Annotated in this window: 50 protein-coding genes (1 of these 50 only partly in view); 24 read left to right on the plus strand and 26 right to left on the minus strand. The window is 54.6% G+C overall.

Features of this window, described 5'->3' with window-relative positions; translation table 11 throughout:
* Window positions 1-343: 343 nt before the first annotated feature.
* Window positions 344-1,339 carry an LLM class flavin-dependent oxidoreductase gene (locus LG204_RS01115; protein ID WP_230335553.1) on the minus strand — a complete coding sequence of 332 codons (996 nt, stop codon included), beginning with the start codon at window positions 1,337-1,339 and terminating at the stop codon, window positions 344-346.
* A gap of 270 nt (window positions 1,340-1,609) precedes the next feature.
* Between LG204_RS01115 and LG204_RS01120 the strand changes: the two genes are divergently transcribed.
* Complete coding sequence (locus tag LG204_RS01120; protein WP_230335554.1) at window positions 1,610-1,963, plus strand: tRNA-binding protein; 354 nt, start codon at window positions 1,610-1,612, stop codon at window positions 1,961-1,963.
* 260 nt (window positions 1,964-2,223) lie between these two features.
* On the opposite strand, the gene LG204_RS01125 is transcribed toward LG204_RS01120, so the two are convergent.
* The 5 genes from LG204_RS01125 to LG204_RS01145 all read right to left on the minus strand — a co-directional run bounded on the left by LG204_RS01125 (window position 2,224) and on the right by LG204_RS01145 (window position 6,532).
* On the minus strand, window positions 2,224-2,589 hold the full coding sequence (locus LG204_RS01125; protein WP_230335555.1) for a VOC family protein: 366 nt from the start codon (window positions 2,587-2,589) through the stop codon (window positions 2,224-2,226).
* A gap of 29 nt (window positions 2,590-2,618) precedes the next feature.
* Window positions 2,619-3,011: a YybH family protein gene (locus tag LG204_RS01130; RefSeq protein ID WP_230335556.1), complete on the minus strand. Its 393-nt coding sequence runs from the start codon at window positions 3,009-3,011 to the stop codon at window positions 2,619-2,621.
* Window positions 3,012-3,523: 512 nt separating this feature from the next.
* Window positions 3,524-3,958, minus strand: coding sequence for a GlcG/HbpS family heme-binding protein (locus LG204_RS01135; protein ID WP_230335557.1), 435 nt, complete (start codon window positions 3,956-3,958; stop codon window positions 3,524-3,526).
* A gap of 401 nt (window positions 3,959-4,359) precedes the next feature.
* Complete coding sequence (locus LG204_RS01140; RefSeq protein ID WP_230335558.1) at window positions 4,360-5,307, minus strand: pilin; 948 nt, start codon at window positions 5,305-5,307, stop codon at window positions 4,360-4,362.
* Between the two features lie 298 nt (window positions 5,308-5,605).
* Entirely contained in the window at window positions 5,606-6,532 is a 927-nt protein-coding gene (locus LG204_RS01145; RefSeq protein WP_230335559.1) for a LysR family transcriptional regulator, read from the minus strand.
* Window positions 6,533-6,636: 104 nt separating this feature from the next.
* Here LG204_RS01145 and LG204_RS01150 point away from each other — a divergent pair, with 104 nt between their 5' ends.
* Both LG204_RS01150 and LG204_RS01155 read left to right on the plus strand, forming a co-directional pair.
* Window positions 6,637-7,386, plus strand: coding sequence for an SDR family oxidoreductase (locus tag LG204_RS01150; protein WP_230335560.1), 750 nt, complete (start codon window positions 6,637-6,639; stop codon window positions 7,384-7,386).
* A 120-nt stretch (window positions 7,387-7,506) separates the two neighbouring features.
* The gene (locus LG204_RS01155) at window positions 7,507-8,295 is read left to right on the plus strand and encodes an SDR family NAD(P)-dependent oxidoreductase (protein ID WP_230335561.1); all 789 of its coding nucleotides are present in this window, start codon (window positions 7,507-7,509) and stop codon (window positions 8,293-8,295) included.
* Window positions 8,296-8,560: 265 nt separating this feature from the next.
* On the opposite strand, the gene LG204_RS01160 is transcribed toward LG204_RS01155, so the two are convergent.
* The 4 genes from LG204_RS01160 to LG204_RS01175 are packed head-to-tail and all read right to left on the minus strand — an operon-like array spanning window position 8,561 to window position 13,571.
* Window positions 8,561-10,930 carry a DUF3604 domain-containing protein gene (locus LG204_RS01160; RefSeq protein WP_230335562.1) on the minus strand — a complete coding sequence of 790 codons (2,370 nt, stop codon included), beginning with the start codon at window positions 10,928-10,930 and terminating at the stop codon, window positions 8,561-8,563.
* A 9-nt stretch (window positions 10,931-10,939) separates the two neighbouring features.
* Window positions 10,940-11,695 carry an ABC transporter permease gene (locus tag LG204_RS01165; protein ID WP_230335563.1) on the minus strand — a complete coding sequence of 252 codons (756 nt, stop codon included), beginning with the start codon at window positions 11,693-11,695 and terminating at the stop codon, window positions 10,940-10,942.
* Window positions 11,696-11,698: 3 nt separating this feature from the next.
* Window positions 11,699-12,709, minus strand: a complete 1,011-nt coding sequence (locus LG204_RS01170) for an ABC transporter substrate-binding protein (RefSeq protein WP_230335564.1) — start codon at window positions 12,707-12,709, stop codon at window positions 11,699-11,701.
* A 31-nt stretch (window positions 12,710-12,740) separates the two neighbouring features.
* Window positions 12,741-13,571 carry an ABC transporter ATP-binding protein gene (locus tag LG204_RS01175; RefSeq protein WP_230335565.1) on the minus strand — a complete coding sequence of 277 codons (831 nt, stop codon included), beginning with the start codon at window positions 13,569-13,571 and terminating at the stop codon, window positions 12,741-12,743.
* 172 nt (window positions 13,572-13,743) lie between these two features.
* Here LG204_RS01175 and LG204_RS01180 point away from each other — a divergent pair, with 172 nt between their 5' ends.
* Window positions 13,744-14,514, plus strand: a complete 771-nt coding sequence (locus LG204_RS01180; protein ID WP_230335566.1) for a GntR family transcriptional regulator — start codon at window positions 13,744-13,746, stop codon at window positions 14,512-14,514.
* Between the two features lie 63 nt (window positions 14,515-14,577).
* Here the strand turns inward: LG204_RS01180 and LG204_RS01185 are convergent, their stop codons facing one another.
* Together LG204_RS01185 and LG204_RS01190 are read right to left on the minus strand one after the other, a co-directional pair.
* Complete coding sequence (locus LG204_RS01185) at window positions 14,578-16,248, minus strand: DUF4153 domain-containing protein (RefSeq protein WP_230335567.1); 1,671 nt, start codon at window positions 16,246-16,248, stop codon at window positions 14,578-14,580.
* A 205-nt stretch (window positions 16,249-16,453) separates the two neighbouring features.
* A complete protein-coding gene (locus LG204_RS01190; protein WP_230335568.1) occupies window positions 16,454-17,314 on the minus strand; it encodes an AraC family transcriptional regulator in 861 nt (286 codons plus the stop codon).
* Between the two features lie 63 nt (window positions 17,315-17,377).
* On the opposite strand from LG204_RS01190, the gene LG204_RS01195 reads away from it, so the two are divergent.
* Both LG204_RS01195 and LG204_RS01200 read left to right on the plus strand, forming a co-directional pair.
* Entirely contained in the window at window positions 17,378-17,911 is a 534-nt protein-coding gene (locus LG204_RS01195; RefSeq protein ID WP_230335569.1) for a carboxymuconolactone decarboxylase family protein, read from the plus strand.
* A gap of 71 nt (window positions 17,912-17,982) precedes the next feature.
* Window positions 17,983-18,753, plus strand: a complete 771-nt coding sequence (locus tag LG204_RS01200) for an alpha/beta hydrolase family protein (protein ID WP_230335570.1) — start codon at window positions 17,983-17,985, stop codon at window positions 18,751-18,753.
* 118 nt (window positions 18,754-18,871) lie between these two features.
* Here LG204_RS01200 and LG204_RS01205 read toward each other — a convergent pair whose 3' ends face one another.
* The gene (locus LG204_RS01205) at window positions 18,872-19,801 is read right to left on the minus strand and encodes a pyridoxamine 5'-phosphate oxidase family protein (protein WP_230335571.1); all 930 of its coding nucleotides are present in this window, start codon (window positions 19,799-19,801) and stop codon (window positions 18,872-18,874) included.
* A gap of 152 nt (window positions 19,802-19,953) precedes the next feature.
* On the opposite strand from LG204_RS01205, the gene LG204_RS01210 reads away from it, so the two are divergent.
* Window positions 19,954-20,832 (plus strand): LysR family transcriptional regulator, encoded by an 879-nt coding sequence (locus LG204_RS01210; RefSeq protein ID WP_230335572.1) that lies wholly within the window; start codon window positions 19,954-19,956, stop codon window positions 20,830-20,832.
* A 149-nt stretch (window positions 20,833-20,981) separates the two neighbouring features.
* Here the strand turns inward: LG204_RS01210 and LG204_RS01215 are convergent, their stop codons facing one another.
* Window positions 20,982-21,974 carry an alpha/beta fold hydrolase gene (locus LG204_RS01215; protein ID WP_230335573.1) on the minus strand — a complete coding sequence of 331 codons (993 nt, stop codon included), beginning with the start codon at window positions 21,972-21,974 and terminating at the stop codon, window positions 20,982-20,984.
* A 310-nt stretch (window positions 21,975-22,284) separates the two neighbouring features.
* On the opposite strand from LG204_RS01215, the gene LG204_RS01220 reads away from it, so the two are divergent.
* Complete coding sequence (locus LG204_RS01220) at window positions 22,285-22,731, plus strand: hypothetical protein (protein ID WP_230335574.1); 447 nt, start codon at window positions 22,285-22,287, stop codon at window positions 22,729-22,731.
* Window positions 22,732-22,891: 160 nt separating this feature from the next.
* Window positions 22,892-23,509, plus strand: a complete 618-nt coding sequence (locus tag LG204_RS01225) for a DUF1294 domain-containing protein (protein WP_230335575.1) — start codon at window positions 22,892-22,894, stop codon at window positions 23,507-23,509.
* 130 nt (window positions 23,510-23,639) lie between these two features.
* Here LG204_RS01225 and LG204_RS01230 read toward each other — a convergent pair whose 3' ends face one another.
* Both LG204_RS01230 and LG204_RS01235 read right to left on the minus strand, forming a co-directional pair.
* Window positions 23,640-23,846 (minus strand): hypothetical protein, encoded by a 207-nt coding sequence (locus tag LG204_RS01230; RefSeq protein ID WP_230335576.1) that lies wholly within the window; start codon window positions 23,844-23,846, stop codon window positions 23,640-23,642.
* Between the two features lie 50 nt (window positions 23,847-23,896).
* Window positions 23,897-24,547, minus strand: coding sequence for a BON domain-containing protein (locus LG204_RS01235; protein WP_230335577.1), 651 nt, complete (start codon window positions 24,545-24,547; stop codon window positions 23,897-23,899).
* A 233-nt stretch (window positions 24,548-24,780) separates the two neighbouring features.
* Between LG204_RS01235 and LG204_RS01240 the strand changes: the two genes are divergently transcribed.
* The 7 genes from LG204_RS01240 to LG204_RS01270 all read left to right on the plus strand — a co-directional run bounded on the left by LG204_RS01240 (window position 24,781) and on the right by LG204_RS01270 (window position 27,099).
* Window positions 24,781-25,104, plus strand: coding sequence for a hypothetical protein (locus LG204_RS01240; RefSeq protein ID WP_230335578.1), 324 nt, complete (start codon window positions 24,781-24,783; stop codon window positions 25,102-25,104).
* A gap of 52 nt (window positions 25,105-25,156) precedes the next feature.
* Complete coding sequence (locus LG204_RS01245) at window positions 25,157-25,474, plus strand: BON domain-containing protein (protein WP_230335579.1); 318 nt, start codon at window positions 25,157-25,159, stop codon at window positions 25,472-25,474.
* Between the two features lie 32 nt (window positions 25,475-25,506).
* Window positions 25,507-25,698, plus strand: a complete 192-nt coding sequence (locus LG204_RS01250) for a hypothetical protein (RefSeq protein WP_230335580.1) — start codon at window positions 25,507-25,509, stop codon at window positions 25,696-25,698.
* Window positions 25,699-25,735: 37 nt separating this feature from the next.
* A complete protein-coding gene (locus tag LG204_RS01255) occupies window positions 25,736-26,056 on the plus strand; it encodes a DUF883 family protein (protein ID WP_230335581.1) in 321 nt (106 codons plus the stop codon).
* Window positions 26,057-26,059: 3 nt separating this feature from the next.
* Window positions 26,060-26,452 (plus strand): phage holin family protein, encoded by a 393-nt coding sequence (locus tag LG204_RS01260; RefSeq protein ID WP_230335582.1) that lies wholly within the window; start codon window positions 26,060-26,062, stop codon window positions 26,450-26,452.
* Window positions 26,453-26,518: 66 nt separating this feature from the next.
* Window positions 26,519-26,881, plus strand: a complete 363-nt coding sequence (locus LG204_RS01265; RefSeq protein WP_230335583.1) for a YqjK family protein — start codon at window positions 26,519-26,521, stop codon at window positions 26,879-26,881.
* Between the two features lie 8 nt (window positions 26,882-26,889).
* Window positions 26,890-27,099 (plus strand): hypothetical protein, encoded by a 210-nt coding sequence (locus LG204_RS01270; protein ID WP_230335584.1) that lies wholly within the window; start codon window positions 26,890-26,892, stop codon window positions 27,097-27,099.
* 30 nt (window positions 27,100-27,129) lie between these two features.
* On the opposite strand, the gene LG204_RS01275 is transcribed toward LG204_RS01270, so the two are convergent.
* The 3 genes from LG204_RS01275 to LG204_RS01285 form a co-directional block, all read right to left on the minus strand.
* A complete protein-coding gene (locus LG204_RS01275; protein WP_230335585.1) occupies window positions 27,130-27,837 on the minus strand; it encodes a Crp/Fnr family transcriptional regulator in 708 nt (235 codons plus the stop codon).
* Window positions 27,838-28,022: 185 nt separating this feature from the next.
* On the minus strand, window positions 28,023-29,330 hold the full coding sequence (locus tag LG204_RS01280; RefSeq protein ID WP_230335586.1) for a diguanylate cyclase domain-containing protein: 1,308 nt from the start codon (window positions 29,328-29,330) through the stop codon (window positions 28,023-28,025).
* Window positions 29,331-29,477: 147 nt separating this feature from the next.
* Entirely contained in the window at window positions 29,478-30,206 is a 729-nt protein-coding gene (locus tag LG204_RS01285) for a Crp/Fnr family transcriptional regulator (protein ID WP_230335587.1), read from the minus strand.
* A gap of 286 nt (window positions 30,207-30,492) precedes the next feature.
* On the opposite strand from LG204_RS01285, the gene LG204_RS14075 reads away from it, so the two are divergent.
* Window positions 30,493-30,624, plus strand: coding sequence for a hypothetical protein (locus tag LG204_RS14075; protein WP_268867964.1), 132 nt, complete (start codon window positions 30,493-30,495; stop codon window positions 30,622-30,624).
* 223 nt (window positions 30,625-30,847) lie between these two features.
* Window positions 30,848-39,412 carry a GH36-type glycosyl hydrolase domain-containing protein gene (locus LG204_RS01290; protein ID WP_230335588.1) on the plus strand — a complete coding sequence of 2,855 codons (8,565 nt, stop codon included), beginning with the start codon at window positions 30,848-30,850 and terminating at the stop codon, window positions 39,410-39,412.
* 131 nt (window positions 39,413-39,543) lie between these two features.
* Here LG204_RS01290 and LG204_RS01295 read toward each other — a convergent pair whose 3' ends face one another.
* The 6 genes from LG204_RS01295 to LG204_RS01325 form a co-directional block, all read right to left on the minus strand.
* On the minus strand, window positions 39,544-42,018 hold the full coding sequence (locus LG204_RS01295) for a methyl-accepting chemotaxis protein (RefSeq protein WP_328440748.1): 2,475 nt from the start codon (window positions 42,016-42,018) through the stop codon (window positions 39,544-39,546).
* Between the two features lie 164 nt (window positions 42,019-42,182).
* Entirely contained in the window at window positions 42,183-42,833 is a 651-nt protein-coding gene (locus LG204_RS01305; RefSeq protein WP_230335589.1) for an FMN-dependent NADH-azoreductase, read from the minus strand.
* A gap of 168 nt (window positions 42,834-43,001) precedes the next feature.
* Window positions 43,002-44,468: a MocR-like pyridoxine biosynthesis transcription factor PdxR gene (gene pdxR, locus LG204_RS01310; RefSeq protein ID WP_230335590.1), complete on the minus strand. Its 1,467-nt coding sequence runs from the start codon at window positions 44,466-44,468 to the stop codon at window positions 43,002-43,004.
* Window positions 44,469-44,546: 78 nt separating this feature from the next.
* Window positions 44,547-45,950, minus strand: a complete 1,404-nt coding sequence (locus LG204_RS01315) for an efflux transporter outer membrane subunit (protein ID WP_230335591.1) — start codon at window positions 45,948-45,950, stop codon at window positions 44,547-44,549.
* 2 nt (window positions 45,951-45,952) lie between these two features.
* Window positions 45,953-49,090, minus strand: coding sequence for an efflux RND transporter permease subunit (locus tag LG204_RS01320; protein WP_230335592.1), 3,138 nt, complete (start codon window positions 49,088-49,090; stop codon window positions 45,953-45,955).
* Window positions 49,091-49,099: 9 nt separating this feature from the next.
* Window positions 49,100-50,275, minus strand: coding sequence for an efflux RND transporter periplasmic adaptor subunit (locus tag LG204_RS01325; protein ID WP_230335593.1), 1,176 nt, complete (start codon window positions 50,273-50,275; stop codon window positions 49,100-49,102).
* A gap of 140 nt (window positions 50,276-50,415) precedes the next feature.
* On the opposite strand from LG204_RS01325, the gene LG204_RS01330 reads away from it, so the two are divergent.
* The 6 genes from LG204_RS01330 to LG204_RS01355 all read left to right on the plus strand — a co-directional run bounded on the left by LG204_RS01330 (window position 50,416) and on the right by LG204_RS01355 (window position 56,880).
* Window positions 50,416-51,051: a TetR/AcrR family transcriptional regulator gene (locus tag LG204_RS01330; RefSeq protein WP_230335594.1), complete on the plus strand. Its 636-nt coding sequence runs from the start codon at window positions 50,416-50,418 to the stop codon at window positions 51,049-51,051.
* 274 nt (window positions 51,052-51,325) lie between these two features.
* Window positions 51,326-53,134, plus strand: coding sequence for a GGDEF domain-containing protein (locus tag LG204_RS01335; RefSeq protein ID WP_230335595.1), 1,809 nt, complete (start codon window positions 51,326-51,328; stop codon window positions 53,132-53,134).
* Window positions 53,135-53,237: 103 nt separating this feature from the next.
* Window positions 53,238-54,041, plus strand: coding sequence for an EAL domain-containing protein (locus tag LG204_RS01340; RefSeq protein ID WP_230335596.1), 804 nt, complete (start codon window positions 53,238-53,240; stop codon window positions 54,039-54,041).
* A 303-nt stretch (window positions 54,042-54,344) separates the two neighbouring features.
* The gene (locus tag LG204_RS01345; protein ID WP_230335597.1) at window positions 54,345-55,331 is read left to right on the plus strand and encodes a catalase family peroxidase; all 987 of its coding nucleotides are present in this window, start codon (window positions 54,345-54,347) and stop codon (window positions 55,329-55,331) included.
* Between the two features lie 39 nt (window positions 55,332-55,370).
* Entirely contained in the window at window positions 55,371-55,832 is a 462-nt protein-coding gene (locus tag LG204_RS01350) for a MarR family winged helix-turn-helix transcriptional regulator (protein ID WP_230335598.1), read from the plus strand.
* Between the two features lie 223 nt (window positions 55,833-56,055).
* Window positions 56,056-56,880: a helix-turn-helix transcriptional regulator gene (locus LG204_RS01355; protein ID WP_230335599.1), complete on the plus strand. Its 825-nt coding sequence runs from the start codon at window positions 56,056-56,058 to the stop codon at window positions 56,878-56,880.
* On the opposite strand, the gene LG204_RS01360 is transcribed toward LG204_RS01355, so the two are convergent.
* Window positions 56,881-57,671, minus strand: partial view of a LysR family transcriptional regulator gene (locus tag LG204_RS01360; RefSeq protein ID WP_230335600.1) — the 3' portion only. It continues 163 nt past the right edge of the window; only the last 791 of its 954 coding nucleotides appear in the window; its start codon lies beyond the right edge, outside the window; the stop codon is at window positions 56,881-56,883.

The following is a 57,671-nucleotide window of genomic DNA, read 5'->3' on the forward strand; positions in this document are numbered from 1 at the left end:
GTTTATGTGTGAATTTTTACCGAAACTTGCAGTTTATGAGGATTTTGAATTGAAACATATGTTGATTAAGAAACTGTTAACCCTATGATTGGTAAGTAAAGCCGATTGCAGCTTTTGTTCTAATCAATAGGGTTGTTTTGTGTACTATAAGATGCAAGTTTAAGGATCTATACATTTATCGTATTAAAATTAAAGCCCGCAAATATCTGCGGGCTTTTTTATGAACGGACTCATTCAGCTATCCATAACCAAGCTGGCTAGGCATCGTTTAATAGATCACTGACATACTGAGGCATGTTAGTTGTGCATCACATCGTAGCTCGAGATATCTCGCTACTTACGATTACGCATTGGTGAAATTTTCATAGATATTCGCAATTATTTCATAAGACCGAAGGCGGGCCGCATGATCGAAAATTTGCGAAGTAATCATTAATTCATCCGCCTGGGTTCTAGCAATAAATGCATCGACTTCATCTTTGACCTTATCCGGACCACCTATAGCTGAGCATGAGAGTATTTGGCTAAGGAGTGCTCGTTCAGCCCCGCCAATTTTTTCCAAGTAGTCATTAATCGGCGGAGGAAGCGTTGACGGGTTTCCTGTGCGCAAGTTAATAAATGCTTGCTGCATTGATGAAGCTAGCAAATGTGCGTTTTGGTCAGTATCCGCGGCAATGACATTGAAGCCGAGCATGACATAGGGTTTACTTAAAAATTTTGAAGGCTGAAATGTAGCTCTGTAAACTTCAATGGCCTGCATCATTTGTGCCGGGGCAAAATGGGATGCAAACGCGTAGGGTAATCCGAGCGTTGCGGCGAGTTGAGCGCCATAAAGACTGGACCCAAGAATCCATATGGGAATGTTAAGTCCCTTTCCTGGTACAGCGCGAACAGGCCCTCGTGGTTCGGCTGAGAAATAATCTATCAATTCCATAACGTCTTGAGGAAAATCGTCTGCATCAGAGGATAGATTGCGCCTCAACGCCCGTGCCGTCATCTGATCTGAACCTGGAGCCCGTCCGAGTCCAAGATCAATACGTCCAGGGAATAAAGATTCCAACGTGCCAAACTGTTCCGCGATTATTAATGGTGAGTGGTTAGGTAGCATAATGCCACCCGCACCGACGCGAATCGTGGATGTGCCGGCCGCTACATGTGCTATCAAGATAGAAGTTGCTGCGCTAGCGATACCTGGCATTCCATGATGTTCAGCCAGCCAAAAACGACGAAATCCCCAGCGCTCCGCATGCTGCGCAAGATCCAATGTGGCTTGAAAGGACTCGGCCGCAGTGCGGCCTTGTGCAATTGGAGCAAGATCCAGAACAGAAAAATGAGACATTCGGCTTCATGTCGGTTGTAAGTGAATGTTTTGGACAATTATTGTTTTAGTAAGATCTGTTTGTGTTGAAGTATCGCTCCGAAGTCGCATGCGATTTGGACACCTCCCTCTATGGGCTCTTTTTATCCATCGAGGCGGCTGTCGAGTACAAGCGTATCTTCGTTTCTCAGCTATTTGAAAGAAGCGTGTCCTGAGGGAACAGCATTTGAATTAGCTTCTTACATCGAGAGAAAATAGAGAATTTCTGATTAATAGAAGGAGTACATATTTGTGAATATCAGCAAACATGAATTGATTGATTGGGAAGATTTTATAAAGGTGGATTTACGGGTAGGCAGAATCATTGAGGCAGAACCCAACCCTAAAGCGCGAAAACCCGCGTATGTTCTGCTCATTGATTTCGGGAAGGAGATAGGAGTAATGAAATCCAGTGCCCAAATTACTGAGCTATATACAGTACAAGACCTCATTGGACAGCTTGTAGTGGCGGTAGTCAATTTTCCAAAAAAACAAATTGGAAATTTAATGTCAGAATGCTTGGTTACGGGATTTCATGATGAAAACGGGAGAGTAGCTCTATGCGTTCCCGACTTGAATGTTCCATTAGGCACTAAACTTCTTTAAGCAGACCAATGCTGCAACCATGCAGCAGTCAGTGAGATCCAATACTCAGGCCCCAATACGCGCCCAATAAGCTACGTAGACAAGCGATTTTGGGGAAACTGCTACGGAGCAAACAGTCAGGAGCATTTTGGCAAATTAAGCTTGAGGTATGCGGCGCCCCAGAAGATTTTCCCACAAAGATTGAGAGTGTGTGAGATTCAACTGCGTACGCAAAGATAAGCTTGTAGTTCATTGTCTAAAATGAAACTATTTTCGCTTTTTCAAATGGGGTTGTGGCATACCGCCTCAATGTTGTGGCCGTCTGGACCAATGACGAAGGCAGCGTAATAGTTCTCATGATAGTGTGGGCGCAAACCCGGCGGCCCGTTGTCTTTCGCGCCCGCGGCGATTGCCGCCACGTGGAACTCGTCAACCTGCCTGCGATTCTCCGCAATAAAGGCAAGATGCATACGAGAGGGTTGCGTCTTTATTTCAGAAAGCCAGAGCGAAGGCTTCTTGTTTCGGCCAAGCCCTACACCGTGGGGCCCTTCCATCACGACGTCGACCCCAAGTGGCTGAAGCGCTTTAAGATAGAACGTCGTACATTCGTCTAGGCTTGTGACACCGATGCCAATGTGATCGAGCATGGCAGCCTCCATATTACGCGAACGAAAGGTTAGACATTTCCGGGCAATAGCAATTCATGCCCATAAGAATTATCAATTTGACACAGCCAAATGTCGTTAGGACTTTTCCTAAAAACATACGTTGCGCTTCTTTCGATTGCAGGCATATTGGAAGCAGTAACTATTGTTTTAGCTATGACCAGAGCGGTATCTCCTGCTTCCAAAATTTTCATTCCCGCTTGCTCGACATGCAAAGTATGATTGAAGTGTGCCGCGATTGCTTCAAATGCTTTTCTAATCTGAATCTTTCCAATTGCATTCATGCTAGGTTTTACGACTAGAACTGCATCATCAGCGTATATATCAATCAAAGTGTCGAAGTCTTCCTGGACGATTGCAGTGTCAGCTTTTTCGATAGCCAGCTCAATTGGATGCTTGGTCATTTTTCGATAAATCCTTGGTCTTCATTGGGCTTCCAAAAACAAAAGTAATTTTTGCAAGATTCAGTAAATATGCGGGTTCCAGCGTGATTGTACCTTATGCGCAAACCTATGGAGAAACCTGCAGCTTATGGAAGTAATTGATTGCAGGTTGGGTAGAGTGCTAAGAGCACTGACGTTGTTGGCACTCCAATTGCGTCTATGCGTCAACCGACAAGATGAAATCAACCTTGCCGATCAATTTTTTCAAAGAGTATTCTGAAAATGGAAAAGGGCCTTTATGAGACCCCTTTCTGAGATATATCCTGATATTAGAACTCTATAATTCTAACGATCTGTTTTCCCAGATTACTCCGCCCTGTCTTGCGTTTATGCTGCTGGCATTGAGCAAAACTCAACCACTTTCCAGGTTGAAACTGGAGATGAGAAGTCCAGCGAGTGCTGGCTATAGTGATTTAACATCAAGAACCAAAGACCACGAAAGGCCTTTGGTACATTTTATGTTTAATTAAAAACTAGGTTCTCCATGGGTGCTTTGCAACATCACACATGCCCGCTACATTTGCACCTGCAGTAGCCACAATATTGTCATTTTCCACGGTATCTCCGCTGACACCCACGGCACCGATCAACATGCCGTCCTTATCCACAATGGGTAAACCGCCAGGGAAAGTGATCAAGCCATCGTTCGAATGTTCGATTCCGTAAAGGGGGGAGCCTGGCACTGAGAGTTTTCCGATTTCTCCAGAAGGCATCGCAAAATAACAAGCCGTCTTTGCTTTTTTAATGGCGATATCAATGCTTCCTACCCATGCATCGTCCATTCTTGAAAATGCTTTCAGGTTGCCACCTGAATCGATGACTGCAATGCAAGACTTTACGCCGATTTCTTTTGATTTTTTGACACTGGCGTCAATGATGAGCTGAGCTTGTTCAAATGTTACGTGCATTTTATTGCCTCCTGTTAACGATATGATATCTTGAGAAAAATCTGTAGCAGCGAATAGAGAATCGCAGCTGGTGGGTTCAGTGAAGTAGCTGCGTCGGAGATGACGTTAACTTCATAGGACTAATCGAATTTATAGCAGTGAAAGTGCTTTCCTGTATTGGATGATATTGACCCACAGGCAAGACATTTCATGAAATGTGACCAGAGAAAGCCATTTAGGTTGCCAGCCTTGTGTTTCTGAAAAGTCACGGCTTCCGTAAGGATTACGAGAACTCAAAACCCGGCGCCTCTGAACAAGTCACCGTGTTATCGATTCGATCCGTCATGGCCATTATTCAGGATTAAACAATGGCCATGAGTTCTCAGCCGAAGTGATGATGGTTTTGCCCTGCTATAAACTCTTTAGCGTTGCGCTCTGCAGTTTTTCGGTAAGAAATCATCCGTAATGTCCAAACTGGCGCAGCGCCACACAACCGCGTTACCGTCCTTGGATGGCCATAGGCTGAAAGATTTATCCGTGAGAGGCATGCTGGCCATGGTCACGATGAGCGCCCCGTTTTTCTGGTCCACCCGGATTTCTTTCACTGCGGATGGCAAGGTTCCAGTGAAACCCGCTTCATAAATGGTGAGAGGCAAGGCCTGATGCTGCACGTAGTAAGCTTCGACCGATTGCGCAGCCTCCGTTGCCGACTGATAAGCCTGGGCTGTTTTAGCGCGAGTGGTATAAGCCTGGTAAGCCGGTACGGCAATTGCAGCCAGAATGCCAATGAAAGCCACAAAAAACAGGACGAGGAAAACCCACAAAGCAGCTCCGCTTGTGCCGCCCCTACCCGTCAACTCCCCCAGTTGACGCTGGTGATCAGGCGTGGATGCTTTCACTTTCTCGATCAGCTTTTTGCAATGCTTGTAGTACAAGGCATCGCCGTATATGCCGGGAAGTATCCATGCACCAAGCAAATAAGCCACATAGACCAACCCGACAATTAACGGGATAACGGGTGAATTGCCACCAATGATGCCCAAAATGCCAACGGCGATAGCAACGAGATATGGCGACAGAAAGTAGATCAATGCATTCCTCCACATCTTGCGATACAAACCCCAATAGAAGGTGATGAAGAATGCGGGCCAGTGCCAACCCGCGCTCGTTTTGCCAAGGGCATCGAACTTCTGGAATTTGTTCAGGTAGTAGGCGGTGTTTTGGGGGCCGATAACAGCGGTGTAGTATTCCTCAAGGCTAGGCTCAGTGGGTTCTGGCTGAACCTGATTGACAGGCGGCAGCGGATTGCCGCATTTCAGGCAGAATAAGGCCGAAGGATCGTTCGAGGTGCCGCAGGCAGGACAGTACATTTTAATTATTCCCCTTAGTAGTTTGTTGTTTATTATTAATTTAATGCCTTAAATTGGAATTAATCACTTCATTTGAATAGGCATCATGATTTGTAGTTTTTATGCGCTTCAAGTTTTATAGAGTTATTGGAAGATCAATACTTAACACCAAGCTCCGCGCTAATGATTACATAGTGGCCTGATCTTTACACCTCTTTGATACAGGGAGTTAATAATAGGGTTTATAGTGTGTTTTATTTAGTAGTTATCTGATGAACCTACGCTACGGCTAATTCCTCTCCAAGAATCACTCTTTGATTCAAATAGCCGACCACTTTCTGGATAAGTCCTGTTGCTTGAAGTGTTCAATGACGAAATCAATAAACACCCTGGTTTTGGCTGGCATCAATTTTTTCGCCGTGAAGTAGATCGATATTTCACCGCCATCGCTGTACCAGTCAGGCAATAATCTCACCAGTCTGCCATCTTGCAGATAGGGGGAGGCGTGTGGCATGGGCACGTGCACCACGCCCAAATCCATCAAGGCTGCGCAGCAAAGTGCTTCCGGATCATTCAAGGTGGCGCGGGGCTGAGGTTCCACCGTCACTTGTTCGCCAGAATTGCTTCGCAAGTGCCAGGGCGTGACACGACTGGTGGTTTGTGAAAACCGCATCAAGGTATCAAGCGCATACAAATCCTCAGGGGTCTTGGGCAGGCTTTTACCCTTGAGGTAGCCTGGCGATGCCACAAGTATCAGATGCACTTTCGCCAGCTGCCGCATTACGATGCCCGGAGAAATCTGTATGCCGCCGCCGATAGCCACATCAAAACTCTCGGCAATCAGGTCGACCTGACGGTTATCAAATCGCCAGTCTGGTTTTATATCCGGATACAAAGCCAGAAAATCGCCAAGCAAGGGAAGTATCTGGTCGCGACCAAATGCCATCGCCATTCCGACTTTGAGGGTTCCCGCTGGCTTGCCTCCCGCGTTGCTGGCATTGGCGATGGCACTTTGTATCGTATCCAGGCCTCCCGTCACCTGCTGCAAAAACTGCTCGCCAGCTTCTGTCAGTGTCAGTTTGCGCGTACTGCGCTGGAACAGCCTGACCCCCATATCCGCTTCAAGCTTGCCCACATTTTTGCTAACGCCGCCCGCCGTCATGCTTAATCTGCGAGCAGCAGCTGAGAAACTTCCCAGTTCGGCACTCCGTACAAATGACTCAATCCCGCGTAGCGTTTCCATCATCACCTTCTACTTTTGGTATAAAGTGATTCTACTTATACATGACTAGTACGCAAGTAATAACATCCCCATACTGAACTCATCATTCACAGCAAGGGAGTTTCATCATGGAACGTTTTGAGAATAAGACCGTATTAATTACAGGTGGTAATAGCGGCATTGGGCTTGCTACGGCCCTGGCTTTCAGCAAAGAAGGCGCACGCGTGGTTGTTACGGGCAGAGACCAGAAAACACTGGATGAAGCCAGAAAATCATTGGGGGAATCCGCCATTGCATTGCGCAATGATGCAGGGGATCTCGCCGCAGCCAAGGAATTGGCAGAGGTGATCGGCAATGCCAAGATCAAACTCGATGCCATTTTTATCAATGCTGGTGTAGCCAAATTCGCATCGCTGGAAGAGGCTGATGAAGCCCTTTGGGATCTCACCTTCAATACCAATATCAAGGGCGCTTACTTCACCATACAGGCGCTGCTACCCTACTTGAATAAAGGCGCATCCATCATTCTTAATGGCTCAATCAATGCCCATATCGGCATGCCTAATTCCAGCATTTACGCTGCGAGTAAAGCCGCATTGATTTCTCTGGCCAAGACCTTGTCTGCTGAACTGGTTGGCCGTGGCATCCGCGTCAATGTGGTGAGCCCAGGACCAGTGGTCACGCCTTTGTATGGTAAGTTAGGTATTCCCGCTGAACAACTGGATGCGGTCGCAGCCAATATAGAAGCCCAGGTACCACTCAAGCGCTTTGGCACGCCAGAAGAGGTGGCAAGTGCGGTGACGTATCTTGCCTCCGCTGATGCAGCATTCATTGTAGCCACTGAGTTGATTGTAGATGGCGGCATGAGCCAGTTATAAAGCATCACCAAAGATGCATCCGGAAACCTTCTGGCCGTCCATATAGCCAGTCATTTTTCCGCTTAATCCAGTCGTTTTTAATTTTGCCTTTTTATATATTTTTTAAAGGATAGCGTCATCATGGATCTTAAATTAAATGGGAAATTAGCATTGGTATCAGGCAGCACTGCCGGCATTGGGTATGCCATAGCCAGTGCCTTGGCACGCGAAGGCGCCAACGTCATTATCAATGGCAGGACCCAGTCAGGGGTGGACAAAGCAATCGCTGAAATCAAAGCATCCACCAATGCTGAAGTCCTTGGTTTCGCTGGTGACTTGAGCACGGCAGATGCCGCCGATGCCCTGTTCAAACAATATCCCAATGTTGAAATCCTGGTGAATAACCTGGGCATTTTTGAGCCCAAGGCATTTGAAGACATCCCCGATGCCGACTGGATGCGCTTCTTCGATGTGAATGTGCTGAGCGGTATACGCTTGTCCCGCATGTATCTGCCCGCCATGAAGCAGGCCGACTGGGGCCGCATTATCTTCATCTCTAGTGAAAGCGCTGTGCAGATACCCACCGAAATGGTTCATTACGGCATGACCAAGACCGCTCAGATCGCCGTATCAAGAGGTTTGGCTGAAACCGTGGCAGGCACCGGCATTACCGTTAACAGCATATTGCCGGGCCCCACGAGGACACGCGGCGTGGTAGATTTTGTCGATGCATTATCAAAAGACGGCCAGACCTTTGAGGAGTTCGAGAAAGAGTTCTTTGAAAAAGTGAGGCCCACATCGTTGATCAAGCGCTTTGCCAGCCCTGAGGAAGTCGCCTCTTTAGTGGCCTATATTGCTAGCCCACTGGCATCAGCAACCACCGGCGCAGCCTTGCGTGTAGAAGGTGGATTGTTAAAAGGTGCTTTTTAATACCCGCTGACTTTCTAATACCTACTGAGGTATCAATCCTGATTTCCCCCTTGCTTTGCAGAGCATCCAGCGTTGATCGAGCAAGGGGACAACGCTGGCAGCCAAACCTGTCTTGCCAAGCTGCCAGCACTTCCTTTTTCAACTCACAACAATGTCGCGCCTGGATGGATCTTCATGCTTTACGACAACGGGCGGCGAACCCTGCCTGGCTCAGCTCTGCCATGAGCTTCTGCTGGGTAAATGATGGCCTTGCTCCAGGCTTGTCTCACAAGCTCAAAAACAATGCCGATGTCCAAACCCGTGATTGATCGCGCTGCCTGGCCGTAATGAACAGAGGATGCTCACGATTGGGCGCCAGCTTGAGCGTGCTCAGGCTTATCTCGCCAGCCAGCTCGCGTGGTAGCGCCTGGGCGGTAATCCGCTCGATGGTGACTTGCAGCTCCGCCCCCGGCAGTTTCCTGACAATGCCTGTTTCAGCTAGCAGTGCATCCCCTTGCAACTCAACCAGGATTTCCGGCGCGTGCACATAGGCTTGCGGCTGTAGCGGGTCGCCAACTTTGATGTAGCTGTCGATGCGCGAAGAAAAGCTGATGTGGCAGCCGCTCAGCTGGGAAAGTTGAATCTCGATGGTGTCACTGTCGCCATTGGTGTCGGTGCGAAAGCCTATTGTTGTGGCATTTTCGCGCCAGCAGGCTTGCTCGGGATGATCGAGTCCATATGTCGTGAAATCCTGAATGACTGCTCCGCTGATCTTGATTTCACCGGTCCAGTAGGCGCCGCGATAGCGGTCCTTGATTCTCGCCCCACCCAGCTTGATACGGATGCGGCTGTTCGCCAGCCCCATTTCCTCATGCAGGTTCCGTGTCCAGATGCATAGCTCGCCGTCATACAGGCTGACTTCTTCCCAGCCGCCATCGCCCAGCAATTGATACTCCAGCGGAATGGAGGCATTGGTTTTGTAAGCATCGCCCATCAGGTATTCGCCTTGGCGCAAGCTGGCAAAACTGCGTTCCCCTGTGGTGGCGAAGGTATGCCGTGCGCGCAAGGCTTTGGCGACGCCTTCACGGTCAAACGTTTCGGCCAGCACGCCGGTTAATCCGCCACGCGATCCAAACACAGCGGTCGCAGGCACCCCGCCGCCGCAGCGGCCCTGGTGCTCGTCGCTATTGGCAGCCGCGCCTACGCGATAGCCGCGCTGCAGCGCTTCGGCGTATACCCAGTGAAATTGCCCCCAGGCCGAGCTGACTTCGATCAGGCGTTCCAGTTCGGGGTGGTGCCAGTCCAGGTTGCAGCGGCGTCCGCCCACATGCGGCATCATCAGATGGCCTTCAGGATCGTGGGCGTAGGCGGCATACAGGTCATCCACCGGCCAAGCACCTGGCTTCAGGGTGCCGTGGGTAAATTCGTTCCACTCGAAGGAGCGGACCATGCGCCCGTGCTCATCAAAGGGGAACAGCGGTTTGCTATCACGCAGGAACACAATATTGCGGTCGCCGCCCGCGCAGGAGTTGCCGCACCACTCGGTGCCCGGGTAGCACACAAAGCGCCCAGTCTCATTCAGGCTATGGATGAGCGCCACCGCTTTATCCCAGCGCTGCTCGGTAATATTGAAATCATTGGCGGTATAGCCCAGTACATCGAGCCCGGCGATATCACGCCCGTAGCTGAGGTTATAGAGGGTATCGTTGGTGCCTACCGTATCATCCGAATGCACATGCAGATCGGCATACAGCGGGCGCAAGGTGCCAGCCTCGCTGGATATATTGACATAGGCAGTGGCGGACTCCACGCGGATATCTTCCACCGAGGCCTGTATTTTCCATTCGCCGGAAGTGCCGAGCTTGAGATTACCTAGACGCACGACTGCCCAGCCCTGCTCGGCCAGGGTAAATGGCAGCGTATGGGTTTCATCGCCCGGCCCATGTAAGGCAACCTGCCCCTGCAATGGCAGCTGACGGCAGGTATTGCCCCACAGATCATCCGCGCGCACGATGATGTCGAAAGGCTCATCACGATTAACCAGTCGCGGCGCCACAATATGCAGCCCCGTGGGTTCGCCAGGAACAATATCCAGCAACACATCGCCGGGGACTTCGGCAAATTTTGAGCTGCCCAACGGATCGATAAAGAGCCGGAACTGGAAATCCTTCTCCACAAAACTCTGCACGCGCGTTCCTGCGCCACCCTGGCGGCGATCGCCCAAGCGGATGACAATGCGGTCGCCCGGATTCAAATAGCCATCGACAATATCCACAATCACGGTTTTCTGAAAAGGCCGCTCATGCCCTTTCTGGTCAAAGCGAACCTTGAGTGCCTGCACAGTAGCCGGGCTTTGCCCCGGCACCAGCTCACCCGCGTGATATTCCGCTGAAATATAGTTGGCAGCCATGGGATCGCTGGTCTGGAACAAGGCCCAGTCCGAATAAAACTTGAATGCCAGCTTGAGCCAGGCGCCATCGGCCAGACCGGACCCACCGACTTCATAAGTCAGTTGCAGCTCCGTCCATTCCCCCGCCACAATCTCGCGCCGGTTGCATGTGAGGCTGCCCAGGAAAGGCTTGCTTTTGTTACGCTCATACAGCCCTTGCGGGGCAATGTATTCACCAGCTTCAGTTTTTGGGTCAAAAGTTTTCACGATAGTCCTTTAATGCGCACGCCAGGTTTGGTAGTGCTTTTCTAACCGTTTGAATACCAGGCTTTCCATCAGCCAGGCGATGAGTCCGATAATGACGATGCCCAGCAGCACCTGATTGGTATTGCCGATTTGCCCGCCCATGGACACCATCCAGCCTATGCCTTTGGAGGCACCTATCATTTCTGCCGCCACCAGGGCGCGCCATGCCTGACTGAAGCCGATACGGAGCGCCGCAGTGAAAAAGGGCAGGGACGCCGGCATGTAAACATGCACGATCATTTGCAGCGGTGTCGCGCCCAGCGTGCGGGCAGCGCGTACCTCGCCATTGCGTATGCTTTGTATGCCCTCCTGCATGGTGATCGCCATGGGAAACACCGCCGCAATAAAGATCACCATGACAATCGACCAATAACCCAATCCAAAAATGATCATGGTCAACGGTGCCCATGCCACAGGAGGAATCGCCATAAACAGGCTGTTGAGTGGCGAAATGAAGTCACGAAAGCGACGGAATAATCCGGCGGTGGTGCCCAACAGCAAGGCGACCAGCGTTGCCAGGGCAAAGCCACCCGCTTCTTCCAGGAGGCTGGCCTTTAAGTGTTGCAGCAGGCTGCCATCGGCTATCCATCGCTGCGCCTCTGCCATGACTTCCCATGGCTGGGGCAAAATGTAGGAAGGAAAACGACTCGCCACTAACACCCAGCACAGCAGCAGAAAAGGCAAGGAAGCCCAGCCCCAGTTGAATTTATCTAAACGGCGCATCATCGATTACCGCAAGGATTGCTCGGCTTTTTGCAGATACGAAGTCTCGACCACCTGCTCAACCTTGAGCGGCTTGCTGATAAAGCCCAGAGACGAGGAGTAATCCATCAGGCGCTGAATAAACTGCAGGTCAGCCGCGTCCAGGCGATACGACCAGCCCATGCGCTTGCGTGCCTCCTTCACAATATCTTCCGGCTTCACGGTCTTGCCATCCACGCCCTGCACAGGCTCCAGCTTGAATGCCTCGGCGATGATCTGATTGGACTCATCAGGATGTGACTGCAGAAAGGCAATGGCCTTGAGGTGTGCGCGCAGCAATTTCACCACGTCGTCCGGCCGGTCTTGCAATGTTTTGGGGACGCCAATAATCACATACCAGGGATACTGGGGCAGTTCTTTGTTCACATCCAGAATCAGCTTGCTGGAACCGCGCAACAAGGATTGGCTGACAAACGGTTCCCACGAGAACGCCGCATCCACGTCGCTATGCTCCAGGGCGGCATTCATATTGCCCGGCGGCATCGCGACGATAGTGAGGTCCTGATCCGGGTCCAGCTTGGCCTTTTCTTTCAGCACATAGCCGCGCAGCAGCACATCCATACCACTGCCTTTCGCCACGCCCGCCAGCTTTTTGTTGCGCAGGTCAGCCACGCTGTTGATGGGGCTTTTTGCGTTGGCAATCACGGCGGCCTGGCCGTAATTCACCTGCGCCAGGATTTTGCTCTTGAGACCACGGGAGAACCAATGGTAAACCGGCGGCGAACCGACATAGGCAATATCCAGATCTCCCGCAGCTACCGCTTGCTGCAGCAAGGGGCCATCGGTGAATGGTTTACTCTCGACATTCAAGCCCTCTGCCGCATAAAAGCCTTTCTTCTCGGCAATCACCGCGGGCGCATTTGCCATGGCATACACCCAGCCTATGCGCAGGGGTTTTTCTTCCGCGGCGGCGGATAAGGTCGTCAGCGAGAATACGGCGAGAGACAGCAAGCTGGTAATAACGGTTTTCTTGATCATGGTTTGGTATTTTCTAATCGGGAATCAATAGTTAAAGAACACTCAGATTGGCGTGGACGACATCCGCTATCTTTTCCATCAGCGCAGTCCGGTATTCAATGAAGCGGGGAAGTTTGCGCGTGCCGAGATTGCTGCGCGGACGCAGGATATCAATCGCCAGCTCGCTATGGATGCCGCCGGGGGCTATCTCAAGCACCACCACGCGGTCCGCCAGAAAGATGGCTTCATCAATATCATGGGTAATGAACACCACGGTTTGGCCCAGCTCGGACCACAGACGCAAGGTCTCTTCGTTGAGGTTATTGCGGGTGATCGCATCCAGCGCGGCAAACGGCTCATCCATCAACAGCAAGGCGGGCTCAAGTGCCAATGCGCGGGCGAGCGATACCCGTTGCTGCATGCCACCAGAAAGCTGGTAAGGCAGCTTGTCGGCGGCCTGATCCAGACCCACCAGCGCGAGGTAATGCAACGCTTTTTCCGTTTGCTCTTTGGCACTGAGGCGATTCTGCATGCGCAAACCAAAGCGCACATTTTCCAGCACGTTCAGCCAGGGAAAGAGCTGCGGGGACTGGAACACATAACCCAGCTCCGGCATCTCCGGGCGCACCGGCGCCCCGTTAATCGTGATCGTGCCCGAGGCCGGTTTCTGAAAGCCGGAAAGCAGATTGAGCAGCGTGGTTTTGCCACAACCGGAAGGCCCCAGCAGCACGATGAACTCGCCTGGTTTGGCCTCTAGCGAAAATGCGCGAAAAACCTCATGCCCATTCGGATAGGAAAAGTTGATACTATCAATAGCCAATGTGGCTGCAACGCGTTGCACAGGCTGTGAGTTGGCCATGGTGAGGCCGTTGTGGTTTGTCATCTACGATCAACCCTGTAAAATTCAACCGAATAATACAAGTTAATACAAGATGAATAAAATATTAAAAACTTATATTGTTATAAGTAATTTGCCCATCACTGTTTCTTAGCAGTACACACTATGGACTTGCATCCTGCCGTCAGCATTTACACAGTAAATTGGGACTAACACATTGAAACAGTCATCCTCCACCCTTGCTCGCGAAAATGCCGCTTCCTTGTATTTGCAGATTGCATCGTTACTGCACGAGGAAATCAACCGTGGCGTCTATGACCCCTCCGGCAAGCTGCCTTCTGAAGCCGAGTTGTGCAAGCGTTTCTCCGTCAGCCGGGTCACGGTAAGACTGGCGCTGGATAAACTCACGGAAGAAAATGTAGTAGAACGCAAGCAGGGCAAAGGGACGTTTGTCTCCGGCAAACAACTACGCCATGGGCTCGACACCCTGCGCAGCTTTCATGAGTCGCTGGTCATTCAGGGCTTGAAGCCGGAGATGCGCATACTCTCGCGCCATATCGTCAACACCCCTGACAATGTGCGCAACTCGCTGGGCGTCAATATGGAAAGAAGCCTGCTGCTGGAGCGCCTGCATGTGGTCGACGGTGAGCCGATTGCCCTGGGCAGAAGCTATTTGCCTGTAGAGGTAGAAACCCTGAGCTGGGAGCAAACCGAGCAACAGCCTACATACGCGATTCTTGAATCCCTCACCGGCTTGCGCGTAGTGCGCGCCGATATCGGCATCAGCGCCCAATCCGCCGATAAATCACTCGCCGATACACTCAGGATCAGCGTTGGCATGCCTCTACTCGTGATGCGGCGTCTCTCGTATTTATCCAATGAAGACTGCTGCGACCATTCTGTGTTCTACATTCGGCCGCAGCATTATGAGTTTGTGATGAGCAGCTACTTCAAGCCCGTGTTGAATGAGGATACTGCACGCGGATAGCGTGCTTGCGATCCTCTCGATAAAGAACGGGCTTAATACCAACGATAGGCAGCCCGTCCTCTATCATTTCTGCTCTTCCATGACGCTAAAACGCTGACCATTTAGCTCGATATCATTGAAACGAGGGGGTATCACCCTGGCCTTGCCGAGCTCGATATCTTTCAGAAACTGATCCAAATGCTTGGCATCCCCAGCTTTGCGGAAATTAACCTGGCCAGCATACTGATATTGCCCTGAAGGCAAGGACTGATAGAAATAGGCATCCCCTGCCCATACGGCGGGTTTTTCCTGCACGATAACCGCTTCTCGTGCACCATCCCCATTGAGATCCACCATCCAGATGAAGCATTGTGCATTGGTTTCCATGCACCGCTGCTCATTCCAGCGCGTCGCTGTCTGGATGGCCTTGAGCAAAGCGTCATCCGCAACTTCGCCATGCGGCAATACCCGGAAGCGCAGGCGTACCTGTTCCAAGGTCAGGCCATTCGGAGCATCGGCATTGGAATAGCGCTCTTTCTGATTCAGTGCCTGGCTCGCCCTGGTGGCGATAACGGCTTTATCCTTGTGCTCAATTCCGGCCGCCAGTGTCTTGAGGGCATCCATCCCGTAACGCCCCGCCTGCCAGCGCAGATAGCTATAGTCGATGCTGTTTGCCGCACCATTCAGCAGGCGGTTCATCTGGCTTTTAACGGCAATGCGTCTGGCATCCGCGACGGGGCTAAGCAGCAGCGCAAGTCCTGCCATCATGACCAGGGCCGTTGCAATGTTGGTATTGCCGATATTACCCAGCCAGCCCCGGCGACGGCGGAGTGAATATGTATAGCCCAGTGTGTAAATAGTGGCGAGCACCAAAATAAAGGTCGCCCAGACGCGGTCTTCCGTCCAGCCGTATTGCCCAATGCGCTGCTTCATCGCCAGCCAGGCGATCACCACCAGCACAACCAGACTAGGCCAGACATATTCAAGCAGACGGCTCAGCCATTTGCCATAAGGCTGCTCCTCCTTGCCTTCCTGGTAAGCCGCGTTGGCAAAACCTACCGACAAGGCAATAAACCAAAGCAGGATAAACGCTGCATTGCGCGTCTTGAACAAAGGATCAAGACCCGTGAATGGCAAGGCCACCACCCACATCAGGCTGAACATCAGCAAGAGTGGCAACAGCCAGGCAAAAATTGAAAGGCAGAAACGGCGCAGGGTAATGATCCAGTCGGCCTTGGCCAAGGTCAATGCGCACGCTGCAGCGAAGGCAATACCGGTTACAGGAATAGCGAAGATGGTCTTCTCAATCAGCTCCTCAACAAAATGGAGCCCTATGCTTTTCATGAGCATGGAGCCTGCAAACAGCACCACCCAGAACACCCCCGTCAGCAGGGCGGCATAGGAAAACATCAAGCCATTGCGCCAGGCAGTCTCAAACAGGGCGTGATAGGACCAGCGGACGGGTGCTCTTTCGTAATGGGCAAACACAGGGATCAGGATGAAACCCAGTATCCCCGCAGCAAGCAAATCCGAAGGCCGTGCGGGTGGAAAATCCCACTCACTTCCCAGGGCATCTATATGCGTATAGTCTGCCCAGCCACTGTAGGCTCCCAACAATGCGAACAACACCCCAACGCCGACCAGCAGGGCAGTGCGTCGCCGCTTGCCTGGCAGAATGAGGTTTTCAGAGAGGTAATAGGCAAATGGCAGCGCGAGGCTCACATACAACAGCATCCGCTCACTAACAGGGTCCATTGAGGGCCAGCTTTTAATCTCACGCGCTTTCCACAATCCCCACAACGCCCACCCCTGCAAGGCGCCTATCAGCAGTAATATCCGGTTCATTTTTAAGTGTTAAGCCCGTGTTGATTGAACAAAATTATAGGCATGGCCAGAAATTAAGGACAATGCACCCTTAACTTTCCGCCAACAAAAGCAAGTTGAAAAGCCTGCACTGAACTCAGGCAATCTCCATTTTCCTCAACCATTCCGTCGGCGCTTGCCCAACGCGTTTTGCAAATACGCGGGCCAGCGCGGCCTGGCTCTGGTAGCCGACCGCGGCGGCGACGGATTTGATGGGGCGTCCAGTTTTCAACATGCTCTGGGCGACGGACATGCGCCAGTTGGTGAGGTAATCCAGCGGCGTCACCCCCACCGTCTCGCGAAAATTGACCGCAAACCGCGCGCGCGACATGCCAGCGATATCGGCCAGTTCATCCAGGCTCCAGGGGTGGCCAGGGCGCTCATGCATGGCGGTGACGGCATGTTTTAGCCTGGGGTCTGCCAAGGCGGCGAAGATGCCGCCATTGAGCTGGCCCATCGCCAGCACGTGCCGCAGCATCTGGATCAGGAAATATTCAATCAATCTGTCGAGAGCGGCCTGCCTCCCGAAACTCTCTTGCAGGGCTTCGCGGAATAACAAATCCAGTGTGGGCTTGACTAGGCTCATCTCATCCATGGGTAGCACAATAGCCTCCGGCAATGAGAGCGCCAGTGGGCTGCCAACCTTGGCACCCAGGTCGACATAGGCACACAGCAGTTCGGCGTTTTCACCCTCGGGCACCAGCGCGTGCGGGCAGGTTCGGGGGAAGAAAATAACGCTGGGTTGCGTGATGGCTTGCGGCGGGCCATTGCGTATGCTCATGTTGACCTTGCCGGACCTGACGATATGGATGTACCCGGCGTTTTCATCAAACGCCACGAGCTGGCATAGCTCGCCACTGTGGAATGACTGGGCGGAGAAGTTGATTTGCCTTAATAAAGGCGCGAGCTGATCCATGGCGATACTTTCGGTCAAATAGTCGATACCAATTGTATTCACGAGTATCGCATGATGTCTCCAGCGCACAAAGCGCAGCCACCATTACCCAAAAGGAGATTCATCATGGCACGTATTCCCGCAGTAAACCGCAACGAAGCCACCGATCCACTGGCAACGACATTCAACACGGTAAAGGCCAAGATCGGCATGGTGCCCAATCTGTATGCCACCTTTGCCCAGTCCCCCGCTGTATTGGATGCCTACCTGGCATTTTCCACCGCACTGACTCACGGCCAACTGACGGCCGCGCAACGTGAAGTATTGGCATTGGCTATCGGGCAGACCAATAGTTGCCAATATTGCCTGTCGGCCCACTCGCTGCTCGCCAAGGGTGCTGGTCTGAATCCAGATGCCATCAAGAGTGCAAGAAACGGCAGCTCGCCAGAGCCATTGAACGATGCTTTGGCACGTTTTGCGGTCAAGGTCGTCAAGCAGCGTGGCGTGCTCACCGACGAGGAGTTCAACGCCGCCAAGGCAGAAGGCCTGAGCGATGCGCTGATCATTGAGGTCATCGCACATGTGGCACTGAATACCCTGACCAATTACACCAACCACATTGCGGCGACGGATATCGATTTTCCACCCGTACCACTGTGAGCCAGTAAAGCGATGCGCCCAACTACCCGACCGGAGATGTCCGGTCGGATTAAAGGGTGCAGGAGACCACCATGAAAACCATCCCCATACAAATACCCGCAAGCAGCGGCATTTCGCTCGCTGCCCGGCTCGATCTTCCTGATGATACTTATCGGGCCACTGTGCTGTTTGCCCATTGCTTCACGTGCGGCAAAGATGTGCTGGCCGCCAGCCGTATCTCCAGAGGTCTGGTCACGCAGGGGTTTGCCGTGCTGCGGTTTGACTTTGCGGGCATAGGTGCCAGCGAAGGCGAGTTTGCCGATACCAATTTCTCATCCAACATCCAGGATGTGGCGGATGCCGGCGACTGGCTATGCGCTCATTACAAGGCACCCGACCTTGTCATTGGCCATAGCCTGGGCGGCACCGCCGTACTCGCCGCGTCATCGCGGCTGCCTGAGGCCAAGGGCTATGTCACCATCGGCTCGCCTAGCGATCCGCGCCATATGCTTGAGCTGATTGGCGCCCCCAGCCTGCAGGTGATCGAACGTGAAGGCGCCGCCGATGTGAATCTGGAAGGGCGTATTTTTCATATCAGAAAACAGTTTTTGAATGACGTACAGGAGCAACAGGTGCTACAGCAGGGGAGGCGGCTGCAAAAGCCGTTGCTGATCATGCATGCCCCCGCTGACAAGACGGTCCCGATAAGCCATGCCACCGCATTGTTTCAGGCAGCCGCGCACCCCAAGAGCTTTATTTCGCTGGGGGAGGCGGATCATCTGGTGACGAACAAAGTGGATGCAGAATTCATTGCCGACATGATCTCGGCATGGAGCAAGCGCTATATTGAAACCCAGCTGTAACGCTTAGTCACTAGAAATGCCCTGCGGGTGCAAGCGCCAAAGGAGCGATATATCCAGCACCCGTCCCCCCTTTGGCTCAGGAATTAAGACTAGTCATACCCACAGCACGTTGGTGGCCTCAAGCCTCTACTGGCATATTGAACGGAGAAGCATCGAGATACTGCCATTCCAGATGCTGCGGCACCTTGCGCAATATCCACTGCGCAATGTCGAACTCCCAGAAGCGCCCGGTGCCACCGCTCAGCTGATGGGGATCGTCCTGATCCCATAACAGACGGGATTTTCCGGTGAGCTGCAATAGCTGCTGCCCGGCAAAGTCAGGAATGCATACTCCAGTGCGTGCAGCGATCTCCATATTGCCCAAGGTATTGAACATACTGTTGCCGTGGTAATCCGGGATGCGCAGGGTGCTGTCGTTGATGATCTGCACAAAGCCTGGGTTGCCACCACGATGCGAGGCATCCGCCCCGGTCTCGACATAATGGGTGGCCACAAACATGGTGTCCGCGTTGCGCACCAAGGCCGAAATATTTGCCTGCAACTGCTTGCCGACCAGGACTTCATGCGGGGCGGCCGCCTTCTCGAATTGCTGCAGATGGCGACGCTGTATGTATTTCGGGCAATTGGGATAGGCTTCGTTCACGCCAATGACGATCCCTTGATCATGCATGTGCTGAATCATGCCGTTAATACGGTAGCGCCGGCGCGAGCCAAGTTCGATAAAGAGCAGACCGACAGCAGGATTGTGGTCGATATTGGTCCAGAATGGGTCCGACATATCCCGCTCACCCACAGGAATATGCAGGGCAAGGGCAGCATCGCCCTCGGCCCTGGCAAACCCTGGCTCATTATACAGCACGGAAGACCACACCGTACCATCGGCAGCGATGCTACTCAGCACGACCATGAACTGCTTCTCGATAAAGGGACGAGCGCCGCCCAGTATGGTGTCTGCAATCATCGCCCCATTTCTATTGGCTATAGACGTCTGGCCGGCACGCAACTGTACGACGCGCTCCCCGGCATGAAAATGGAATCTGGTTTGCATGGCATTCTCCACATGGAAACACGGCCTCCGGCTTTATCGCCATACGCCGTTGTTGATGAGGCCATTCTAGGAAATAATGCCCCTGATAGAATCAGCTCTGCCTGCAATTCATTATTTCGCCTGGAGTAACGATCATCGACCACATTCACCTGATGCGCGTACTGGTAGCCGTTGGAGAACAAGGCGGATTCGCCGCCGCTTCCCGCCAACTGGATATATCGCCCGCAGCGGTCACCCGAGCCGTAGGCGCGCTGGAAGAGCAGCTGGGCGTACAGCTGGTGCAACGCACCACACGCAATGTGCGCTTCACCGATGCTGGCCTCCGCTATTACGATGATGCACGGGCCATACTGCAGAGTATCGCCGAAGCCAACGAGGCGGCCTCGGGCATCAATGCCGAACCACGCGGCACCTTATCGGTCACGGCCCCGGTATTGTTCGGACGCATGTTTGTCATGCCCACCATCATTGAATACATGCAGCGCTACCCCCTGGTGAAGGTCAATGCAAATTTTGTAGACCGAGTGACCAATCTGGTTGAGGAGGGAATGGATGTTGCGATCCGCATCGGCAACTTGCCCGATTCCTCGTTACGCGCCGTCAAGGTCGGGCAAGTGCGCCGCGTGCTGTGCGCATCGCCCGCTTATCTTGAAGCACATGGCACGCCGCAAATCCCGGCCGATCTCATGCAGCATTCGATGATCGTTTCCAGTGCGCTTTCCCCTCGCGTCGAATGGCGCTTTGAAAGCCGCGATGAACCAGAACTGGTGGAGATAAATCCACGGCTGGTGGTCACCAGTAATGACGCAGCCCTGTCAGCGGCCCTCGGTGGACTTGGCATCACGCGCCTTCTGTCTTATCAGGTACGTAGCGAGGTCGAGCGCGACAATTTGCGCCTGTTGCTTGAGTCCTTTGAAGAATCTCCCTGGCCGGTGCATGTGGTACATCGTGAAGAAAAATATGGCTCTTCCAAAGTAAGAGCTTTCATCGACCTCATGGTCGAGCGCCTACGCGCGCATCCCCACCTTTAGCTCCCTCAGTGGTACGTCAGACGCCGCTGGCGCTGGCATAAGCGCAATCAGAACTCAGACACATCCCCTGACATTAAAAAAGCCACTGGCCTGCATGAGTCTCAGGCCAGTGGCTTTCCATACGAACCACGTTGAAGGTTTAGCCAACATCAAGGTTGCACATTGCGGTCCAGGAAGTCGCGCATCAGTCTGGCAATCTCATTGCCATCCTCTTCCAGTGCGAAGTGCCCGGTATCCAGCAGATGCAATTCGGCTTTTGGCAAATCCCTCAGATAAGGCGTAGCGCCTTCAGCGGGGAAAATCTTATCGTTTTTGCCCCACACAATCAGCATCGGAGGCTGATATTTGCGGAAATAAGCTTGCCATTCAGGATAGTGTGGTGGATTAGTGCCGTAGCTATAGAACAGTTCGAGCTGAATATCCTTGTTGCCGGGACGATCCATATACGCTTGGTCCATCATCCAGGCATCCGGACTCACATTGACTGCAGGATTCCGGAAGCCTTCGGTGTATTGCCATTTGGTAGCAGCCAGCTCCAAAATCGGCCGCAGTTTGGCCGCATTCGCTTCCGATTTATTTTTCCAGTAATCCTTCACTGGCACCCAGAACGGGTTGTCTAGGCCTTCGTAATAGGCATTGCCGTTCTGCACAACAATGGCGCTGATCTTGTCCGGATGGGCACTCGCTATCCGGTAACCAACAGGGGCGCCGTAATCCTGCACATAGATGGCGAATTTGCCCAGGCCAAGCTTGATGGTCAATTTATCAATCACTGCTGCCAAATTATCAAAACTGTAGGTAAATTTATCCATGGCGGGCTGATCACTTTGCCCATAGCCGGGATAATCCGGCGCAATGACGTGATAACGCTCGGCAAGTTGTGGAATCAGGTTTCGGAACATGTGCGAGGAGCTGGGAAAGCCATGCAAAAGCAGTACCACCGGCGCGTTTGCAGGGCCGGCTTCCCGATAAAACACCTTCACACCGTCAATATCCACCGTGTGATAGGAAACAGCCTTGGTGGCAACGGACCCTTGGCTGGAAACCGTTGGAGCCGCCTGGGACGAAAGGGGAATCGTAGTGGCAGCAGCGATTAACCCCAGGGCGATAGTCAATTTGGCAATACGGAGGTAGCGAAGCATCTTCATTCCTTTGGTTTGTTTTAGACGCTTCCAGTTTTGCCCAGATACCTCATGATTAGAATCGCCGCATGGAGAAATTCACCATTGCACGCAAAGAAACAATACAATTCGCACAGAAATAACCTACTGATTTTTATACAATTTAGCCATCACTCCTGGGATTCATAGATCAAACGGCATGCATCTGACTCATGCGTCGCCCATACGATATGTACATTCTCACATAACAAATAATGACACCCACCCAATGCTCAGCCTGCCCCTTTTTTGATATAGTCAAGAATCATTCTTAATATAAAAGGGAAGCAACGTGAAGAAATTCATAATCATTCTCGCGGCCATGCTGACAACAGCATGCGCGGGTGGCCCGGGGGCACTGGGTGGTGGCGAAGATAAATATACGGCCGCCTACGTTAACGCACACATCGTAGTGGGCAAAACCACGCAGGAAGAAGTAAAAGCCTTATATGGCGTACCTGACAAGTCTTCGCAAAGCTCCAGCAGCCGAACAAGCTGGAACTACAAAAAGCATGGCGCTTTGTATGCAATTTCCGACCTGGTGAGCGCGGCCCCGGGTTCTGTACCTGGCGTCGTGTCCTCTAGCTATGCGTTGAACAGCGCCAAAGATGCATCCGAAGGCTCTGGCAAGCTGAATAAAGTGATGGATAAAGCCTCTGGCAATACCGCGGTCAAGGGCGACAACCTGTCCATCGACTTTGATAAAAACAACAAAGTCACCAACTGGTTCCTGTACTAAAGCCTGCCCTGGCTAGCTGATAGTCAGGCAATAAAAACGCCCGATGCTGTTGGTCGGGCGTTTTTTATTCGCGATGCTCCAGCCCGATTTTCATGGCGCTTAGGCTGGTGTAGCATCACCAGACCGCTACTCTAAGCCTCTTACAAAGCTGCGTGAATCTATGCGATATCAAGGTCGAATTACCACATGGAAAGATGCCCAGGGCTTTGGTTTCATTACCCCGAATGGCGGGGGTGAACCGGTGTTTCTTCATATCAGCGCATTGACGCATCACAAGCGGCGTCCGGAAGGCAATGCGCTGGTGACCTATGAACTGAAGCGAGATGCCAAAGGCCGCCCACAGGCATTGAAGGTGGCCTTTGTGGGAGATAGTCCACGGCCAGCGCCGACCTCTTCTCAGCGTAGCCCTGTACTTCCGCTGTTTGCCTTTATTTTTCTGTGCGGTGTGGCAGGGGCCGTCTGGGCAGGGCAATTACCTGCCGTCGTGCTGGAGGTTTACCTGGCGGCCAGCCTGATTACCTTTGCGGCATATTACATGGATAAATCGGCGGCCAAAAAGGGACAATGGCGTACACAGGAGAGCACGCTGCACATGCTGGCGCTGCTGGGCGGCTGGCCGGGAGCGATGGCAGGGCAACGGCTGCTCAGGCACAAAACGGCAAAGCGCTCGTTTCTGGTGACGTTCTGGGCCACGGTGCTGATCAATAGCGGCGCGTTGCTTTGGGCATTATCGCCTGCGGGTGCCAGCGCACTAAGCGCTCTTGGGCTAAGTCATTAGCACATGGTTTGCACAGATGTTTTACCCCAAAAATATCTGACGCACTTTGCAATTCCGGTAAACCCAACATACGAAAAAGGCCGGTTAAGGCCCTTGGACTTTTATCCTGCCCGGCATATGGATAAGCTAATTATTTAGCAGAGCATCCACAGGCCGTGACAGATTGCTTAGCTGCTTTTTCACAGCAACTCATGGCCTGTTTGGCGCTGGTTTTTGCTTTATTGGTATCCTGTTGCGCATGGCTCTCTGCGGCCTCGTGGTGATGTTTGGCACAGGCTTCGTGATCCATGGCCGCCGCCTTGTGGGCGGCGCTGGCGGTGGTATTGGGATCAAGCATATCAAGCTCCTTGGGAGTAGAGTTCAGGGTGGCAGGGCGAGGCGCCTGGCTTAATTAAGCGACATGTTGTCGATGACATTTTTGACGCCTGGCGCACCCCAGGCAGAGTGACGTGCCAGGCTGCGTTCTGACCAGCTGTGCACCTTGCCGCTCAGGATCACATCCTCATCCTTGATGGTGACCGTGATCTTCTGGGCATCATCAATCGCACGGCGCTTCAGGGCGTTTTCGATGTCCAGCTTAACCATCTGGCCGGAGACCTTGGGCTTGATCATGATCTGGTTGCTGACTCCAGTCACGCCGATCAGATTGGACACACAGCTTTCAATCGCCCGCTTCTGGTAATCCTGCTCCACATCGCCGGTCAACGTGATCCAGCCGTTTTCCACCATGATCTTGATGCCGTCTTCAGGAATGTAGGTCATCCATTCAAAAATATGCTGGGCCGAGCGGGCAATATCCGTATCCGTGCGTTGCGCGCTGCCGGGCAGGTTGACCACCATATCCACGGCCAGGCCTTTAACACCGGAGACACGTTGCGTGGCTTCTTCGGCATGCCATTTCTCGCCATAGCTCTGCACGTGGCCTGCGAGGGTCACGATGCCATCACTCACTTGCACCCCGATATGCGCCGCATTGACGGCGGGCTCCCATTGCAGCTCGGCCAACACATCCTGTTGTAATTGCGTATCTGATTTCATGGGGCACTCCTGCTGATGAAAGAAGTACGCAGTGTGGTCTTCGCTAACCGGGGTTTCTGTGCGCTGGCTCGCTTATCGCGTGCCCATGTCAAAACAATCCAGGCTATGTGCAGCTGCGTACAGACCGAACCTCAATAAGCTCCTACGCTGGGGTCAGCATTGAGAGCAAGAGCGTCCATGCCAACTCGGCATGTTGACCATTCTTGCCCTCTGCGTTCCCGAAAGGAATCTCCATGACCAAACTCTCCCTTCTACTATGTGCGACTGCCTTGAGCACAACGTGCCAAATCGCCGTCGCCGCCACCGAATCACAAGACAACATCAAGCTCATGAATAGCAACGGCGACACCATGATCTCGCATGATGAATACATGGCGTATTACGAACAGAAGTTCAGCACCATGAAGCAGACCAACGGCATGGTCAGCCTGCCCGACATGAAAGCGCACCTGAGCACCATGCCCAACCGCAGCTCCATGAACAACAAGCCGCTGGGCACCACGACCGATAGCAAGGATGTGAATCCCAGAGATGCCACCAATGGCAAAAGTTACTGAGCATGTCGCGCATGTTTCAACCCCACATTGCAAATAACCCAAGGAATACCCCATGAAAGCACTAAAACTGATCGTCGCCATCGGCATGGCCTTCGCCCTGATCACCTCTGTTGGCTGCGCATCCACCTCCAAAAAAGAGGGCACGGGCGAATATATGGATGACAGCGTCATCACGACCAAGGTCAAAGCTGCCGTATTCAATGAACCCAGCCTGAAGTCGGCTGAAATCAATGTCGAAACGTTCAAGGGCGTGGTGCAGCTGAGCGGCTTTGTTAATTCACAGGAAGACATCAACAAGGCGATTGCCGTCGCCGGGCGCGTCAGTGGTGTCAAATCGGTAAAAAATGATATGCGGCTCAAGGCCAAATAGTCTTTTTTGCCAACAGGAATAGGGGAATCATCATGCTGGAAACGTTTGCATTTGTTTTACTCGCCCTTTGGCTGCTTGCCATGGGCGCATCGGTGACCATGGGCGGCCTGATCTATCTGCTGCCCGTGCTTGTGGTGGGCATTCTTGCTGAGCGCACGGTTTCCGTCTGGAGCCCGTGGCTGATGCTGAGATGGCATGCGTACCGCATCGCCCATGCCGCATAAATCACCGACTCGATCACTCACTACCAAGGAGCAGCATATGGATGACACCAAGACAGCAAACAATCGTGAACAACTGATCGCCGACTTTCAGATCGCCGTGACAGATGCCGAAGCCTTGCTCAAGGCCACGGCCAACCAGGGCGGTGAGCAGCTCGCGCAAATTCGCAACAAGGTTGAAAAGTCCCTGGGCGTAGTCAAGGCCAACATGGCCGAAGCACAGACAGCGCTCATCGCCAAAACCCGTGAAGCGGCCAAAGCCACCGATGAGTACGTGCATGAAAACCCATGGGAAGCGATAGGCATAGGCGCAGCAGTGGGGGTTGCGATTGGCTGGCTGATTGGGCGTCGGGCGCCTTAGCCCATGGCCAACGATGCAGCCACTGCCAGCCCTGGCGTACTGGGTTCGCTTACGGCCCTGAGCGGCGCCCTGCTCGCCATCCTCTATACCCGCCTGGCCTTGTTGCGGGTGGATATAGAAGAGGAGCGGCTGCACTTTTTTTCTTTGCTGGTCACCACGCTGGCCATGCTGTTTTTCCTTGGAGCCGGCCTGGTATTGGCCTGCATACTGGTGATCGCCGCGTACTGGAACACCCACCCCTTGCGCGTGCTGGCCATCCTGAGCGCGGGCTTTATTACCATGGCCGTAGTGCTTGGCTTGGTCGCCCTGCATAAAATCAGGCATAAACCCCAGCTGTTTTCCACCAGCCTGGATGAGCTGGGCAAGGACAGGGAAGCCATGAAAGCGCCGCTGTGAAAGTGCTCGTTGGAAAGCCCCCCTTTGCGAGTTCCGCCATGAAATTGCCGCCATGAAACGGTTGCCGTGAGTACCCGCTTGCAAGCACTGGCTACGCGACGCGCCCAGCTTTTACAGCAGTCAGCGCAACAGCGCGAGCTGATCACGCTGCATGCCCGGGTATGGCAAGCCAGGCTGGCAAGACTGGACCAAGGCATGACTATCTTGAAGTTCGTGCACAGCCATGCCTTTTTACTGGGGACAGGGGTATGGCTGTTGCTACGCTGGCAGCGCAGCCCCACCAGCAGCTGGTATTACCAGATGTTCCATCTATGGCGCCATTACCAGAAGTGGCGCGCCGTGCGCTCCCCGTCCGCTGCACTGGCAAACGCCGCCATGGAGGGCAAACACACTGAAATGCATACCCCAATTGCGATTAACACGCCCTAGGAGGCATCATGTCGAACGTCGGTCCAGAGCCTATAAGAGATGCGAACACCCTGGCACTCATGCATGCCTTTAACCAGGCGGTGGCCGAGGCAGAATCGGCGATTGCCTTGACCGAACATGTAAAAGATCCGGCAGTCGCATCGCTACATGCCAGGCTGAAAAACTCCCTTACGCTGGTCAAACACAGCATGACCCAGTCAGGGCTGCTGCCCTCTTGAACTATCTCTTAAAGATATCGACCACGCCAACTAGCACACCAGCAAGCGGGCATACGCCGCTTTATCTGTCTGGTAACAACTGCATGCCGCCGCTTCCAGTCCCGCCGCATCATCAATCCGCACCACGCCGCGGCGATAGCTGATCAAGTGCTGGTAATGCAGGGCTCCTGCCGCCTTGGTCACGCCCACGCGCCGCACCCCCAGCATCTTCGCCAGCAGTTCGTGTGTGATGTAAAAATCCTCCGAATGCATGCGGTCCCGCGTCATCAGTAACAAACAGGCCAGCCGCTTTTCCACCACATGAAACCGGTTACACACGGCAATCTGCGCAAAGTGCTGACACGACACCTGCACATAGCGTTTCAATAGCTCGCGTAATTGCGGATGCCGCTCCAGCTCGTCCAGAAAAATAAGCGCGGAGCTGCGCAGCGCCAGTCCATGGCCTTGCACCGTGGCGCCAAAGGGACTCTGCGGCACACCCAGGATCAAGGAGGCACCGACCATGCCCTCATTGCCAATCAGCGCCACTTCCATGCCCTCGCCCTCTTCCAGATTGAGCGTCAGGGCCACCATGCAGGTGAGAGGGAAATACACATATTCCATGGTTTCGTCAGGCTGATTGAGCACCTGGGTCAACCCCAGCTCCACCGAATCGCAGGTATTGATAAAACTGATCCGCTCGGATAGCGGCAATGCAGCAAGCAGACAATTAAAAGGCGGCGTAGGGGTATGAAGCATCTGGTGAGGCACCTTGCGGAGAAACGTACATGGGCAACAGGCATCACCGGACACGCTCGGCAATGGCAAGGAGTATCGCGACTAGCTTCAAGCTACCGAATCACCCACACAATTTCTGTGCGATGCCACGCTTACATACGACGGCCACTTGAATATAGAGGGTGTGCTGACTATACGCCTGTGGGCTAACGGCTTCTGAAAAACTTGAAATTGTTGCGCCCCGTTTTTTTTGCCTCATACATGGCGCTATCGGCATGATTGATCAGGGTTTCGGCATCGCGCCCATCCTGCGGGTAAAGGCTGATGCCGATGCTGGCGGTCAGGTGCAGCTCTTTGCCACTGACAGCGTGTGGCTGTTCCAGGGCACGTAATATTTTGGTGGCAATCAAGGCGGCATCCTCTCCTTGCTTGCTTTCATCCACCAGCATCAGAAATTCGTCGCCACCTTGCCGACTCACCGTATCCGACTTGCGTACCAGATCAATCAGGCGTTTGGCCACGGACTGCAAAATCGCATCCCCCACCACATGCCCGAGCGTATCGTTGATCTGCTTGAAATTATCGAGATCCATAAACAGCACGGCCAGCTGGCTGGTGCCGCGCTCAGCCAGGGTAATGGCTTGCGAGAGCCGATCATTCAACAGCATGCGATTGGGTAAATTGGTCAAGTAATCATGCTGGGCCAGATGCGCCATTTTGCTCGCCATGGCGCGCGCCGCACTCACATCATGAAACACAATCACGGCACCGGTCAGTTTGCCGTTGCCATCGTGGATAGGGGAAATGGAATCTTCGATCGCCACCTCGCTGCCATCGCGTCGTATCAGTATGGTGTCGGGATTCAGCTCTTGCGGTATGTCTTCCTTCAGCACGCGATGTACCGGATTCTGGTCATGCTCGCGGGTAAGGCCGTTAATCAGCTGAAACACCTTGATGATAGGCAAGCCTTGCGCCTCTTGCCGCGACCAGCCAGTGAGCGCTTCGGCCGCGAGATTGAGATAATTCACCTCGCCCTGCATATCGGTGCAAATCACCGCGTCGCTGATCGAGTTGAGGGCGATCTCAGCCCGCTCTTTTTCCTGCTGCATGAAGCGCTCGAACACACTGCGCTGCAGCACATTTTCCAGGGTCTGGATAATCTGGTCCGGCGTAAAGTGGGCATGCGTCAAATACCCCTGGGCCCCTCGTTCCGCTGCTGCTTTGATCAGGGCCGCCGCCGCTACTGTATCTTCGGTCTGCAAGGTCACAATAGGCGTGTAGGGCACCACGGCAAACAGGCTCTCAAACGTAGCAATGCCCTCGCTGTCAGGCAAACCCAGATCCACGATGATGGCATCCACCTCTTTTGTCTTGAGGAAATGCATGGCCCGCGCCAGGCGACGCACCCAGGTGAGCTTGAAAGGATGCACCCGGACGCGACCAAAGACCGCTTTCAACTGGTGTCCGTCTTTTGCCCTATCGGTGATCAACAGTATTTGTCTTGGTGGCACCATGGCAGCTCCTGAAAAGGCGGGCGGAAAGCATCCATCACCACAACGGCAATAGCAGCCAATATTCATTGGCGTGCAGACAGCCTATACCGCTAGCAGAGGCTGCACCGTGTCCTTGCGAACATTGGCACTACGATAGTTTGAAACGGGTTAGTCGATCACCGAGTTATGCAGCGAAGGCAGCAGGCGGTCAAATTCAGTCTTGACCACCTGATAGCACTCGCAGACCCGCGCTTCCAGACCGGGCCTGTTCAACACCAGGATGTGCCCACGGCTGTATTCGATCAGGCCTTCGCGTTGCAGCTTGCCCGCGGCTTCGGTCACGCCCTCACGGCGCACGCCCAGCATATTGGCAATCAACTCCTGCGTCATGCTCAACTCGTTGCCCGGCAGCCGATCCAGGCTGAGCAGCAGCCAGCGGCAGAGCTGTTTTTCCACGGAGTGGTGGCGGTTACAGACGGCGGTTTGCGCCATCTGGGTAATCAGCGCCTGGGTATACCGCAGCAAGAGGCGCATCACTGGCCCGGCACGATTGAATTCATCTTTCATCAGCTGCGCTTTCAAGCGATAGCCATAGCCTTCGCTCTGCACCACCGCCCGGCTCGGCGTGGTCTCGCCGCCCATGAAGAGGGCAATACCCAATATACCCTCGTTGCCGACCACCGCGATCTCGGCCGATGCGCCATCGGCCATCACATACAACAACGACACGATAGATGTCGTGGGGAAATAAACATGCTGAAGCTGGCCGCCAGACTCATACAACGCCAGGCCGAGTGGCATTTTCACCAGTTCGAGATGAGGTTGAATGCGCGCAAACTCGGCCGCTGGCAGGGCATCGAGCAAATGGTTCTGATGTGGGGTGTGCTGTATAGACATAGGCTGCCCCTTTCTGAGATGTAGCACCTCGTTCGTTAGCCAAGGCGATCTTTAGCCTCTACTTTAGTACAAGACAATAGCACTGATATGTGCGCTACCGTACATACGCTTATCTCGGCAATAAGGCGAGGGGATAAATAGCCTGTCTGTCTGGTGGCGCACAGACAGACATAAAAATACAGGCTAAAACTAACAGCTCGGAAAGCCGCCCAGGCAGATCGCTTCCTCCATGCCAGCCCGGGCATTACCCATATGGCAATCCTTTCCCTTTTCAGGAGTAAAGCGCATGAGCAAGGAACAGAAAAGCAACAAAGCCGACAAGAAAAAACCCGTGATGAGCGCCAAGGAAAAGCGCGCCGCCAAAAAAACCAAAAAAGATGACATCAAGCCATTTTTAACACCGGACAAGGCGCACTGATTTCATCTGCCATGAAGCGCAGGCAACCATGCCTGCTTCAGCCGCATGGCAAGCGCTTCGCCCCCGCCCCTTCCGCACGCCAGTAATACCCAGCCACTCAATAACAGAGCCACCACCATAACACGGTGGCAGGTCTCGTCGTCTTCAGGAGATCGTCATCATCAAGGAACTCGGCTTTTCGTCGCGACCCCGCCATTCTGGTCATAGTGAGCAGGATACGGAATTGCTGCGCTCCGAATTGTTCAGCATAGAGCAGCTGAAACGGCATGCCGCCATGCTGGCCACCGAGCATGTGCTGACGCCAGGGCCAGGTGCGGATCACCTGCTGCCCCGGCTGGCAGACAATGCCCGCGTGCTTCTGGCGGCCTATGAAGTCGTCACCACCGCCGCCACCGAAGGCCAGCATCTGGTGCCTGCCGAAAGCTGGCTACTGGATAACTTTTACCTGATCGAGCAACAGATCAGCCTGGCCAAACGGCACTTGCCCCGTGGCTACAGTCGCCAACTGCCACGATTGGCGAATGGCATTTCGGCAGGGTTTCCGCGCATTTATGATCTGGCGCTGGCGCTGATCTCACATATGGATGGCCGCGTGGACAACGACAACGCCAGCCAGGTGGTAGAAGCTTACCAAAGCGTTGAGGTATTGCGGCTGGGCGAGCTGTGGGCGTTCCCCATCATGCTGCAACTGGCCTTGCTGGAAAACCTGCGCCGGGTTGGCGTGCGCATTGCCCGCCGCCGCGAGGAGCGTGATGCCGCCATCGCCTGGGCGGATCGCATGCTGACGACGGCGGAGCAGGAGCCACAACTCTTGATTCAACTGCTGGCCGAATTTGCCAATGCCGACGTGCCGCTGACCGCCCCGTTTGTGGAGGAGTTTTACTCGCGCCTGCAGGCACATGGCTCGGCCATGGCCTTTGTGCAAGCGTGGGTAGAGCACAAGCTGCAGGAGCAGGGCGTCACCGCTACCCAGCTTTCCGAGGCTGCCAGCCGTACGGCAGCTGCCAATCAGATTTCAATTGCCAACAGCATCAGCAGCCTGCGCTTTATCGGCACCATGGACTGGCGCAATTATGTGGAGTCGCTAAGCAAGGTCGAGCAGGTGTTGCGGAATGATCCCGCTGCCATGTATGCCTTGCAGGACTTCACCACGCGTGACCGTTACCGGCATGTGATTGAAGAAGTGGCGCGCCGTTGCGGCAAACCCGAGCCAGTGGTCGCCGATGCCGCCATTGCACAGGCGAAGCTCGCGGCAGCCAGCCAGGGGACGGCGCATCGCACCGCCCATGTCGGCTATTTTCTGGTAGATCACGGCTTGCCCATGCTGGAAAAAGCCATGGGCCGCCCACCATCATGGAAGATACCCGCGCGCCAGCATTACCTGCGGCACCGCTTGCTGGTCTATCTGGCCCCGATGGCCTTGCTGACCGCCTTGTCCGCTTTCATTGTGCTGCGCCAACTCCAACCGCTGGCGCTCGGCAGCATGCACTACTGGCTGTTTGCCGTACTCAGCATGATCGGCCTCTCCACCTTTTCGGTCACGCTGGTTAATCTGGTAGCCACCTGGATACTCAAGCCGCGTGTATTGCCGCGGCTGGATTTTTCGCAAGGCATTCCGCCCGAGCATTGCACCATGGTCATCGTGCCCACGCTCCTCACCTCGATGGCGGCGATTGACGCCTATATGGAAGCGCTTGAAATACGCTACCTGGGCAATCGCGATGCCCAGCTCTACTTTGCCCTGCTGACGGATTTCCCCGATGCGCTGACCGACAGCCTGCCCACCGATGCGGCCTTGCTCGCCCACGCCCATCAGGCGATTGCTACGCTCAATGCCACCTATCGCGATGATCGCCCCTGCATCTTTTACCTGCTGCATCGCCCCCGTACCTGGAACCCGGTGGAACGGTTATGGATGGGCTATGAACGCAAACGCGGCAAGCTGGAGCAGTTTAATGCGCTGCTGCGCGGTAGCGGTCAGGCGGCGTTTCCGGATATTGTCGGCGATACAGCGCTGTTCCCACGTGTGCGCTATGTGATCACCCTGGACACCGACACCCAGCTACCACGCGATACCGCACGTACTCTGGTGGGTAATATGGCCCACCCGCTGAATCGGCCTGTGTATGACGCCAAGCTGGGCCGCATCGTCGAAGGCTATGCGATTCTGCAGCCGCGCGCCGCCACCAGCCTGACCAGTGCAACGCGCTCATGGTTTACGCGCCTGTTTGCCGGGGAATCCGGCATAGACCCTTACACGCGCGAGATATCGGATGTGTATCAGGATCTGTTTGGTGAAGGCTCGTTCATCGGCAAGGGGATCTACGATGTAGATGCTTTCCGCCAGGTGGTGGACCAGCAGTTCCCGGACAATCTGATCCTGAGCCACGATCTTCTGGAAAGCGGCTATGCCCGCTCTGCCCTGGTGAGCGACGTGGTGCTGATTGAGGATTACCCCGCCAGTTATCTGGCCGATGTCAGCCGCCGCCATCGCTGGATGCGCGGCGATTGGCAGCTGGTGGGCTGGCTTTTCCCGCGCGTACCCGGTCCGGCGGGCAAGAGCGGTGAGCGCGGACAACGCGCTGCCAACCCGATCAACGCGCTCTCCATATGGAAAATCTTCGACAACCTGCGACGCAGCATGGTGGCTCCGGCCTTGCTCATGCTGCTGGCAAGCGGCTGGTTGCTGGGCGTAGGCTCAGCCACATTCTGGGCATGCCTCATCCTGATCGTGCTGTTTTCTCCCATGCTTTTGACCACCATGGTGGATCTGCTGCGCAAGCCTGCTGATCGTGCCTGGCTGGTACATCTGACGCAGACCGGGAAATCCGCCATCCCGCCCATATCGACGGGCCTGCTGACGCTGGCTTTTCTGCCGTATGAAGCCCTGATTGCGCTCGATGCCATCTTGCGCTCTGGCCTGCGCATGCTGTTTACCCGCCGTGGGCTGCTGCTGTGGCATACCCGCGCCTATACCGTGCGTAATGCCAAGCGCAGCTTGCGTGATTTTGTGCTTGAAATGTGGATTGCACCGCTACTGTCGCTGGCATTGTTGAGCAGCCTGCTTGGGCTGATGCAGCAGGGGCAGGCCATTGCCTGGCCTGTCATCCTGCCGATGTTATGTGTATGGTTGATCGCACCGATCATAGCCTGGCGCATCAGCCTGCCGCTGCCCAAAACCACGGCCGAGTTGACTACCGAGCAACGCCTGTTTCTGCGCAAGCAGGCGCGCCGTACCTGGCAATATTTCGTGTCGCTGGTCGGCCCCGATGATCACTGGCTGCCACCAGACAATTTCCAGGAATTCCCCGCGGGCATGATCGCGAGCCGCACTTCGCCTACCAATATCGGCATGGCCCTGGTCTCTAACCTCGCGGCGTATGACCTGGGGTATCTCTCTGCCGGAGAGCTGATCACACGCAGCGAGCACACGCTATCGACCATGGCCTTGTTGGAGCGCTATCGCGGTCACTTTTACAACTGGTATGACACTCGCACGCTGGAGGTGCTGCGCCCGCACTATGTATCTTCCGTGGATAGCGGCAATCTGGCGGGCTGCCTGCTGACCCTGCAAATGGGCCTGCTAGAGCTGAAAAAGCAGACCACGCTACCGTCGCAGACATTCCATGGCTTGCAGGATACCCTGCAGGTGCTGGAAGAATATGTGCCCGCCACCGCAGGGGCCGATGCACAGTCGCACCTCAGCTGGCTGCGCAAGGAGCTGAATACGCTGTGTGCAGCCGGTACCGCCTTCCCCAGCCCGACAGCTGCGTTCAACCTGCTGCAACAATTGCACGATGCCGCCTCCGCGCTGGCGATATCGCTCGGCAATGAGGGAACCACAGATGCGCAACTCAGCACCTGGCTAGCCGCGTTTGACGAACAATGCCTGGCCGCCTATGAGGAGTTATCGCTCCTGAGCTTTAGCCACGGTAACCTGATGGATGACGAGGGTACACCACCTGCGCACCTGACCTCGCTGGACACGCAGCATGAAAGCCTTTCACGCCAGGCGCGCCTGGATGAGCTGATTGAGCAATGCGCCCAATTTGCGATCATGGACGCTGACTTTTTGTATGACGCCGAAAGCGGCTTGTTGAGCATAGGCTACGATGTGCGCGAGCGCAGGCGCGACCCCTCCTGCTATGACCTTCTGGCATCAGAAGCACGCCTTGCCAGCTTCCTGTTTATCGCCGAAGGCAAATTGCCGCAAAAGCACTGGTTTACACTGGGCCGCCTGTTAACCAGCCAGGGCGGTGAATTGAGCCTGATCTCGTGGAGCGGCTCCATGTTTGAGTATCTGATGCCTGGGCTGATGATGCCCAGCTACGACAACACCTTGCTGGACCAGACCTGCAAAGCCGTGGTGCTGCGCCAGATTGAATACGGGCGTCAGCGGGGCATCCCCTGGGGTATTTCCGAATCCTGCTATAACGCGACTGACGCCAGCCATGTCTATCAGTACCGGGCGTTTGGCGTGCCGGGGCTGGGTTTCAAGCGCGGCCTGGCAGATGACCTGGTGATTGCCCCTTACGCCACGGCACTGGCGCTCATCGTCATGCCGCGCGAAGCCTGCCGCAATCTGCAAGCCATGGCGGGCCTGGGCTTTACCGGGCAGTTTGGCTTTTATGAAGCGATCGATTACACGCCATCGCGCGTGCCGCGCGGCAAAACCCACGCGGTGGTGAAGTCTTACATGGTGCACCATCAGGGCATGAGTTTGCTCGCGTTTGTCCATGTGCTGCGCGATGCCCCCATGCAACGCCGCTTCATGGCGGCCCCTGCCGTGCAGGCCACCGCCTTGCTGCTGCAGGAACGCGTGCCCAAAAAAGGCGACACCCTGCACCCGCATGCAGCAGAAGTAAATGCCGCCGCCAGGCCACCAGTGGCAGACCGCGGCTCCATCATGCGAGTGCTCACCAACCCGCACACCACCTTGCCGGAAGTGCATTTACTCTCCAACGGCCATTACCATGTGATGGTCACCAACTCCGGCGGCGGCTACAGCCGCTGGCGTGATCTTGCCATTACCCGCTGGCGTGAAGACGCTACCATGGATGGCTTTGGTACCTTTATCTACCTGCGCGACCGCGATACCGGCTACTACTGGTCAAGCGCCTACCAGCCCACCCATGGCAAAACCGATAGTTTTGAGGCGATTTTCGTGCAGGGGCGGGCAGAGTATCGCCTGCGCGACCAGGCCATCGAAACGCACACCGAAATCAGCGTCTCGCCGGAAGACGATGTCGAGATCCGCCGCGTCACGCTGGCGAATCTGTCATCGCGGCACAGGCGCATCGAAATCACCACCTATGCCGAAGTAGTGCTGGCCCCCCTGAATGCCGATCTGGCGCACCGGGCATTCAGCAATCTGTTTGTGCAAACCGAGATTCTGGCAGATCGCCAGGCCATCCTCTGCACGCGCCGTCCGCGCACGCCAGAGGAACAGGTGCCGTGGATGTTCCATCTGCTGGCAGCCCCCGGTGCCGTGGCTGGCGCCTTGTCATTCGAAACAGACCGCGCCCAGTTTATCGGCCGCGGGCGCACAGCCAGCCACCCGGTCGTCATGGATAGTCGCGCCGGACCAGCCCTGCTTTCCAATAGCGAAGGCTCCGTGCTGGACCCTATCGTCGCCATCCGTTGCAACATCAGCCTGCAAGCCGATACCTCGGCCGTCATCCAGATTATTTCCGGGGTGGCAGACACACGTGAGCAAGCACTCGCATTGCTGGATAAGTACTGTGATCGCCATTTTGTGGATCGCGCATTCGAGATGGCATGGTTCCATAGCCAGGAAGTATTGCGCCTGATCAATGCCAGCGAGGCCGATGCCCAGACCTATGCGCGCCTCGCCGCCTCCATCATTTATGCCAGCGCTTTGCGCCGGGCACCACCAGCCGTCATCCTGCGCAATCAGCAGGGACAATCCAGCCTGTGGCGCTTTGGTATTTCCGGCGATATGCCGATTGTGCTGCTGCGGGTGGGGGATATCAGCCGCCTGAATCTGGTGAAGCAGTCGCTGCAAGCCCATGCCTATTGGCGCATGAAGGGGCTGGTAGTCGACCTGGTGATTATCAATGAGGATTTTTCCGGCTATCGCGCCCTGCTGCATGACCAGATCATGGGGCTGATCAATGCGGGCTCTGAAGCGCAGGTCATGGATAAACCGGGTGGCATTTTCATCCGCCGGGCGGAGGAGCTATCGGAAGATGCCAGGGTATTGCTGCTCTCGGTCGCCCGTGTGGTGCTGCACGATACGGCGGACACGCTGATCGAACAGATAGATCGCCGCGTATCCACCGAGCGCGTGTCCGACATGCTCCAACCCATGTTGCCGCATGAAAGCACTCCCAACGTGCCACTGGTTCTACCACCGCGCCAGTTTTTCAATGGCCTGGGCGGCTTTTCGGAAGATGGTCGCGAATACATCATCACCCTGCCGCCAGGCGCAACGACACCAGCACCGTGGTCAAATGTGATTGCCAGCCCGCATATCGGCATGGTCATCAGCGAGAGTGGCAGCAGCTATACCTGGGTAGAAAACGCTCACGAGTTCCGCCTCACCACCTGGCATAACGACCCCATCAGCGATAGCAGTGGCGAAGCCTGCTACGTGCGCGATGAGGAGTCCGGCGCTTTCTGGTCGCCCACGCCCTTACCGGCGCGGGGATTGTCGGGCTATGTCTGTCGACATGGCTTCGGCTATAGCGTGTTCGAGCATGAGGAAGCAGGCATACGCTCGGAGCTGACCACCTTTGTCGCCATGGATGCGCCAGTCAAATTTGTGGTGGTCAAACTCAGCAATCACTCGGGCCGCACCCGCAAGCTATCGCTGACTGGCTACTGGGAGCTGGTGCTGGGGCAATGGCGCCATGCCAACATGATGCAGGTTGTCACCGAGATTGATCCGCATAGCCACGCCCTGCTGGCGCGCAACCAGTATGGGCCGTCATGCGCCAATCGCGTGGTGTTTGCCCAGGTTAACCTGAGTGAGCGTTCCGTGAGTGGCAACCGTGCCGAGTTTATCGGGCGCAATGGCACCCTCGCCAAGCCCGCTGCCATGCAACGCAAACGCTTGTCCGGCCGCACGGGCGCCTGCCTGGACCCTTGCGCCGCCATTCAGGCGCCATTGGAGCTGGCTGAGGGCCAGACACGCGAGGTGGTTTTTGTATTTGGGGCTGGCGCAAATACCCACGAGGTGCACCACTATATTCAGCAATATTGCGGGCCTGCAGGTGCCGAAGCGGCCCTGGAAAAGGTGAAGGAATACTGGGAAGTTACCCTAGGCGCAGTACAGGTGACAACGCCTGACCCCGCCATGGATATCCTCACCAATGGCTGGCTGCTTTACCAGACCCTGGCTTGCCGCGTGTGGGCACGCAGCGGTTACTACCAGTCTGGCGGTGCCTATGGTTTCCGCGACCAGCTGCAAGACACCATGGCCCTGGTGCACACCACGCCAGGGCTGGCACGCCAGCAGCTCATCACCTGCGCCGAGCGTCAGTTCAGCGAGGGCGACGTGCAGCACTGGTGGCATCCACCTGCCGGGCAGGGCGTACGTACTCACTTCTCGGATGATTATCTGTGGCTGCCCTATGCCACCTGCCGCTATGTGCAGACCACGGGCGATGCCGGGGTGCTGGATAGCACCATTCCCTTCCTGGAAGGCCGCATGCTGAACCAGGAGGAAGAATCCTATTACGACCAGCCACAGCGTTCGGCCGAAGAGGCCACGCTGTACGAGCATTGCGTGCGTGCCATCCGCCATGGCTTGCGCTTTGGTGTGCACCAGCTGCCACTGATGGGCTGCGGCGACTGGAACGATGGCATGAATCTGGTCGGCCGTGCGGGTCAGGGCGAGAGCGTATGGCTGGCCTGGTTCCTGTTTGATAACCTGACCCAGTTTGCCAGCCTGGCACAAAGCCGCAACGATAGCGCCTTTGCCGAGTTCTGCATCGGACACGCCGAGACATTACGCCAGCATATAGAAGCCAATGCCTGGGATGGCAACTGGTACCGGCGCGCCTATTTTGACGATGGGACACCACTGGGCTCCAGCAGCAATCCCGAATGCCAGATCGATTCGATCAGCCAGAGCTGGGCCATCATCTCCGGCGGTGGCAACCCCATGCGGGCACGCATGGCGATGAAAGCCGTGAATGAACGCCTGGTGATGCGCGAAGCCAACCTCATTCGCCTGCTGACACCGCCGTTTGATAACTCCAGCCTGCAACCCGGCTATATCAAGGGGTATGTGCCTGGTATCCGCGAAAATGGCGGGCAATATACCCATGCCGGCGTGTGGGCCAGCATGGCCTATGCCATGCAGGGCGACACCGAACAGGCATGGGCGCTATACACCATGCTGAACCCCATCCACCACGGCAGCCATCCGCAAGACATGCTGCGCTACAAGGTAGAACCCTATGTGATGAGTGCGGATATTTATGCGGCAGACGCCCATATGGGCCGTGGCGGCTGGAGCTGGTATACCGGCGCCGCGGGCTGGATGTATCGCCTCAGTTTGGAAACCCTGCTCGGGCTGGAATTACGTCAGGATCGCCTGCTGATACATCCGCGCATTCCCGCCGACTGGACCGAGTATCAGATCCGCTATCGCTTTCAGGAAACGCATTATCAGCTCAACTTCCGCTGCATGGGCACGCACCGCAACGTCATCAAGCAGGTATGGCTGGATGGTCAGCTGATAGAAGCCTGGGCGCCCAACACCCTGATGCTGGTTAATGACGGGGTGGATCATGTGATGGATATTGCGCTGGATGGGTGATAGCAGATGATGCGCCCGAGCATTTGGCCTGACGGTCGAGTCGGGCGCAGCGAGACTGCTGGTGGACCCTTCGCCGAATATAGACCAACAATATCGGCGTAATACAGGTTTACCCCATGCCCCGTTTGTTATCAGCCAACCGAAACCAGCAAGGGCCGAGCAGATACTGGGTTACCCGCTGCAACCTTATAGCGGGAGACGGTTTCCATCAAGATACCCGCCTGATCGGCCAATGACATGGCTGCAGCAGCTGCTTCCTCCACCAGGGCTGCATTCTGTTGCGTCACCTGATCCATATTGCTGACGGCCACATTCACTTGCTCAATGCCCGTGCTTTGCTCAGTAGAAGCATGGGTAATTTCCGCCATGATATTTGCCACGCTCTGTACGGAGGCCACAATATCACTCATCGTTGAACCGGCTTCTGCCACCAGCGTGGATCCTTCCTTAACCTTTGCTACAGAAGCGGTTATCAGCTGCGTGATCTCTTTGGCAGCCGATGCCGAGCGCTGCGCCAGATTGCGCACTTCACTTGCCACGACAGCAAAGCCCCGTCCATGCTCGCCGGCACGCGCGGCCTCTACCGCAGCATTCAGCGCAAGAATATTGGTCTGGAAAGCAATCCCATCGATGACGCTGATAATATCGACGATTTTTCTCGAGCTTTCGCTAATGCCGGACATGGTGAGTATGACCTCGTTGACCACTCCGCCGCCTTTCACGGCCGTCTCGGAAGCATTATGTACGAGCTGATTGGCCTGCCTGGCATTATTGGCATTCTGTCGCACGGTGGAAGCCAGCTCTTCCATACTGGACGCAGTCTCTTCCAACATGGAAGCCTGTTCTTCCGTGCGTTGAGACAGGTCATTATTACCAGTAGCAATTTCATTTGCCGAAGTCGAAATGCTATCGCTGGAACGCTTGATCTGGGTAATGATGCCCGCCATATTATCGATCAATGCATTGACACCTTCACACAGCGCGCGTAGCTCACTGGTTTTATCATCCAATGAAATCCGGTTTGTCAGATCTCCCGTCTTGGCCGTCGCCACCATCGCCTGGGTTTCCTCCACCGTTCGGCTCATTGCCTGAGTGCTCAGCACTTGTGCGGTAATGTCTGTCGCATATTTCACAATCTTGAATGGTTTTCCGTTCAAATCGAAAATAGGATTGTAAGAAGCCTGCAACCAGACTTCCCTGCCGTTTTTGGCCATGCGTTTATATACACCGGTATCATATTGCCCGGCACGCAAGCGCTCCCATAATTGCCGATACTCATCACTGAGGCGTGTTTCGGCGTCCACAAAAGTACTGTGCAACTTCCCTTCGGCTTCTTGCAGTGTGTAGCCAAGGATATCGAGAAGTTTCTGGTTCGCGCTGAGGACAGTACTATCAAGATTGAACTCGATGACGCCTTGTGACTTGGCAATGGCGGCAAGCTGTCCAGAGAAGTCAGCTTGCTTGAGTTCCTGCTCCGTGATATCCGTCGCGTATTTGACTACCTTGAATGGTTTCCCATCCATATCCAGTATGGGGTTATAGGACGCTTGCAGCCAGACTTCCTGACCACTCTTGGCAATGCGTTTATAAACACCAGCGTCATATTGCCCGGCACGTAACCGCTCCCAGAATGCCTTGTACTCGCTACTGTTGCGTGTTTCGGCATCGACAAAAGTGCTGTGTGGCTTGCCTTTAGCTTCGTCCAGCGTATATCCCAGGATATCGAGAAACTTCTGGTTCGCCGTAATGACAGTACCATCCAGGTTGAATTCAATCACACCCTGGACTTTACTGATGGCCGCAAGCTGTCCGGAAAAGTCAGCATGCTTGAGTTCCTGCTCAGTGATATCGGTCGCATATTTGACTACCTTGAATGGGTTGCCACTCAAATCAAAAATGGGATTGTAGGAAGCTTGCAGCCAGACTTCCCGGCCACTTTTGGCAATGCGTTTGTACATCCCGGTATCGTATTGCCCGGCACGCAATCGCTCCCAGAATGCCTTGTATTCGCCACTGCTGCGTGTTCCAGCATCGACAAAGGCGCTGTGTGACTTGCCTTTGGCTTCTTCCAACGTATACCCCAGAATATCGAGAAATTTCTGGTTCGCCGTAATGACCGTACCATCCAGATTAAACTCAATGACACCCTGTGCCTTGGCAATGGCCTCCAATTGACCAGCCGCGTCAGCCGCTTTTAATTGTTGCGCAGTAATGTCTGTCGCATATTTAACGACTTTGAATGGTTTCCCATCCATATCCAATATGGGGTTATAGGACGCTTGCAGCCAGACTTCACGGCCACTCTTGGCAATGCGTTTATACACACCAGCATCATATTGCCCGGCACGCAACCGCTCCCAGAATGCCTTGTACTCGCTACTGTTGCGTGTTTCGGCATCGACAAAAGTGCTGTGTGGCTTGCCCTTCGCTTCGTCCACCGTATACCCCAGGATATCGAGAAACTTCTGGTTCGCCGTAATAACCGTACCATCCAGATTAAACTCGATGACTCCCTGGGATTTGCCAATCGCCGCGACCTGCCCTCGGAGATTTAATAGCTCGAGGTCATATTCTGTTTTTTTTGAGAATAGTTTTGATAGCAACATGAATGACTTCCGGTAATAGATGAACGCCCTCTATTAACGTCGAGTTTTTCATGATGTTTAAACTGAATCGTTACTGGCTGTATAGGTACTCTTGGCTTTGCAATAACAAAGCCACTATTTCAAACGCGCTACGATACACCTCTGCCTAGCCGGGCAGGATACGATTACTGCAGCCTGGCGATGCTGGCCACCCATTCCTGTGCCACCGCATCCAGTTCACTGCGCGCACGTTTCAAGGCCTCTTCACGGGCTACCTGATCCGAAAATTGCAGCGGTTGCGCGTCAACAAACCATGGATTCTCCACCCCGAGAAAGGCGAAGGGAGATTTCAGTGCCGGGGTGAGGGCATCCATGTGTGACCATGGGCTGAGGCCGGGCCTGAGGTCAGCGCCCCGGGCTGTAATGAAGAGAGTTTTCTGGCGGGTGAGATTGCCCGTCGTGGTGCCGTCTTCATGAAAGTTGTAGGTGAGGTTGGTGCGCACCAAGTTATCAATAAACGCCTTGAAGCTGGATGGCATGGAGAAGTTGTACATGGGCATGGCGAACACCAGGAGGTCAGACATCAGTACACGGGCACAGAGATTGTCCGAATATTCCAGGGTCTTTTTCATGGCGTCGGTGCGCTCTACGGCAGGTGTGTAGGTTGCCTTGGCAAAATCACCGCTCACGTGCGGCGGATTCTCTACTGACAAATCAAGATAATCCACCGTCAGCCCGGGAATCTGCTTTTTCAGCGTTTCCACAAAATACGCAGACAACATTTTTGAGTTGGAAAGCTGGCGCTTGGGGCTGGCGTCTACATGCATCAGTCTCATTTCAGTCACTGCCTTTTCGTCATGATTAAACATGCCAGCATGGTAGGCACTGCCCCGGGACAGATACAGAGCCAAAAAATGCGTATACGAGTAGGCCATGAATGGCAGCGAGTGTTAAAAGAAGCGCCTATGAAGCAAAATGATCAGGCGGGCAACAGCCGCCAGACATCAGGTAAAGAAGCCTTGCAGCTGCCGCGCGGCATGTTCGGCTGTCCTGGCATTGGCAATATTGGTAAAGCCGATGATGAGGCCATTGTGCGGGGAGTCAGCGCGGGATGGATGCGCTGGCTGTCTGGCATGGGCCGTCCAGCTGGATAAGGCGTGTATGCCATAACCGAGCTGGTTGAAGCCGCTGACAATATTCTTGTCAGCGTGCTGGCTGATGATCTTGGCGGCGAAATGCATGCCGTTTTTGTGCGCGTTGATCTCAATGTGGTCGCCCAGCACATCCATCAGCACCTTGCGGGTCATCTCCCGGCGCTCGGCATACAGCGACCGCATTTTTTTAAGATGTCGTGAAAAATGCCCCTCGGCAATGAAGTCATTCACCACCATCTGCGGGCCTATCGAGCTGCCCAGCTGATAGAGCTTTGCCTTCTCGGTGCAGATATCCACCAGACTCTGCGGCATTACCAGATAACCCAGCCGCAGGGCAGGGAAGAGCGTTTTGCTAAAGGTGCCCGCGTAGATGACGCGATCATACTGATCCAGGCTTTTTAGCGAGGGCAAGGGGTAACCGGAATAGCGAAACTCGCCATCGTAGTCGTCCTCAATGACCCAGGCGCCAGCGCTTCCGGCCCAATCCAGCAACTGCATGCGCCGCGACCAGGACAAGGCCATGGCGAGCGGACTTTGATGCGATGGCGTGACAATCGCCAGACTGGCGTGGGGAGACATGCGTATGCCTTCAGAAACCACCATGCCCTCATGGTCCACCGGCACGCGTACCAGATGGGCACCCAGATCCTCCAGCATGCGGGTCGCCAGAATATATCCGGGATCTTCCATCCAGACATCGGCACCACGCAGACTCAGGCAGCGCGAGAGAAAATCCAGCGCGCCCTGGTAGCCCACGGTAATAAACACCTGCTGCGGCTCGCACACCACCCCGCGCGACAAGCGAAGATAGGTAGCTATTGATTGCCGCAAGGGCAAATAGCCCAAAGGATCGCGATAAGAAAAATCATGGGCGGACAGGCTGCGCAATCGCCGGGATGCCAGTCGGGACCATATTTTTCTGGGGAAGGCATCATATGCCGGACTACCCGGCAAAAAAACATGCGAAGGCCCGCTGGCAACCGGCACAGGCCCGGGATGCGACAGGGAAGAAGCCTTTGGTGGCCGGACAGGGGCGGACACGCTTTTACCGACTGGCCGGAAGGGCGCATGCACAAACGTACCTGCCTGCCCTTTCGAGACAAAAATGCCCTCGCCCAGCAGCATGGAATACGCACTTTCCACCGTGCCGCGCGCCACGTTAAGCGCGCTGGCCAGCACGCGGGTAGAGGGCACCCGGTTTCCATCATTCAGCAAACCACCTTCAATGGCTTCTTTGAAGCGCGTGTAAATCTGCAGGTGTATGGGCTCAGCAGCCGCCTTGTTCAGCGTGATTAATGTGGCTGATTTTTCCACCATGGCCCAGTGTAATTCACAAATAATGATGTTTTCATTATGCCTTGCAGTCCACTGATTGGCGATGTGTCAGCCAAACACTCAGAACGCCCCGCCCCCCAGCACCTTGTACAGCGTGACCTGGTTGGAGACATCCGATAGCCGCACCGTGATGAGATTCTGCTGGGCGGAATAATAGCTACGTTGGGCATCCAGCACGGTCAAGTAATTATCCAGGCCTTTTTCGAAGCGCAGACGGGACAGCGTAAAGCTTCGCTCGGTAGCATTCGTCAGGGCAGTTTGGGCTGACAATTGCTCTTCCAGCGTGGCGCGCTGGGCAAGCGAGTCAGACACTTCCTTGAAGGCCGTCTGGATGGCTTTTTCGTATTGCGCCACGCTGATATCACGGTTCACTTCCGCCACCTTAAGATTGGCTTTATTCAGCCCGGCATTGAAGATGGGCAACACGATCTGCGGTGCAAAGCTCCATGCACGATTGTTTCCGTTAAACAGACTCCCCAACTCATTGCTGGCCAGCCCTGCACTGGCAGTGAGGGAAATCGTGGGGAAAAACGCAGCGCGGGCAGCGCCAATATTAGCGTTGTAGCCTTGAAGATCCCGCTCGGCTTCCAGCACATCGGGCCTGTTTTGCAACACGGTGGAAGGCAGGCCATCGGGAAGGGTCGCGGTTTGAGAGACGGCTTTCAGCGAGCGCATTTCGTCAAGCTTGACCTCCGGCGCAGTCCCCACCAGCAATACCAGGGCATTTCTGTCCTGATCGACCTGGGTCATGTATTTGGCTACATCGGCCCGCGCAGACTCCACAGTGGTTTCGGCTTGCCGCAAGGTGAGCTCGGTGACGCTGCCAAACTCCAGCTGCCGTTTGGTCATGTCATAGGATTCGCGCTGCGTACGAAAGGTCTCCCGGGCCAATTCCAGGCTTTCCATATCCGCCACCATGGTGAGATAGGCATTCGCCACCTCGGCCACCAACGTGATTTGGGCGCTACGTCTGGCTTCTTCGGTAGACAGGTATTGGTATACCGCCTGGTCACGCAGACTGCGGACACGGCCAAAGAAATCCAGCTCATACGACGAGAAACCCAGGTTTGCCGAATATTGATGGGTCAACAGCGTAGCGCCGGTAGTGGATGCTGCCGCTGGCGTACGTTGATTGGTGCCACTGCCCGTCGCATTGATCTTGGGAAAAAGATCTGCCCGCTGGATCTGATACTGGGCACGCGCCTTTTCAATATTCAAGGTGCTCACGCGCAGGTCACGATTGTTTTCCAGCGCCTGCCGGATCAGCTTTTTCAAATCTGGGTCGGTAAAAAACTGCTCCCATCCCAATACCGCAGGTGCCGTGGCCTGCTTCTGCACGGCATCCTTCGTGGCTGGCCACTGGGCGGGAATCGGCGCAGCTGGCCGTTCGTATTTGGGTTGCATGTTCATGCAACCGGCCAGCATAAGGGCGACGATTCCAAGAGGATAACTATACTTGTTCATTTTCATTGTTCCTTTTTGCTGCGTTCGCTTATCCATTGAACACCTCTGCGTACCGCTACAAAGAACAGCGGTACAAACAGCACTGCCAGCACGGTGGCGGTAATCATGCCGCCGATCACGCCAGTACCCAGTGCGTTCTGGGCACCAGAGCCTGCTCCGCTGGAGACAGCCAGTGGCAATACGCCCAGAATGAACGCAAGCGAGGTCATCACAATCGGCCGGAAGCGCAATCGCAAGGCTTCCAGCGTGGCTTCCACCATCTCCTTGCCTTGCTCCATTTGCTCCTTGGCAAACTCCACGATCAGGATGGCATTCTTGGCCGACAAGCCTATGGTCAACAACAGGCCGACCTGGAAATACACATCATTGGAAAGCCCTCTCAAGGAAGCGGCAATCAAGGCACCCACGACCCCCAGCGGCACCACCAGCATGACCGCAAACGGGATAGACCAGCTTTCATACAAGGCCGCCAGGCACAAGAACACGATCAGCAATGACAGGGCATACAGCGCGGGCGCCTGCGAGCCGGTCATGCGCTCCTGATAGGAAAGTCCGGTCCACTCGTAACCTATGCCTGGTGGCAATTGAGCGGCTAGCGATTCCATGATCGCCATGGCTTCGCCTGTGCTGTGACCAGGGGCAGGCGACCCCATGATTTCTGTCGATGACAAGCCGTTATAGCGCTCCAGTCGTGGTGATCCATAAGCCCAGTGAGCCGTGGCGAACGAAGAGAATGGCACCATCTCGCCATTGGCATTCTTGACGAACCATTTGTCAAAATCCTTGGGGTCCATGCGGGAAGCAGCATCGCCTTGCAGGTAAACCCGCTTGATACGGCCACGATCAATGAAGTCATTCACATATGAGCTACCCCAGGCGGTCGATAGCAAAGAATTAATATCCGCCAGCGAGATGCCCAGCGCATTGGCTTTGGCGCGATCGATGTCCAGCTTGTATTCGGGTGAGTCCTCCTGCCCGTTAGGCCGAATGCCGACCAGCGCAGGGTTGGCCGATGCCATGCCCAGCAGCTGGTTGCGTGCCTGCATCAGCGCTTCATGCCCCAGGCCAGCCCGGTCCTGAAGTTGCAAGTCAAACCCGGTGGCATTGCCCAGCTCCACCACGGCAGGCGGAATAAACGCGAATACCATCGCCTCGCGGATTTGTGAAAAGTAGCCCATGGCTTTACCGGCGACGGCGGTTATTTTCAGATCGGGGCGCTTGCGTTCAGACCAGTCCTTCATGCTCACAAAGGCAATGCCGTTGTTCTGCCCGCTACCGGCAAAGCTGAAGCCAGAGACGGTAAACACTGAATTAACGGCTTCTTTCTGATCTTCCAGAAAATGCCGCTCGACTTGCTTCAATACAGCCTGTGTACGCTCCGTGGTACCGCCCGCGGGCAATATCACCTGGGTAAACAGAATGCCCTGGTCTTCATCGGGCAGGAAGGAGGAAGGCAGGCGCATAAAGAGCACGCCCATGACAACCACAATCAGACCATACACAATCCCATAGCGGCCCAGGCGGTTCAGCATGCGCTGCACCAGAGACTGATTCAACCTGGTGGTACGTTCCACGCCACGGTTGAATCCGCCAAACATCCTGCTGAACAGGCTGCGTTTCGTGCTTGCATGACCATGGCTATGTGGCTTGAGCAAGGTTGCACACAAGGCGGGGGTCAGAACCAGCGCTACCAGCACGGAGAGCGCCATGGCCGAGACGATGGTGATGGAGAATTGACGGTAAATCACGCCGGTAGAGCCGCCGAAGAATGCCATGGGCACAAACACGGCAGAAAGCACGAGGGCAATGCCTATCAGCGCCCCGGTGATCTGCTCCATGGAGCGGCGGGTCGCTTCCTTGGGTGACAATCCTTCTTCCTGCATCACCCGTTCCACGTTTTCGACGACGACAATCGCATCATCCACCAGCAGGCCGATCGCCAGCACCATGGCAAACATGGTGAGCGTATTGATAGAGAAGCCCGCTGCCGCCAGCACGCCAAAGGTCCCCAACAGCACTACGGGCACCGCAATCGTTGGAATCAGCGTGGCGCGGAAATTCTGCAAGAACACATACATCACCAGAAACACGAGAATGATGGCTTCAATCAGCGTCTTGATCACTTCTTCAATCGACACTTTGACAAAGGGCGTGGTGTCATAAGGCACCACGGCTTTCATGCCTTGCGGGAACAGGGGCTGCAATTCGGCGAGCTTGGCCTTCACGGCTTCTGCCGTATCCAGCGCATTGGCACCAGTCGCAAGCTTGATCGCCAGACCAGTGGCCGGTTTGCCGTTGTAGCGGGCCACCACGTCGTAGCTCTCCCCACCGAGCTCGATGCGCGCAACATCACGCAACCTCACGGCTGCGCCATCGGTAGTGCTTTTCAGCAGTATGTCGCCGAACTGCTCCGGTGTTTGCAAGCGGCTTTGCGCAGTCACCGTGGCATTGAGTTCCTGCCCCTGACTGGCGGGCATGCCACCAATCTGGCCTGCAGATACCTGGGCATTCTGTGCCGTGATGGCGCTACTGATATCCGCCGGGGTCAGTGCATAGTTATGCAGCTTGGCGGGATCGACCCAGATGCGCATCGCATATTTGCTGCCAAACAGCTGGGTATCGCCCACGCCGTTAACCCGACTGACAATATCCTGGATGTTCGACCCGACATAATCGCCGAGGTCGATATTCGACATGCTGTTGTCTTCGGAAATAAAGCCGACCACCATCAGGAAATTGCTGGAAGCCTTGGCTACCTGCACCCCCTGACGTTGCACTTCTTCGGGCAACAGCGGCGTTGCCAGCGCGAGTTTATTCTGCACCTGCACTTGGGCAATATCCGGGTTGGTACCCGCATCAAACGTCAGGGTGATGGTCACACTGCCGGACGAATCACTGGTGGAAGACATATACGTCAGGTGATCAATGCCTTTCATCTTCTGCTCGATCACCTGCGTCACGCTGTCTTCCACAGCCTTTGCCGAGGCACCGGGGTAGGTGGCCGTGATGGAGACCGAAGGTGGTGCAATCAGCGGGTATTGGGCAATCGGTAGCGAGCGGATGGCGAGTACCCCGGCCAGCATGATGACTATGGCGATCACCCAGGCAAAAATGGGACGATCAATAAAGAATTTAGACATGATCAGCCCCTAGATTTGCTTGCTAGCACTGGTTTTATCGGGCGATACCACCTGTGCCGGCATCCCGGGACGTATCTTTTGCAAACCGTTCACAATGACCTGATCCCCGGCATTGAGGCCTTTATGCACCAGCCATTGATCACCCTGTGTCTGGTCTGCCTCGATATTGCGTGCTTCTACCTTGCCATCGCGGCCCAGCACTAACACCATGGGGTTACCCTTGGAATCACGGCTCACACTGCGTTGTGGCACCAGGATAGCGCGGTCATCCACCCCTTGCTCCAGCACGGCACGCACATACATACCGGGCAACAGCACACCCTTGGGGTTGGCGAAGACGGCGCGCAGGGTAACGGTGCCGGTCGTCTGGCTCACAGTAATATCGGTAAAGGCAAGCTTGCCGTTCAAGCCATAGCTACTGCCATCTTCCAGCACCAGCTTTACTTCGGCCTGGTTTTCCCCGGCCTTTTTCAGCATGCCGCTTTCCCATTGGTGGCGTAGCCTTAACAGCTCGGCGCTGGACTGCGTCACATCTACATATATCGGATCAAGCTGCTGTATGGTGGTCAGCGCGGTTTCCTGATTGGCAGTTACCAGCGCCCCTGGCGTCACATTGGACTTCGCGACCCGGCCCGAAATGGGGGCAATCACGCTGGTGAATCCCAGGTTGATTCTCGCTGTCTGCAAGGTAGCCTTGGCAACATCCACATCGGCCTGCCCCTGGCCTAGCGAGGATTGGGCATCTTCCAGATCCTGCTTGCTGACGGCCTGTATGGTCGACAACTCGCCATAGCGGGTCGCTTTGCTCTTTGCGGCCACCAGATTGGCTTCGGCCTTGTTCAGGCTGGCCTGCGCACTATCCAGTGTCGCTTTGTAAGTCGCGGGATCAATTTGATACAAGGGCTGACCAGCTTTCACATCAGCGCCCTCTACAAACAAGCGCTTCTGCAGAATGCCGCCCACCTGCGGGCGGACCTCTGACACCAGGAAAGGTGAGGTGCGTCCGGCCAGCTCGGTCGTCAGGTTGACCGACTGTGGCTGAACCGTCACGACTTCAACCTGTGCCGCACCTGGCGGGTTTTCTGCGGGCGCACCCCCTTGATGACATCCGGCCAGGAGCGCATTCCCAGCGAGCAACATCAACAAAATGGCTGACAGGCGCATGTGTTTTAGATTGGATTTCATATGGCTTTCCTTTACCCCGTGAAGGTATTGCTTGCACAGAACACTTAAAATTTAGATCGATCATTCTAGATTGAGCGATCATTCTAATATAAACTACGCAAAAGGCAACTTTTTTACATTTTTTGATGTTAGGAGACGTAATGACCACTTCCCAGCCCATCAGCCGGGCCGACCTCCGGCGCAACCAGGTGCTGACGGCAGCCACGGAATGCTTCAGGGCGCATGGTTTTCATGGCACCAGCATGTCCCAGTTATCAAAAGCCTCCGGGATGAGCGTCGGCCATATCTACCATTACTTTGAGAATAAAGAAGCCATCATTGAAGCCATTGTGGAAAATGACCTGCTGAAAATATTGCAGATTCCAGAGCGTATTGAGCAAAGCCGTGGCGAGGGCGATATTTTTGACGCCCTGGTGGCGGATGTGGAGCAGAGCGCTGCCGATGCATTTTACGATCCCGATGCGGCGCTACTGCTGGAAATCGTGGCTGAGGCGGCGCGTAATCCCCGCATCGCCAGCATCATCCGGCGGGCAGAGACCACCGCCATGGAAAGCATCAAGCGTTATCTGCGCAAAGGGCTGCTTCAGCGCAATTCCGACTTTTCAGAAGAATCACTGGATACTGCCTGCAATCTGCTGGCCTCCTTATTCGAGGGGCTCACCATACGCTTGATCCGGAACCCTGAACTCTCCTTGCAAAACAGCATCCCCATGATGCGCAGGATCATTCGTTATATGCTTGAACATGAGCTTCCCAGCCCAGCAGACACCAACTAAATACGGGAATTAAGCCAAAAAGCAAAACATCCAAGGGCCGCAAGGCCCTTTTTTATTAGGCATATACCGTCCGGGCGGCTTTAAGTACTGTCAAAAAATGCCGATATGGTTACAGCTAGCCAGTTTGTACTGGTAGAGTTTAGAAAAACCATAAGTCTCGCCAGAGAGCTTCTGAAAGTCGCCATATCATGTCTTCCAACCACAGTGCTATCGTAAAAACAAAATTGCGTTTCCGAATCGGTGATATCCCGAGATGGCAATGGAGTCATGCAAGATGGTAAGCACCATCGATCCGAGCGGAATCTCTTCCGCAGGCAAGACCAGCAGTCTGATGAAGAGCTTTATTACCTTTGGCATTTCATCGCTGCTTATCCTGATCAGCCTCGCCACATTCTTAATCACCGTGGAGTGGCAGGAATTCAGACGGGCCAGCGCCGCCCACCAGTCCACTGTCAAACTCAAGCTCCTGTTGCTCTATGCAGAAAAACTCTCGCGTGAACGTGGGCCCACCAATGCCATTCTCGGAAACGCTGATACCGATGACGGCTCATTACGTGAGACCCTGAAGCTGGCAAGAACAGAAACGGATGATGCGTATGCACGCCTCTGCGCTACCCTTCGTTGTAGTACGCTATCGAACAACCTGACCAGTGAACTTAAACAGCTGGCGCTGGAGCTGGAGCAAGAAAGGGAAACGATAGACACCCTGGCAAACATTCCCCTGCAAGAACGCGGAAATGAACGCATAAGCGCACAGATTGAGCGCATGGTTGGCTTTATAAGCACAATAAGGCCATTGATCACAACGCTCAGCAACGACGTTATTACCTCCTCACCGGCCATCAGCCTGCTGATTACCGAAGCTCGCCTGGCTGCTACATTGCGCGAATATGCGGGGCAATTAGGGTCAGCACTTACCCCCTCGCTGAGCTTCAAGCGCGAAAGAACCTTCAAAGAACAGCTGAAGCTGGAGCGCCTGAAAGGGCATATCGAAGAATTGCATATGCGTCTCTCCGCTCATTTGGCGGTGGGAACGTTGCCTCCAGAAATTGCCAATGCAAAAGCAAAAATGGAGGAAGAGTACTTTGAAGATGCGCATGCCTATCTTGCCAGCATCGAAACATCAAGCAATCTGGAAACACTGCCTAGCCCTGACACATTCTATAAAATATATGTGCCCCTGATGAATTCGATTGTGACCCTGCGGGATGCCCTGCTGGCTGAAGCCGAAGCCAGCACGATCAAGGCCAAAGAAGATTCGTTGCTGGCGTTGAGTGTGGTGAGCATCCTCATGCTTGTTTTCCTGGGATTGACCATCAAGAAGTTACGCATTATCCATCAACAGGTCGTGGTTCCGATGATGCAGGCCTCTCATGCCCTGAAAGCGATTGGTGCCGGCAATTTTCAGGAAATTACCCACTCGAACAATCTGCCGGAAGAAATTGCCGAGGTCATGGAAGGCATCAACACTCTTAATCGTCAGATCAATGCCCGCATCGGCCTGGAACAAGAGCGCGATGAGCTCGTAAAAACCTTGACCCTGCAATCTTCCACCGACTTCTTGACCGGCCTTAAAAATCGCCGCGGCTTTTATGAGACCGCCAATATCGAATATGCACGGGCACAGCGCCATGCCTGTGAAAGCTGCATCATGATCATCGACATTGACCATTTCAAGGCGGTGAACGATACCTACGGGCACTCCGCAGGCGACTGGGCACTGACCTTTATTGGTGGCATTCTGAAAGATAATTCGCGCATACACGACATCTCGGCACGGCATGGCGGGGAAGAGTTCATCTGCATGCTAGGTAACAGCAACCTGGAAGAGGGCTGCATGTTTGCCGAAAAAATCCGCACCCTGATTCAGGCAGCCATGGTCAACATCGGCCCAGACTTAACGCCGATCAAACTCACGGTCAGCATAGGCATCACAAGCACCCAGTCTCAGCACCCACCACTGGACCTGCTGATCGAGCAGGCCGACCGTGCGCTGTATATGGCCAAAAACCTGGGGCGTAACCGCGTACAGCGCTTTGACCACACCGCACTTGCCGCTACGGCGCAATATTCGCTGCTTTGATGGTAACCAGCGCGACCCATCCTGATGCACAGCAGTCCTGTATTCAAATCATGCTAAATTAGACGTTGGTCTTGGTAGACAACGCACTGGAGGTAGATAGACCATGGGTATGTTAGACAACTTCGTTCCAGTCGGCTGCAAAGCTTGCAGAGACAAAACCAAGCTCGGCATCGACTTCACGATGGCATTTCAGCCGATTGTGGATATCTCGAACAACAGCGTATTCGGCTACGAAGCCCTAGTGCGCGGCATCAACAATGAAGGTGCCGCCAGCATCCTTTCCCAGCTGAACGATGAAAACCGCTACCTGTTTGATCAATCCATACGCGTCAAAGCCATCGACCTGGCACAACAGCTGAATTTGCAAGGCATGCTCAGCATCAACTTTCTACCCAATGCCGTTTACAAGCCTGAAACCTGCATACGCGCCACCCTCGAAGCCGCCGCCGAAGTCAACTTTCCTACAGACAGGATCATGTTTGAAGTCACGGAAGGCGAGCGCGTGATTGATAACGAGCACCTGCGCAATATTTTCATTGAATACAAAAAGCACAACTTCACCACCGCCATTGATGACTTTGGTGCAGGTTACGCCGGGCTCAATCTGCTCGCCGACTGGCAGCCCGACATCATCAAACTTGATATGGCAATGACCCGCAATATCCATCAGGACCGTGTTCGCCGGGCACTGGTATTCGGCATTCTGTCGATCTGCCGTGAACTCTCTATCCAGGTGATTGCTGAAGGCATAGAGGTCAGAGAGGAATGCCTGACCCTGGCCGACGAAGGTGTCACGTTGTTCCAGGGATATTTTTTCGCGAAACCGGGCTTTGAATGCCTGCCTGAAATCCCGGAAGAGGTTTGGCCACTAGTTAAATCCCGCCGTGCGCGCGATAGCCGCAGGTAAAGCGCTCTATACGGCTTCAAGCCTAATCCAAAGCATATCCATCCTGGCGCCAGGTTAAATGGTCATGCAACTCATGACACTTGTCATCCCAAGGCCCTGATCAAATAAACAAAATTGATCAATCGGGAAGATCGCGTAATACTCATACTCAGCAATACCCAACGGGACCACCCGTGTTGCCAGGCAAGGCTGCAGGACGAGCCGCCATTGCGTTAGCCCGGTAGAGCACAGTCAATCTTATTCAATACATTTGAGTCAGTTGCCTCTACCCTTTGTGAAAAATAACTATCATTGGGAGCTTCCATGAACACTGCTTTAAAACCTGTGCTTTTACTGCTGCTGGCGAGCGTATCGGCATCTGCCCTGGCAGATGATGCCAAACCAGTCACCGAACAGCTGGTGGATACCCTAACCCAGCTTGCCGGCGGGCCACACCCGAAATTTCGAGCCAACCACGCCAAAGGCATAGTCGCTGAAGGCGTATTCACGCCAGCCGCCAGTGCCGCCGAGATCACCAAGGCCAGCATATTCACCAGCTCCAATCCTGTGACCGTGCGCTATTCGGATGCGACTGGCGTGCCGAATATTCCGGATGCTGATGGCAATGCATTCCCCAAGGGCATCGCCATCCGTTTCAACCTGCCCGACCAAAGCCTGGCTGACCTGGTATGCATCTCGGTGAATGGCTTCCCGTCGGCTACGCCTGAAGACTTTCTGGGCCTGCTGAATGCCGTGGCCGCTTCCGGCAAGGAAACCACCAAACCCTCCACGATTGAAAAATACCTGGGCAGCCATCCGGCCGCGCTCAAGTTTGTGACCACCCCAAAGCTGCCACCTGAAAGTTTTGCCACCCAGGCCTTTTTTGGCGTGAATGCGTTCAAGTTCACCAATGCCAAGGGCGAAACCCACTACGGTCGCTACCGCATTGAGCCGGTGACTGGTCAGAAATTCCTCTCGCCAGAAGCCGCCAAGGCAGCCGATGCCAATTACCTGATGAACGAGCTGCCCGCCAGACTGAAGTCCGGAGCTTATAGCTACAAGATTTCGGTGCAGATTGCCGAAGCGGACGATACGCTGAATGACGCTACCGTGTCGTGGCCCGACTCACGCCGCGTGGTGGAGCTGGGCACGCTGCAAATCAAGGCGATCAAGGCCGATGGCGCCAGCTATGAAAGACAGGTGATGTTCAGCCCGCTCAATCTGGTTGATGGCATAGAGCCGAGCGATGACCCGATATTGCTGGCTCGCCCCAGTGCTTATGCCGTGAGTTTTGGCCGCCGCCTGCAGTAATCCATTCAATGTCTGGGGATTTCTGATGACAGGATCCCCATGGGAGACCACTCTGTGTCCAAAGGTTTGACCGCCACCCCGGCCATTAGCGATCTGCTCTGTTATGCCTTGTATTCAAGTTCGCTGGCCATGTCGCGGGTATATCGGCCCTTGCTTGCTGGTTTGTCGCTGACTTATCCGCAGTATCTGGTGCTGATGGTGCTGTGGACACAGGATGGCCTCACCGTATCTGAAATCGGTGAATCGCTTGCGCTCAACTCAGCGACACTGACGCCATTGCTGAAGCGCATGGAAAGCACAGGCTATATTCTCCGTGCACGCTCATCTGCCGACGAGCGCCAGGTGATGGTAAACCTGACCGGCAAAGGCCAGCAAACGCGTAGCGAGTCGGCCCGCATCATGTCTTCCATCACCCAGGCTGCTGGCCTTAGCGAGACAGCCATGGTGGATTTGTGCGAAGAGCTGCACCGACTCAGGAATAATTTGAACCGACTGGTGTAAACCGAAAAAATATTAAGAGGTGGCATCGCCGCCCTTTTTTAAGAAAACTATATTGCACACGATTTAATCGCGTGCAACCGCCGAGACTGATGCTATTAGGCATATCCACAAGAATTGCATCCAGGCTCATGTTCACTACCACTTCATTGCGAGTTGCTCACTACCAGGGTGCGATACCCAAAAAGACCAGCATGCGGTGGCATGAGAAGAAACAGGGGGGATGATGGCCAAGACAGCAGATACCAGACTGACACACAGCACGCATGGCGATTTACATCTGTATCGCTATGACATGGCGGCGGGCACTCGCGTCAACATGGACAAGGTGTTCCATGAAGAAATCGCTATTATCGGATTTGAGGGCTGCGCCTGGCATAGCTCGCAAAATGGCCGCTACTATTTTGAAACACCGGATTGCCTGGTGATCCGCGATGCCGGGCAGATTTTCTCGCTGGAGTCCGCGTATATTTCGCCGCAAGGCGCCGTATGCCGAGAGTTGAGGTTTGCACCTGAATTTCTGGATACCCTCTGCGCCCAACTGGAGTTACCGCGACCCGAACTTGATTACAGCAATCCCTTGCTGACATTTGAGCCATTGACCCAGCTGTTCATCAAAACCCATACCCTGATAGAAAGCCAAGAATGTGCACTGGCAAAATCCAGCTATCTCACCACGTTTTTCTATGCCCTGCTCAATATCAAGCTGTCGCCGCGTCTTGTGCAGCAGCGCTCATCCAGTCCACAAAAGCTCAAGTTTGCGATTGACTACCTGCGAGCTTATTTCAGCGATGGCATCACGCTGCCGGACCTGGCGAAACATATAGGCATGAATCCCTTTGTGCTGCTCAGACAGTTCAAAAAGCATGTCGGCATCACCCCGCATGAGTACCTGCAGATCTACCGCGTCATCCAGGCCAGAAAGCTCATTGCGCAAGGCCACAAGCTCAGCGATGTAGCACCACTGTGCGGGTTTGCCGACCAGAGCCACCTGACCCGCAGCTTTCGCAAGAGGATAGGCGTCACGCCTGGGCGTTATTTTTCGCTCTGATTAGCCTGATACGCCGAGCACCGACGGCGGATATGCCGGGTTGAGGCTGTCCACCCATAGCCGATCAACAATATCCGGCGCGCCTTTTATGCGGGCGATCCACCATTTAAGGCCTTCCCCTGCTTCTGCCGTGCGCCATGCCAGGCACACTGGCTCCGGCGGACGCGGCTCCTGCACTTCCTTCGCCATCAGCAAACCCTGCGCTATCGCCTGCTGCGCAAGCGGGACGGGCAGGAATCCAAACCCCAGCCCGGCAATCTGGTAATCCAGCTTGGCCCGCATGGTGGGTACGGACAAGGTATCCTGCCCCAGTAGCAAACCCACGGTGCGCGGCGCCAGACGCCTTACCGAATCGCTGACAACGACCGCGCGGTAGGGCGCCAGATCATTCTTGCCCAGTGGTTTTTCCACTGCGGCCAAGGGGTGCGCTGGTGCTACGCAAAAGACAAACTCGGTCATGCCCAGCACCTCTCTCGCATAACCTCCGCCCGAAGGCCCCTCGCCTGCGGCGCCGATCAGAATATCCACCCTGCCTTCCAGCAAAGCTTCCCAGGTGCCCGATAGCGATTCCTGCACCAGCTTGATCCGGGTGCCAGCCATGCTGCAAAACGCCTGTATGTCGGCCGCCAGTGTGCGGGTGGCAAACATGGTATCCATGCCGATACTGAGCTCGATCTCCCAGCCTGAAGCCACACGCTTGACGCGCTGCTCCAGCTCTTCCGCCGCCCGTATCAGGTAGCGCCCCTCGGTAAGCAGCTCCAGCCCCACTTTGGTCAAGGAGACCTTGGGGC

Origin of the sequence: Methylovorus menthalis, from assembly GCF_020523625.1 — a bacterium.
Classification (GTDB): Bacteria; Pseudomonadota; Gammaproteobacteria; order Burkholderiales; family Methylophilaceae; genus Methylovorus; species Methylovorus menthalis.

What these genes read in the sequence shown, in the direction of transcription:
- LG204_RS01340 (WP_230335596.1), top strand. Translation starts at nt 53,238, where the DNA reads ATGGGTATGTTAGACAACTTCGTTCCAGTCGGCTGCAAAGCTTGCAGA.
- LG204_RS01250 (WP_230335580.1), top strand. Translation starts at nt 25,507, where the DNA reads ATGCTGGAAACGTTTGCATTTGTTTTACTCGCCCTTTGGCTGCTTGCC.
- LG204_RS01140 (WP_230335558.1), bottom strand. Translation starts at nt 5,307, where the DNA reads ATGTACTGTCCTGCCTGCGGCACCTCGAACGATCCTTCGGCCTTATTC.
- LG204_RS01205 (WP_230335571.1), bottom strand. Translation starts at nt 19,801, where the DNA reads ATGCAAACCAGATTCCATTTTCATGCCGGGGAGCGCGTCGTACAGTTG.
- LG204_RS01325 (WP_230335593.1), bottom strand. Translation starts at nt 50,275, where the DNA reads ATGAAATCCAATCTAAAACACATGCGCCTGTCAGCCATTTTGTTGATG.
- pdxR (WP_230335590.1), bottom strand. Translation starts at nt 44,468, where the DNA reads ATGGTGGAAAAATCAGCCACATTAATCACGCTGAACAAGGCGGCTGCT.
- LG204_RS01135 (WP_230335557.1), bottom strand. Translation starts at nt 3,958, where the DNA reads ATGCACGTAACATTTGAACAAGCTCAGCTCATCATTGACGCCAGTGTC.
- LG204_RS01235 (WP_230335577.1), bottom strand. Translation starts at nt 24,547, where the DNA reads ATGAAATCAGATACGCAATTACAACAGGATGTGTTGGCCGAGCTGCAA.
- LG204_RS01170 (WP_230335564.1), bottom strand. Translation starts at nt 12,709, where the DNA reads ATGATCAAGAAAACCGTTATTACCAGCTTGCTGTCTCTCGCCGTATTC.
- LG204_RS01295 (WP_328440748.1), bottom strand. Translation starts at nt 42,018, where the DNA reads ATGTTGCTATCAAAACTATTCTCAAAAAAAACAGAATATGACCTCGAG.
- LG204_RS01330 (WP_230335594.1), top strand. Translation starts at nt 50,416, where the DNA reads ATGACCACTTCCCAGCCCATCAGCCGGGCCGACCTCCGGCGCAACCAG.
- LG204_RS01270 (WP_230335584.1), top strand. Translation starts at nt 26,890, where the DNA reads ATGTCGAACGTCGGTCCAGAGCCTATAAGAGATGCGAACACCCTGGCA.
- LG204_RS01275 (WP_230335585.1), bottom strand. Translation starts at nt 27,837, where the DNA reads ATGCTTCATACCCCTACGCCGCCTTTTAATTGTCTGCTTGCTGCATTG.
- LG204_RS01145 (WP_230335559.1), bottom strand. Translation starts at nt 6,532, where the DNA reads ATGATGGAAACGCTACGCGGGATTGAGTCATTTGTACGGAGTGCCGAA.
- LG204_RS01210 (WP_230335572.1), top strand. Translation starts at nt 19,954, where the DNA reads ATGCGCGTACTGGTAGCCGTTGGAGAACAAGGCGGATTCGCCGCCGCT.
- LG204_RS01245 (WP_230335579.1), top strand. Translation starts at nt 25,157, where the DNA reads ATGAAAGCACTAAAACTGATCGTCGCCATCGGCATGGCCTTCGCCCTG.
- LG204_RS01155 (WP_230335561.1), top strand. Translation starts at nt 7,507, where the DNA reads ATGGATCTTAAATTAAATGGGAAATTAGCATTGGTATCAGGCAGCACT.
- LG204_RS01230 (WP_230335576.1), bottom strand. Translation starts at nt 23,846, where the DNA reads ATGCTTGATCCCAATACCACCGCCAGCGCCGCCCACAAGGCGGCGGCC.
- LG204_RS01125 (WP_230335555.1), bottom strand. Translation starts at nt 2,589, where the DNA reads ATGCTCGATCACATTGGCATCGGTGTCACAAGCCTAGACGAATGTACG.
- LG204_RS01195 (WP_230335569.1), top strand. Translation starts at nt 17,378, where the DNA reads ATGGCACGTATTCCCGCAGTAAACCGCAACGAAGCCACCGATCCACTG.
- LG204_RS01130 (WP_230335556.1), bottom strand. Translation starts at nt 3,011, where the DNA reads ATGACCAAGCATCCAATTGAGCTGGCTATCGAAAAAGCTGACACTGCA.
- LG204_RS01185 (WP_230335567.1), bottom strand. Translation starts at nt 16,248, where the DNA reads ATGGACCCTGTTAGTGAGCGGATGCTGTTGTATGTGAGCCTCGCGCTG.
- LG204_RS01175 (WP_230335565.1), bottom strand. Translation starts at nt 13,571, where the DNA reads ATGACAAACCACAACGGCCTCACCATGGCCAACTCACAGCCTGTGCAA.
- LG204_RS01320 (WP_230335592.1), bottom strand. Translation starts at nt 49,090, where the DNA reads ATGTCTAAATTCTTTATTGATCGTCCCATTTTTGCCTGGGTGATCGCC.
- LG204_RS01335 (WP_230335595.1), top strand. Translation starts at nt 51,326, where the DNA reads ATGGTAAGCACCATCGATCCGAGCGGAATCTCTTCCGCAGGCAAGACC.
- LG204_RS01305 (WP_230335589.1), bottom strand. Translation starts at nt 42,833, where the DNA reads ATGAGACTGATGCATGTAGACGCCAGCCCCAAGCGCCAGCTTTCCAAC.
- LG204_RS01260 (WP_230335582.1), top strand. Translation starts at nt 26,060, where the DNA reads ATGGCCAACGATGCAGCCACTGCCAGCCCTGGCGTACTGGGTTCGCTT.
- LG204_RS01285 (WP_230335587.1), bottom strand. Translation starts at nt 30,206, where the DNA reads ATGTCTATACAGCACACCCCACATCAGAACCATTTGCTCGATGCCCTG.
- LG204_RS01215 (WP_230335573.1), bottom strand. Translation starts at nt 21,974, where the DNA reads ATGCTTCGCTACCTCCGTATTGCCAAATTGACTATCGCCCTGGGGTTA.
- LG204_RS01345 (WP_230335597.1), top strand. Translation starts at nt 54,345, where the DNA reads ATGAACACTGCTTTAAAACCTGTGCTTTTACTGCTGCTGGCGAGCGTA.
- LG204_RS01240 (WP_230335578.1), top strand. Translation starts at nt 24,781, where the DNA reads ATGACCAAACTCTCCCTTCTACTATGTGCGACTGCCTTGAGCACAACG.
- LG204_RS01165 (WP_230335563.1), bottom strand. Translation starts at nt 11,695, where the DNA reads ATGATGCGCCGTTTAGATAAATTCAACTGGGGCTGGGCTTCCTTGCCT.
- LG204_RS01200 (WP_230335570.1), top strand. Translation starts at nt 17,983, where the DNA reads ATGAAAACCATCCCCATACAAATACCCGCAAGCAGCGGCATTTCGCTC.
- LG204_RS01350 (WP_230335598.1), top strand. Translation starts at nt 55,371, where the DNA reads ATGGGAGACCACTCTGTGTCCAAAGGTTTGACCGCCACCCCGGCCATT.
- LG204_RS01115 (WP_230335553.1), bottom strand. Translation starts at nt 1,339, where the DNA reads ATGTCTCATTTTTCTGTTCTGGATCTTGCTCCAATTGCACAAGGCCGC.
- LG204_RS01150 (WP_230335560.1), top strand. Translation starts at nt 6,637, where the DNA reads ATGGAACGTTTTGAGAATAAGACCGTATTAATTACAGGTGGTAATAGC.
- LG204_RS01255 (WP_230335581.1), top strand. Translation starts at nt 25,736, where the DNA reads ATGGATGACACCAAGACAGCAAACAATCGTGAACAACTGATCGCCGAC.
- LG204_RS14075 (WP_268867964.1), top strand. Translation starts at nt 30,493, where the DNA reads ATGAGCAAGGAACAGAAAAGCAACAAAGCCGACAAGAAAAAACCCGTG.
- LG204_RS01280 (WP_230335586.1), bottom strand. Translation starts at nt 29,330, where the DNA reads ATGGTGCCACCAAGACAAATACTGTTGATCACCGATAGGGCAAAAGAC.
- LG204_RS01225 (WP_230335575.1), top strand. Translation starts at nt 22,892, where the DNA reads ATGCGATATCAAGGTCGAATTACCACATGGAAAGATGCCCAGGGCTTT.
- LG204_RS01355 (WP_230335599.1), top strand. Translation starts at nt 56,056, where the DNA reads ATGGCCAAGACAGCAGATACCAGACTGACACACAGCACGCATGGCGAT.
- LG204_RS01315 (WP_230335591.1), bottom strand. Translation starts at nt 45,950, where the DNA reads ATGAACAAGTATAGTTATCCTCTTGGAATCGTCGCCCTTATGCTGGCC.